Below are 56,090 nucleotides of genomic sequence, written 5' to 3'. Positions count from 1 at the left end.
TCACCAAAGTATGTTGCCTTGACGTTTGATGATGGACCCTCAGCTTACACAGCTGCTATTTTAAAAATTCTAAAAAGATATCATGTACGTGCGACATTTTTTGTCGTAGGTTCGGAAGCGGAAAAATTTCCAAAGCTGATCCGACGTATTCATAGAGACAAGCACGTAATTGGAAATCATACGTGGAGTCATCCTGATATCACAACGCTTTCTAAGCGTGAATTATGGAAAGAAATTACTTCTACAAATATGCAAATAGAGAAAATAATAGGTTATTCTCCAAAGCTATTTCGTCCACCTTACAGTTCAATAAATGATACAAGTCTTGCTGCTATTAAGGAATTGGGAATGACGTCTGTTCTATGGAATGTAGATAGTCAGGATTGGCGTGAAGAAGATCCATTGGCCATATGCAAACATACGATTAAAAATCTACAAGAAAAGAATCTTATTGTCATGCACGACGGAGATCGATACGGCAGCGGAGCGCGGGACCAAATTGTTACTTCATTGCCGAAACTTATTAAGTATTTAATAAAGAACGACTATCAATTCGTAACGGTTCCTGAATTTCACCGAGTGGCATACAAGATTGAAGGTTGGTCTTAAGCCGAAAAAGGAATGGTTCTTAGTCATTCCTTTTTTATATGTATGAAATAAGACAAAATGGACAGAGATTACATGTACTAGATTATAGAAAGACTAGATAGAGAAACATGTTTGAGAAATGAGGAGTTTGCGATGAGAGTAGTATAAAAGTATTTCATCTTGTAGAGAGAGTGATTGTTAAAAAATATGGTCATCATAAATAAAATTGGCAAAAAATGAATCTTTTTAGGGTATGATTCGTACTAGTAAATAGATACATAATTTTGATGAAGAAAAGAGGTAGTACATTGAAAAACAAAGGTTTGATCGCTGCGATTGTTGTATTAGTGCTCATTGTAATTTACGGAGTAAGCTCTTACAATGGCCTCGTTAGCGCAGAGGAAGATGTAGATAATAAATTTTCCCAAGTGGATAACCAACTAAAAAGACGATCTGATTTAATTCCTAACTTAGTGGAAACGGTAAAAGGCTACGCTAAGCATGAACAGGAAGCCATTGATTCAGTCACTCAGGCAAGAGCGCAGCTAGCGGGAGCGAAAACGCCTGAAGATAAAGCTGATGCTGATCAGCAATTAAGCGGCGCGTTGAACCGCCTGCTTGTAGTGGTTGAAAAGTATCCGGATTTAAAAGCGAACGAAAACTTCAGAAGCCTAATGGACAGCTTAGAAGGAACGGAAAATCGACTTGCTGTAGCGCGTAAAGACTATAATGATGAAGTTGCAAAATATAATAAATCCGTTAAGGGATTTCCTAAAAACATGTTCGCACGCACGTTTGGGTTTGATGAAAAATCGTATTTTGAAGTAACAAATGAAGAAAAAGAAGCGCCGAAAGTTGATTTTGGGAGCGATAAATGATGAAATTCCTTGCTTCGTTTGCTTTATTATTGTCTCTTTTATGTAATACGGTAAGCGTTGCTTTTGCTGCACCTGATATTCCAAATCCGGTAGGCGATATTTACGTTCAAGATTTTGCTCATCTGTTAAATGACCAGGAAAAAGCGGATATCAATCAAATGAGTAGAAAGTTAGATGATGAAACGAAAGCTCAAGTAGCGATTCTTACGGTGAATTCATTAGGCGATTCGGATGTAGAAGAGTATGCAAATGAAGCTTTTCGAAAGTACAAACTCGGTGATAAAAAGCTGAACAATGGCGTTCTGATTTTGCTTGCTAAAAAGGATTGGAAAATTCGGATTGAAGTAGGATACGGGCTAGAAGGCGCCATCACTGATATCAAATCTGGAGAAATTATCGACTCTTATGCCATTCCTAACTTAAAAAATGGCAAATACGATACGGCGCTAGAAACTACATATAAAGCTGTTTATAACCAAGTCGTGAAAGAGTATGATTTAGGAAAAGATTTTGAACAAAAAGTGCCAAAAGCATCTCCGCCTTCTGATAGCGGTGTTCATTTAACAACGCTTCAAACGCTGCTGATTGCAGCTGTTATTGTGGGCTTGCTTATCCTTGACTTTGTCTTTTTTAAAGGAGCCATCACTCAATTTTTGCTAAACTTCCTTGTCATGTTTGGAGGAAAAGGAGGCGGAGGTGGCAGTGGAAGCGGTCCTCGCGGAGGGGGAGGCGGCAGCTCCGGAGGCGGCGGGGCGAGCCGGGGCTGGTAAAAAGATAAGATTTAAAAGAGGCTGAGATAAAATTAGGTTAGTTGAAAGAAGATCTGAACGAGATGGATTCTTGATTGAGAATCCAACGCGTTCGGATTTTTTGTTTGTATGCCTATATCTTAAAAAAAAGATTTTTTTCCATTGTATAAGCATAATCAAAAAAAATTAGGGAACTAAGAAAAAAGTTAGAGATTTACAAATAAAAAGGAAGGTTTTATATGAATACATTTAGATGGATAGCTGCAAGAAAACAGCTCTCTCCTCGTGCGTTTAAAGATGAGTTAACTAGTCAAATATGGTTTAGTCCCTTAATTTATGCTTTCTTTTCGGTTCTTTTAGCTGCACTAACGCTGTTTCTTGACTATTATTGCAAAGTAGGAGAGAAGGTTCCTTCATTTTTTTCAATCAACATGGATTTAACGAATACGTTAGTGAGCACGATTATGCCCGGAATTCTATCGATTACGACCTTTACGTTTAATTTAATGCTTGTGGTGTTTACATCATTTGCAGCTCAGTTTTCTCCTCGCGTGTTAAAAAACTTTGCTTCTTCTAAGTCTACTCAGCGTATTCTGGGTATTTTCATAGGGAGTTTTTTGTATACACTTTTTGTGTTTTTATTTTTAAACAGCTCTCAAGTAAACGGATATTTTGCGATTCCGTTTGTGACGACAGCCCTGTCTGTTTTTAGTGCGGGCACGTTTGTCTACTTTATTAATCATTCTGTTAGGTGGCTGCAAGTAAATCATATGACTCAATCAATGAAAACAGCGTCCATAAAAGCGATTAAGACAACGATTCGAGAGGAACTGGAGATTCATCGAACGCAGTCTAGTCATAGCGAACAATTTTCTTTTCCAGAAGGAGAGAAAAAGCCGGTATGTATTCAAACATCCGGCTATATTCAAACGCTGAACTACAGCCGATTGATTCACTGTGCCAAAGAGCATAATTTAGTTATAAAAATGGAGCGTGAAGTAGGAGATTATGTGCTAAGCGGAACCGTATTGTTTTATTATTGGCACAGAGATTCGACAGAGCAAGATGAAATAGATTGCACCGTCTTTCACCAATATATTCATGTAGGGAACTCTCAGACTGATATTCAAGATACTACGTATATTATTACGAAGTTTGTAGAGATGGCAGTTAAATCACTAGGGAATGATGATTTCAAAACGGCGGTTAACTCCATTCATCAAATTAGCGATATTCTTCGGGAAATTTGTGAAGCCAGTCAATTTTCTTCTTATTTAGTGGATGACAGCGGCGTGATAAGAATGGTGATTCCTGATAAAAAATTTGAGGACTTTTTATATGATGGATTCGCTAATATCCGGCACTATGCGAGACGGAATATTATCATCACGATGGAGCTGCTCAAAACGCTTGGAAATCTCGCTGAAGCCATTGGGCCAGCTTATTATGACGACATCTGGGAGTTTGCGGTATACATTTCTAAAGGCTTTGAAGAAGAGTATTTATTTGTTCAAGATAAAAAATATTTTTTACATATTCTTTGCGATTTAGCGGTTTCAACAAAAAAAGAAGAGCAGTATGAACAAATCGCCAAACAAATGAAAGAATAAAAAAAGCCGAAGTCAGACGCTGACTTCGGCTTTTTCTTTATTTATTTGAACGTTTTAAGATGCTTTTAGCATGTGAAAATGTATCAAAGCTTGCTTTTCCATGATACGCACCCATTCCGCTGTCACCAACGCCGCCAAATGGAAGGTAGTGAGAAGTCATGTGATTAATTGTATCGTTAATAGAACCGCCGCCAAATGACACGCTGTTTAAAATGTGATCTTGAACGGCTTCATCTTCAGAAAAAAGATAAAGTGCTAATGGTTTTGGACGTTTTACGATTGCTTCAATTACTTCTGAGATTTCATCGTATACGATGACTGGAAGAATTGGTCCAAAGATTTCATCTTGCATCACATTGTCTTCCCATGAGATGTTGTCAAGAACAGTTGGCTCAATAAACAGACGAGAACGATCTGTTTTGCCTCCAAAAACGATCTTTCCGTTTGTTAAGAAGCTGCTAAGGCGATCAAAATGCTTTTCGCTCACTACGTGAGGGAAGTCTAGGTTTTGTGAAACATCTTCGCCGTACGTGTTTGTTACGACTTCTTTTAGGTTAGATAGCAGCTCGTCTTTTACATTTCGCTGAACAAGAATGTAGTCTGGTGCTACGCAAGTTTGACCAGCATTTGCAAATTTACCGCGTGCAATGCGTTTTGCGGCTTCTTCAATATTTGCATCTTCGTGTACGATTGTAGGACTTTTTCCGCCTAGTTCTAGCGTAACAGGCGTTAAATGTTTAGCTGCAGCTTCTGCCACAATTTTGCCGACCATTGTACTTCCTGTAAAGAAGATGTAATCAAAGTTTTCTTTTAGTAAAGCCGTGCTTGTTTCCACTTCACCTTCGACTACCGTCAAGTATTCTTCAGGGAAGTTTTCATTAAACATCTTAGCAAGAAGGCTTGACGTATGAGGTGTTAATTCAGAAGGCTTTAACACCACGCAGTTACCTGCAGCAATCGCGCCTACTACTGGTGATACAGCAAGTTGGAACGGATAGTTCCAAGGTGCAATCACTAGAGCTAAACCGTATGGATCTTGATAAATGTAGCTTTTTGCTCCGGCATGAGTAGATGGTGTTTCTACTTCTTTTGGCGCTGCCCATTCTGCAAGATTCTCAAGTGCAAAGTCGATTTCACTTAGCACGAGGCCAATTTCTGCACGTTTTGCTTCCATTTCTGGTTTGTTAAGGTCAGCTTTTACTGCTTTTAAAATGTCTTCTTCATGACCCAAAACAAGTTCTCTCAATTTCTTTAGCGTTTCGATACGGAACGCAACGTCTTTTGTTTTACCGCTATGAAAGAATGAAAGCTGTTTTTTTGTAAGTTCTTGATAGTTATTCATCAGAAAATCTCCTTTTACTTCACATTGTTAACTCTTTATTCAATGAACAGAAATAGCTGCTGCTTATTTCCAAGTTGTAACTGTATTGACCGGTAAACGGTAAGAAGCATGGCCTTCGCTTGCTGCTTTCCCGATTGAGATAAGCATAATTGGAAGATAACGTTCTTTATCTAAACCGAATTCTTCTGCGATTAAGTGTTTTTCGTATCCGCCGATTGGATTTGTATCATATCCGTGAGCGCGAGCAACAAGCATGAGCTGCATAGATACAAGACCTGAATCTATTAAAACGATGTCTTTCATATCAGCTTTTGGCATGTTTTCATAAATCGGCTTAAAGAAATTGAGCTGCTGTTCTTTAATATCCTGAGGCATATAGCCAAGCTCAACGGCTTTACCGAAAATTTCATCTGCATATTCAACGTTGTTCATGTCACCAAACACGGCAATAACAGCTGAAGATGTATGAACTTGTTCACTGTTGAATTTCGCAAGTTTAGCTAATTTTTCTTTCCCTTCTGGTGTTTCAATGACAACAAAGCGCCACGGCTGCATATTAACAGAAGAAGGAGCGCGCATGGCTTCTGTAAGAATTTCCTCCATTTCCTCACGGCTGATTTTTACTGAAGGATCATATTTTTTAATTGAACGGCGTTTTAAAGCAATTTCGTTAAAGTCTTTTGTAGTCATAGTCATTATTCCTTTCTTTTTAGGCGTTAAACTTATTTATTATCATTTCCATATTTTTGATTGCGGGCAATTGTTTGACATATCAATAATTGATACATCAACAATATAATACATTGATTTGAGAATTGCAAGGGAAAAAGTTTAAACTTTTGAAGTGTTGCTAATTTGAAGTGTGAAGTTATATTTTCAGGGAGCGAACAAACATAAAGAGAGTAAGTACAAAAAAGAAATGATAAAAATGAACAAACAAAAAGTTTGACTACTTTTTATCTCTTGATTACGATAAGTAACGAAAAGAAACAAAAGTGAACTTGTTACTTTTTAAATGAATGACAGTTCGAGAAAGAAGAGATAGAAAAATGTTTCTTCCCTTCTTAAGACTTAAACTGTATCTGTAATTAGTACAGTATAGCAAGACATATCACGCAGAAAAAGTAGGAGGACTTCAAGATGTATACAGATTTAAAAGATAAAGTAGTAGTTGTAACAGGCGGATCAAAAGGATTGGGTCGCGCAATGGCCATTCGTTTTGGTCAAGAGCAGTCAAAAGTAGTTGTAAACTACCGTAGCAATGAAGAGGAAGCGCTAGAAGTGAAAAAAGAAATTGAAGAAGCTGGCGGTCAAGCTATTATTGTTCGAGGCGACGTAACAAAAGAAGAAGACGTTGTGAACCTTGTAGAGACAGCTGTTAAAGAATTTGGCACATTAGACGTTATGATTAATAATGCAGGTGTTGAAAACCCGGTTCCTTCTCATGAATTATCATTAGAAAACTGGAACCAAGTGATTGATACAAACTTAACAGGGGCATTTTTAGGAAGCCGTGAAGCAATTAAATATTTCGTTGAAAATGACATTAAAGGAAACGTTATTAACATGTCCAGCGTTCACGAAATGATTCCTTGGCCATTATTTGTTCACTATGCAGCAAGTAAAGGCGGTATGAAATTAATGACGGAAACATTGGCTCTTGAATATGCGCCAAAAGGTATCCGCGTAAATAACATTGGACCAGGTGCAATCGATACGCCAATCAACGCTGAAAAATTCGCAGATCCGGAACAGCGTGCAGACGTAGAAAGCATGATTCCAATGGGCTATATCGGCAACCCGGAAGAAATCGCATCAGTTGCAGCATTCTTAGCATCATCACAAGCAAGCTACGTAACAGGTATTACACTATTTGCTGATGGCGGTATGACAAAATATCCTTCTTTCCAAGCGGGAAGAGGTTAATAGATAGAACTGAACCAAAAAGACCTCGGAATATTCCGGGGTCTTTTTGGTATGTAATAAATGCATAGGATATTTACCAAATATTGAAACTTTTACTGAAGTGCTACGTATATAAGCTAACGACGAATAAAGGACGTGTTGATATGCTACCGGAAACGATTCAACAAAAAGTAAATCAGTATAGAGATTTTTATATAAGCTTAAAAAATGAACTAAAATGGAAAGTGGCAGATCCCAAACAGTTGATGGCTATTGCTTCTATGTACGCAGTGAAAGGTAAATCGCTCGAGCTTCAGCCCTATATCGAGTTAAGTGACCATATTAAAAATCAAGTAGGGATGTTCTCTACGTTAAAATCATCACAGCGGTTTACGATCGCAGCCATGCTAGACACTCGCTATGAGAATCCAAAAGAAACGTTTCATGAGTTTCTGGATGTATACGACCAATTGATACAAGGCGGGTTTGCGAGAGGCGCATTTACGTATATTGCGGCTTCGGCTATGCTGTCGAATGAGTCAAGTGGAAGTCATAAAGAAATGGTTCGAAGGTCGGTAGAAATTTATCAAGGCATGAAAAAGAAGCATCTTTTCCTTACTTCAAGCGGTGATGCACCTCTTGCCGTTTTGTTAGCTGAAACAAGTGAGTTCACTGATGATCTCATGCATGAAATTGAACACTTCTATACGACATTGGCGCAGCATGGATTTAAAAAAGGAAATGACCTTCAATTTTTAAGTCATATTCTCGCAATCGATAAAAACCTACATGCGGATACCCTTATTGAAAGATGCGTATCTGTAAAAGAAGCCTGTGAATCGGCAGGTATCAAAGTGAAAGCGATGCATTACCCGGTCATTGGCTTATTAGCACTGTTTGAAAAACCAGAAACTGAAATTGAAATCATCCATGAAGTAGTGAAACAGCTAAACGCAGACAAACTTTTTAAATGGCAGAAAGACATCAATGTTATGCTGGCGGTTAATTTGGTTATCAGTGAAAAGCTGAAGGATTCTAGACTGGTCGAAACGGGCATCTATACAACGATTGAAACCATTATTCAAGCTCAGCAAGCAGCTATGCTAGCGGTTATTGCAAGCACTTCAGCGGTTGCTACTACGACTACTACTTGATAAGTTAAAGAGCTATAAAAGAGAAAGTGAGCCATAACTACATCAATCGAACCTAAAGATGAATCAGTGGGATAAATAGCTCGTAGATCGCTTATAACACCGCGGTTGACTTCCATGCAAGGCTTCGCTTTCCGCGGGCGGCCGCTGAGCCCGCAGGAGTCTTCGCCTTGCCCTCCAATCAACCGCTAGAAGTACCCGTATACATGAAACCTACGTTCACCATGCCGATGAAAAAATCCGAACGAAGTTGATTCACCATCAAGAATCTCGATTCCTCGTTCGGATTTACATTCAACTAGAATACTTTTAGCTCAGCTTCTCTCTTAAAAAGTATAAACCTCGCCATCATCTGGAACTAAGACGTGAGACGCCATGTCTTTTTCGTTGATAAAGCTTTTTAATTCTTCTCTTGATAGCGTCCAGTGGTTTACAGCTTCCATATGAACAGAAAGAATCGTAGCCTGAGGGGCTGCTTTGTGTACTTCGTAAATATCTTCTTTCCCCATCACAAGAGAACCGCCTTCTAAAAACTGATTATCGCCGCCGTTTACGACAATGACATCCGGTTGATGGGTGGTGATTTCTTCTTCAACAGCGGAATACCATACCGTGTCGCCAGCTACATAAAGCGTTTTTTCGCTCTTGTGTTTAAACACAACGCCGCATACTAAACCAGTACGTTTTAAAATTTCTCCTCTTCCGTGCTCGCCTTTTGTTTTGATTAATTGAATGTCTTTAAAAACCGTGTTTTGCGTAAGTATTTCTACGTTTTTAAAACCAGCTTCTTTTACTACTGCGGCATCTTCTTCATTTTGAACGAACATTTTGATATCGTTTGGCAACGCCTGTTTAGCGGCATCGTCAAAATGGTCTAAATGGAGGTGAGTGAGAATGACGGCATCAATACCATCAATAATCTCTTCAACGGATAACGGCAGGCTCACTAAAGGGTTGTTTTGATCTTGTCTGATCGAATTCGGGAAAGGGGGGTACGTTCCTTTTTCCGCTAACATAGGATCAATTAAAAACGTTTTTCCCCCGTATTCAACAAGTAAAGTAGCATTTCGAATATGTGTAATCTTCATCTCTATCTCTCCTTTTTTTGATCTACATCTAGTTTATAGGATGAGCTGTTTGCAAATCCATAAACAAAATCAAGTCTTTTAGCACTTTTACTTGATAAATGAAAGAATATTAGTCAAAAGCAAAAAGAACCGAAACAATGATGTTCAGGTTCTTTTTAGCATTTCTTTTTTCTCTTCATACAAACGTACTTGATTGCGTCCGTTTTGTTTGGCAGCGTACAGAGCAATATCTGCTTTATTTAAAAGGTCATCCAACGTGTCGTTTTCTTGTTTTGCTGCTTGGGCTACTCCAAGGCTTAGCGTAACAGAAATGGTCTCTTCATTGATCCGTAAGGGCTGAGTCTCAACGTGCCTGCGAAGCTGATTGGCAAGGACCTCAGCTTCTGATGATGTATAGCCCTTTAGCGTGAGTACAAACTCTTCACCGCCGTACCGAGCAAAAAGTGCTCCTTGCGGTAATACGGACTGGCAGGCTTTTACGACATGTACAAGCACCTGATCGCCGGCATAATGACCATACGTGTCGTTCACTTTTTTAAAATAATCAATATCAAGTAAAAGAAGCGTAAAAGAAGCTGCGGACTGTTTTGCTTCTTTGAACGCTTGCTTACTGTACTGAAAAAATGCCCGACGATTATAAATTTGCGTCAGCTCATCGTAATAAGCTTGATTTTCAAGCTTTAGCTGAAGTCTTTTTAGCTCCGTAATATCCGTAAAAATAAGCAGCAAGCCGTGACTATTATTAGCATATTGCAAAGGAGAGGTGCGAACTTGATACGTATACTGAGATTGATCCCAAGAAAAAAGCTGCAGCTCATGACTGCTTTTTGCATTTTCTAATGTAAAAGGAAACGAGCTGCCTGATAATGTTAACCAAATATCAGCAAAACGTTTTCCAAACATCGCTTTTTTCAGCTGAGGAAACATGTTTTTAGACGCTAGGTTAAATTCAATTAGTCTGTAGGATTCATCAAGTACGATAACCCCGTCATTGATACTGTTAAATATCGCATCTTTCGCAACGGGCATGACCGTAAACATACGCGATGAGTTAATGGACCATAGATATAAGAAAGAAGAAACCCATAAAACCATTGGGACTGGATCAATTCCCTGCGGCGTATAGCCCATTAAATAGATAAATGCTGTGACCATGGGGACTAATTGCCCGACCATTAATGAAATTAACTGCAGGCGATAAGCTTTGGCTGTTTCTTTCCAGCGGTAAACGGCGAGCAAAAAAGCAACGAACATAGACGAAAAAATGAACATGCCGTGAATCGTGTACCATGGTCCGATTTCTTGATGAACGTAAGGGGCACCTAGAACGGGATCAATTTCAAACACGCGGTAATGAAGGTGGTGCCAGTCATTTGTTACGACCATAATCAAACTAATAAAGGGAATGATAAAAAGGGCAAAAATATGTTTTTTTCTTACCTTTATGCCGACATACTGCATAACAAACATCAGCCCTGCAGGAGGCGAAAAAGGCATGCCCACGTATTGAATAACGGTCCAAAATTTCATTTCTCCGAGGTTAACGGATAATAAGCTAAACGCCGCACCCATACAATAAATGGTAGTGAAAGCTGTATGAAGAATAAATAAATGCGCAATGTTAGCGTAGTGATGCCGCTTAATAAATACGTAAAAACATAAGTATAGATTAAGAACACCAGACGTACAGATAAGCGTTATATAAGCTGTTAAATCTAAATTCACAATTGTATCCCTCATTAAGAAAGCATTTTTAGTTAAATGTAGCACAATTGAAATGAAATGTAGATATTTTATGTAGGAAATTAGTAGTGTTCGAGATGGTAGAGGGACTATAAGGGTAGGTCAGGACGATGAAAAAATGGTGCCTAAACAACAAGTAATTGAAACGAACTGAGAAAATTTATCTTCAGCTACAAAAGTCAAAGTTTCTCAGTAAAAAAACACATGCCTGAAAATACGCGATGTCCTTCATCTGCGTGTCTTCAGGCATATTTGTATTTACAGTCTATTTAAGTTCACCGTTTTACAAAGGTGTCACCTGCATTTTTTTCTGTCTAAAAAATACCCAATCTGTAAAGCCGATTTCTTTAAGACGCTTTTTTACCAATTCAAAGTCGTCGCCAATACGCTCCGGATCATGAGCATCGGAACCAAATGTAATGTGTACCCCGTAGTGCAGGGCTCTTTCTAAAATAGCGTCTGCAGGATACCAGCCTCCGCAGTCTTTGGTTTTGCCTGATGTATTCACTTCTATAGCAATGTCATGTGCTGAAATTACCTTTAGCGTTTGATCAATTACAGCTGTCTCGATAGAAGAAAAAGAAGGGTAGAATCCTTTCATGGCATCAATATGGCCAAGAATCTGAAACATTCTGCTCCGAGCGGATTCTTCGATCAATTGATAATATTTTTCTTTCGTGCGCTGTTTTTCTTTTTGAGAAAGGCCTTCCCAGCGCGTTTTATGAAAGATGCTGACTTCATCAACTTGATGGACAGAGCCAATTATGTAGTCAAACGGGTATTTTTCATAGTGGCTTTGATATATTTTTGTATACTCTGGAAAGAAATCAGACTCCACGCCTAACAGCACTTCAATTTTTTCTTTATATTCTTCTTTTAGTTTCAAAATCTCAGCTACATATCCGGAGAATGCGCTTTTTCCCATCGCAATATGAGGATACGGCTGATCTTCTTCACTCGCAAAATAAGGCGAATGATCCGAAATCCCAATGATATCAAGGCCTTTATCAATAGACGCCTCTATATAATCTCGAATCGTTCCGCGAGCATGTCCGCATCGGTCGTGATGGGTATGAAAATCAAATTTTAAGTCAGCCTTCATTTTTCATCACCTCTGTCATCTTTTTATGTGGTTTATAGAGTATTCTACAAAGAAACAAAGTATCCCCCTTAGAAATGGATGAAGCGAATATTTCTTGGGCTTACGGATGTTTCATCTACTAAAAAGAGTGTGCAGAAACAAGTTGTTTTATTTAATTTACTGCAAAAATTGACATGGAATTCATTCCAAAAGTTACATTTGATTCGGCAAGCTAAAACGCATATACTACTCATACACGATCTGAAATAACGTTCAGGTAATCGCTGCATCATTTGATGTAGAGGAAAGTCCATGCTCGCACGGTGCTGAGATGCCCGTAGTGTTCGTGCCTAGTGAAAAAATAAGCTAGGGCAGCTTGGCTTATAGCTTAGCTGACGGCGGGAAAAACCACCTAAGTCCTCGGATATGGTCGAGTATCCCTGAAAGTGCCACAGTGACGAAGCTTTGCTGGAAACAGCAAAGGTGGAACGCGGTAAACCCCACGAGCGAGAAACCCAAACAATGGTAGGGGAACTGTCTCTAAGGAATTCAACGGAGAGACGGACGGTTACACGTGTAATCGTAGATAGATGATTACCGCCTGAGTACGAGAGTAAAATCGTTTGCAGTACAAAGGTACAAAACATGGCTTATCGAACGTTGTTGAAACAGAGACTGACTATATAAGATGTAACCAAAACAAACCAATGAGGTTTGTTTTTTTGTTTGCTATTTTTAAAATCATAGCTGACTCATTGTTAGAATGCTTGAATTTTTCTAACCATAGTATGAGGATTCAAGGTATATGTAAATACATATTGCCTAAATTGCTGTATAGTTTACTTATACTTACTAATTATGGGGAAAGGGAGAAGATGGATGATTAAGAAAATGGAACATACAGCAATTATTGTTGGAAATATGGATGAAACGATTCACTACTACTGTGATATGTTTGGCTTCAAAGTTCGCCTTCAAGGCTCTAACGAAAAGAGAGAGATGGCTTTTTTGTATCTTGAAGAACAGCCGGGTATTGAAATTGAGCTCATTCGAGATATTGATCCGATTGGAGAGTATAACAAAAGCGGGATTGTTAACCACCTTGCCTTTACGGTAGAAGATATAAATAAGGCAATTCAACATTATAAGAGCAAAGGAATTGAATTTTTATCATCTGAGCCTCAGCCAACGCTCGAAGGCGGACGTATGATTTTATTTCACGGCCCAAATAAAGAATTGCTGCAGTTAGTAGAACGGGTTAAACTTTAAAACGTCTACTTTAAGGGGTACATACAAGAAAAAATGTGTTTTAGATTCTCAAAAAAGACCTTTCTTTTATGGTGATAGAAAGGTCTTTTTGATGTGCATTTACTACGATATCTTAGTTAGTTTTTTAATAACTTTCCTTACGTTTCATAACAAATCCTTCTTTCTGCTCGAAAATAATGATCAAAAAATTTTATAGGAGCTGTATACGGCAGTCGTCAAGATGAACTAAAAACATCCTCGAGTATGTTTCCAATTTTTATCGTAACACCCGCTATTTATAATGTATAATTCATTATAATCATATTTTTTATACATCTATGTAATGAGTAGAGCCGCTTGATAAGGAGATGGTACAAAATGGAATGGCAGCAGTTTAAATATTTTCAAACGCTAGCACGTACGCAGCATATGACGCGGGCAGCAGAAGAGCTGTTAATTACGCAGCCTGCGCTCAGTCGTTCAATCGCCCGTTTTGAAGAGGAAGTAGGAGCGCCGCTATTTGACCGGCAAGGACGTTCCATTATATTAAATCAATATGGTAAAGTTTTTTTAAAGCGTGTAGATAACATAATGAAAGAATTTGATAAAGGACAAGAGGAAATTCAAGCGCTGCTAGATCCTGAGAAAGGGCAGGTGTCACTTGGGTTTTTACATACGCTCAGCACAGATTTGATTCCAGATTTAATCGCGTCGTTTCGCAGCTTGTATCCTAAGGTGAATTTTCAGCTGAGGCAAAGTCCTTCTCACGTTCTTCTTGAGCAGCTGCAGCTCGGCGAACTGGATCTTTGCTTGATTGCGCCGATGGAAGAGAAATCGTTTATTAAATGGCGTCATCTTTGGAGTGAAGAACTGTTTGTGATTGTGCCAAAAAATCATCGGTACGCTCGCCGTGAAAGTATCGCACTAGAAGAAATTGCTGAAGAATCATTTATTCACTTAAAAGAAGGCTTTTCTCTTCGTCTTACGTTTGAGCAGTTATTTGAAGAGACAGAGGGAAAGCCTCACATTATGTTTGAAGGAGAGGAAGCTGACACCGTAGCGGGACTTGTAGGAGCCGGCTTAGGAATTTCTATCCTTCCAGATTTACACGGAATAGATCAAAGTAAAATAGTGAAAATCCCATTAGCTAAAGCCAACTGTCACCGAGTAATTGGACTAGCATGGATTGAAGGAAGATATCTATCACCGGCTGTTAAACAGTTTAGAAACTTTGTTTTACATAAATTTAATGATCAGAAATAAAGATGTTTCATGGCCTAGGCTTGTTTACAAACTTAGTCCTTTTTTCGTTTGAATAATCGTTTTAAAATCGATCTTTTTTTACCTACTACGCTGCTTTCTTTTGAAGCTTCTACTAATTCTGAAATGGCCTGCTGTTCACGCAAGCTTTTACGCAAAGATTGAATGAGCTGCTTGTCTTTTTCCTGAAGGATTTGTTTTGTATCAGGCTCTTGTTGGGGTGAAGGCTGTACAGGAAGTTCAGAAGGTGTCGGCTGCTGGTCGTCGGCCTCGGGCTGGTCAGCTGCTTCTGCTGTGTTCTCTATGTCCTCTTTGTCTTCGGCTTCTTCTAGAGACACGGCAGCTTGATCCTCGCTTGCAGTCAAAGAGAATTCTTTTTGCAGAGATTCATTAATTTCTTCTGCTTGATAACCCTCATCATAAAGCTGCTTAATTCTCAGTAAAACGGTCGCAGCCGCAGCTTCATATTGTTTTGGTCGATGATCTTCTTTTTGTATAAAGAAATATTGGAATTTATCTATATATCTTCTAATCGTTGAAGTAGGAATATTTGTTTCTTCAGATAACTCTTTTACACTAAGCCATTTTGTCATTTTCTCACCACTTTTTAAATGATTACTTATTCGTCAGCATCAATTTGAAATTGTACTAGTATCTACTGTTTATCTTATCACGTAACGCTTCTAAGTACTTTGCTGTGTTGGTTTCTGTAACGTTTTTATAATCACAGTGTCATAAATGAGGGATAAGCTGGCACTCCCACAAAGATTTGTTAGTTGAAGAATAGGAAATAATCAGCAAACACTTGTCTGAAGTAGATTAAACAATGATGAGTGGACTGCTTATCTATTATCTTATAATGTTGCTGAAGAAAAATCGAGTGATTACTTCACTGTTTATTTAATATGGTAAGGTTGTACTAAAGAAGAAACGAAAGGAGGAGCGACTTGAGTTTTACAGAACGAGCAGTAGCACTTATTAAACAAATACCATCCGGGAAAGTAATGACATACGGACAAATTGCCGGCTTAGCGGGTAGTCCGCGAGGTGCAAGGCAAGTTGTACGAGTACTGCACTCGATGAGTAAAAAACATAATCTCCCCTGGCACCGAGTCATTAATTCCAAAGGAGAAATTGGATTTAAAGATGAAGAAATGCACCTTGTTCAAAAACTTTCCCTTGAAGCGGAAGGAATAATCGTTTCTTCGGAAGGAAGACTTGATCTTAAAGTCTATCTCTATGAACCTGACGTGTATAAATAACAAAAAAGCTACCTGAAACAGATAGCTTTTTTGTTATTTATGTTTTTCAAAAGCGAGCTTTAATCCAAACCCGATTAACACGACGCCTGTTGCTTTATCCATAAAGCGCTGAACGCTAGGTGTTGTAAGCCATTTCCGTAAATAGTTAATAAAAAAGACGAATACGAAAAACCACGTGATAGCAAGGACCGTATACGTTATGCCCATCAGAAGTAATTGCAGCGTTACGTTTTGATCACTTTGAACAAATTGAGGTAAAAAAGTTAAGAAAAACACGGCCACTTTTGGATTCAGAACGTTTGAGACAAGACCTTGACGAAAAGCAGACGTTTCTTTTGACTGCTCCTCTTTTACAGAAGAAGGTATATCGCTTTTTTTAGAAAAGAAAGCAGAGGTTCCTAAATACATTAAGTAAAGGGCTCCTGCATATTTTACGATTTCAAATGCCAGAGCTGACTGAAGCAGAAGAGCCGATAAGCCAAACGTAGCGGCGAGTGTATGAACTAAAGAGCCGCTGGCTAACCCCAATGCCATTTTATAGCCGCCGGTTTGTCCATCTGCCATCGTTCGTTTGGTAATAAGAGCAGTATCAATACCAGGACTCATAATCACAAATAATGTAAGAACTAAAAAGGTCAAGATGTCATTCATTTTTTTCTTCCTCCTTACTGTGATAGTATTAAATTATAATTTATTTATTAAATATAATTTAACATAAGTAACGCCATTTATTAAGTTTAATTTAATAAAATTAAATGCAATTAAACATCTTTTACGGAGGAATCATCATGGAAAACATAGATATTGGAAAAAAAGTAGAGAAATTTCGAAAAGAAAAGGGGCTAAGCAGTCGAGAATTAGCAAAATTAGCGGACATCACGCCATCTATGTTAAGTCAAATTGAACGGGGATTAGCTAACCCGTCCATTTCAACGCTTAAACTTTTAGCAAAAAGCCTCGATGTGCCTACCTTCAGCTTTTTGCTCGAAGAAATAAACACATCTCATTTAGTCGTAAGGTCGAATGAGCGTAAAACAATGAAGGTAAAAGAGCTAACGTATTCGCTGTTATCACCCGATTTCACAGGGAATCTAGCTACGGCAATTATGGAAGTACCATCGATGATGGCTTCATCAGAAACTCCTTTAGCACATAAAGGAGAGGAAGTGGCATACGTCTTAGAGGGGAAAATTAAAGTGTATTTGGAAGAGGAAGTATATGTGCTAGAAAAAGGAGATAGTGTCAAAATCCCTTCGCATCTGAATCATAAATGGGAGAATACGTTTGAAGAGAAAGCCGTTATTTTATTTTCCGTTACGCCGCCTGTTTTTTAAAGTACTTACGGTTTTTATACTGCTCACCTTCAGTGTGAGACACTTTTATTATATAAATGTGATAAAACTATCATGTTTGTAAGAGTAAACAATTGATAAAATAGCATTGTTGGTAATCTCTACCTGAGAGAATACATACTAAATACTTTTTTGAAAGGTGTTGAAGGGTAATGAAGACATGGAAAAAGATGTTTCGCACTTCAAAGCTCCAAAAAATGCTGCCTGTATTCGCTCTTTCGTGCGCGGCGGTTGTAGGCTTTTCAAGCAGCGAGGTACATGCTGAAACGGTAAAATGTCAAAGACAAGAAACTAAAAGTGATCGACAGTTTGCTAAGCTTGAAGACAAATATGATGCGAATCTTGGTGTTTTTGCATTAGATACGGGTACAAATAAAACGGTCACGTATCATCCGGACGAGCGTTTTGCTTATGCGTCTACTCATAAGGCTCTCGCTGTCGGTGCACTTTTACAGCAGAAGTCAATTGAAGATCTCAACGAGCGAATCTTTTATACGCGCGATGACCTTGTGAACTACAATCCAATTACAGAAAAACATGTTGGTACAGGCATGACTCTTCGAGAACTCGCGGATGCATCGCTTCGCTACAGCGACAATACGGCAGGGAACTTAATTCTGCAGCAGCTGGGCGGACCGGACGGATTTAAAGAAGCTTTAGAAAAAATAGGGGACAATGTAACGCTGCCTGAACGGTTTGAACCGGATTTAAATGAAGTGAATCCAGGAGAAACCCACGATACAAGTACACCAAGAGCACTCGCTACAAGTCTTCAAACGTATGTACTTGGACAGGCACTTCCTGCAGAAAAGCGTGAACTTCTAACGGATTGGATGAAGCGAAATACAACAGGGGATGCGTTAATACGAGCGGGCGTGCCGAAAAGCTGGGAAGTAGCCGATAAGACAGGCGCAGGCTCATATGCAACGCGAAATGATATTGCCATCCTTTGGCCGCCAAACGGAGATCCAATTGTTCTTGCAATCCTTTCCGATCGTACGGAAAAAGATGCGGAGTATAATGATAAACTAATTGCAGAAGCGGCTAAACAAGCGGTCAAGACTCTTAAAGTTACTCATAAATAAAAAATTGGATAATAGTAGTTTGAATGTAAAAAAATATTGGAAAGATTGATAGAACATTCTATTATTAATTAGACAAAATATAGGAAGGAAGTATCTGTTATGAAAAAGATTTTTCCAATTGTTCTATCTTTCGGTTTATTAACAAGCGTATCTTTTAGCACAGCTTCAAACGTAGATGCGGCAGCTAAGTCTTACAAAAACTGCACGGAATTAAACAAAGACTATAAAGGCGGCGTAGCTCGTGCGGCTAATGTAAAAAATAAAGGCGGCAAAACAAAGTACAAGCCGTACGTATCAAAATCACTGTATGATGCCAATACAAAGCTAGATCGAGATAAAGACTATATTGCCTGTGAAAAATAAATACTAGCTGACTCATCCAAGCGCTTACAATAAGCGCTTGGATTTTTTATTATCATCAACTCTTGTACGTTACCGGCTCAAGTTTCCATAACAATTAGTCAAATCGCACAAAATAATATCAGAAAATTCACATAAATAATGATGAACTTGCGTTGGAATTCGTATACACTATGTACATGTTAAGTTAACTAACATTAGATGTCATGTTTGAAAGTAAAAACATCATAAAAAAAGGAGTTGAATGTATAGTGTCTACAAACGCAACAAGTTCCGTTATAGAAGAGGTGTATGCTTATCAAGATAGTGGTCTTGATCCGTCACTAAAGCCAAAAGCGGAAAGTGATCGAAAGCTAACTCCGATATCTTATATGTTTATGTGGATTGGAGACGGCGTTAATTTAGGAAATATGACGCTTGGAGCGAGCTTAGTAGTAGCAGGTACTGCGGTATTAAATCTTTTTCAAACGTTTGTGGCAGCGATTATTGCCATTGGTATTATTTCTACTTTTTTTGTATTAAACGACCGAATTGGCTATAAGACGGGCATACCGTATGTGATGCAGCTTCGAATGTCTTTTGGAATAAAAGGATGCGTTATCTCGTCTCTTTTACGAGGCATTCCAGCGATCGTTTGGTATGGTTTCCAAAGCTGGACAGGCGGTACGGCTTTAAACGAAATTGGGAAAATTGTGAGCAAAGGGTCTTTTGACAATCTTGTTCTTTGCTTCATTATCATTCAGCTGCTGCAAATTGTGCTTTCGCTGTACAGCTTCCACGCGGTTAAATGGGTAGAGATGCTTGCGTCGATCATTATATTGCTTGGCCTTGTTTATGTATTTGGTGTTCTTTTAACTTCTCATAGTGAGGTAGTAGGAGAGAAGTGGGTACATACTAAAGGTTCATGGGGACTTCCGTTCTTTTCTTTTATTATGATGTTTATGGGTAATTATGCGGCGATTTTTCTAAGCGCAGCCGATTACTCTAGAGAACTGAAACCAGGAATTAGCGACAAAAAGCGCGGATTTTTATATTTTACACCGATTCTAATAGCCTACGGATTTGTTCTTACAATTGGTGCCATGCTTGCTTCTGCTACGGGGATTTCCAACCCTGTCAAAGCGTTCGCGGTTGTAGTGGATAATTCATATATCACCGTCGCTGTATCGGCTTTTATTGTGATTGGCGTTATTGCCGTAAACATGGTGGCGAATATTATTCCGCCTACGTATGTGATTACGCTGCTGACAAAAGCAAACTATAAAGTAGCGGTTACGATTACCGGACTGCTTGCTTTCTGTTCATTCCCTTGGGTGCTTGTTCAAGATTCGTCAGCTGCAGGTCTTGGGCTGTTCATTTTAATTTACTCTGCTTTTTTAGGGCCGATTGTTTCTATTTTACTAGTCGATTACTATATTTTACGAAAACAAAGAGTAAACGTAGAAGAATTGTATCAAGAAAAAGGGCCGTTCTCCGGCTACAATCCGTGCGCCATGCTTGCGATGCTCATCGGTGCAGGTGCTGCGTTTATCGAAGTTGATTTAGGCTGGATTATAGGAGTAGTAGTCGCAGGAATCTCTTATATTCTTTTGACGAAATTTACTTTTAAACATTCAAAATTTAAAAAAGGAACCATCTTTGAATAATAACCTTCCATCGATAAAAGCCTTTGCTTGCCACAAAGGCTTTTTGTTTGTCTTTCAGCACGTCAGATTAAATCTCTTTGTCTAGTTTCCTAAAAAGTGGGTAAAGTAAAGAAGAGTAAAAAGTTACTTCTATTATGAGTTGCTTTTAACAGGAGCGCATCTAATGTATCGCATCAATCATAGCTTAAAGGAGAGGGCAGAGTATGTATGAATTTAGAGTGTATACTCTTCGAGATGGAAGCGAAAAGATAATTAAAACGCTGAAACATGAATCGTTTGCTGATGAAATTCAACGAGCGGGAATTAAACAAACAGAAATTGCGCAAACACAGCTAGTAGATAGACCGAGATAAGAAATTTGCATTTATTCTTACACTAAAAAAGATGGGTTCCTGTGTCTTTACGCAGGAGCCCATCTTTTCTAATTTTTTATAGTTCTTCACCGTTTGTTTTAATTACATGTTTATACCAGTTAAAGGAATCTTTTTTATAGCGCTCCATCGATCCGTTTCCTTCGTTGTCACGGTCGACATAAATCATGCCGTATCGCTTTTTCATTTCGCCTGTTGTAAAGGAAACAATATCAATAATTCCCCACGGCGTGTAGCCCATTAAATCAACGCCATCGTACGTCACGGCTTTTTCTAACGCTTCGATGTGCGATTTTAAATATTCAATTCGCGATGCGTCATGAATAGAACCGTCTTCTTCAACCGTATCAATGGCGCCAAATCCGTTTTCTACAATGAATAGCGGAATTTGATAGCGGTCGTAGAAGCGATTTAACGTATAGCGCAAGCCCGTTGGATCAATCGACCAGCCCCAATCGCTTGATTTGATATAAGGGTTTGCTACGCCGTTTGGCAATCCGCCGTTTACGATATCGCCCGTGTTGTCAGCTTCAACGTCACTTTTAACAGTTGTTGACATGTAATAGCTGAAGCCTAAATAATCCACTTTTCCATTTCGTAAAATTTCTTCATCGCCTTCTTCAAACGGAATATGATAGCCTTCTCGTTCGAATTCTTTTAACGCATAGCTTGGGTAATAGCCGCGAACTTGAACGTCAGGGAAGAAGTAGCGCTGTCTCATTGTTTCTTCGGCTAACATCACATCTTCAGGATTTGAAGAATAAGGATAAATTGGCACGTGTGACACCATCGCTCCAATTTGGAAATTTGGATTGATTTCTTTTCCTTTTGATACGGCAAGAGCACTTGCTAAAAGTTCGTGATGTCCCGCTTGATACATCACTTCTTTTGCATTTTCACCAGGCTTTACAGAAACGCCTGAGTTCGTCCATAGAAAAAGAGGGTTGTTTACGTCCATTTTGTTGTTAATTTCATTAAACGTCATCCAGTACGTCACTTTGTCTTTATAGCGGTCGAAACAAACTTCAGCGAACTTCACAAAGCAATCTACCGTTTTTCGGCTTCTAAATCCGCCGTATTCTCGAGCTAAATGCAGGGGCATTTCAAAGTGAGACAGCGTAATAACCGGTTCAATTCCATGCTTTAACAGTTCATCAAATACATCGTCGTAGAATTTTAGTCCTTCTTCGTTTGGCTCAGCTTCATCGCCTTTAGGGAAAATACGGCTCCAGCCAATCGACGTACGCAAACATTTTAAGCCCATTTCTGCAAACAGTGCGATATCTTCTTTGTAGCGGTGATAAAAATCAATTGCTTCGTGATTTGGATAAAATTTATCTTCTTCCACTGTTTCAGTGATTTGTCGCGCTACACCGTGTGCACCAGCAGTCATAACGTCTACTACGCTTGGTCCTTTTCCGCCTTGGTTCCATCCACCTTCAAATTGATGAGCTGCTAATGCGCCGCCCCATAAAAAATTCTTTGGCATCTTTGTCATTGTTAGTTCCTCCTTATTTCACTACGGTAAATAATGTTTGATGTAGCCCGCTATTTTCAATATCTTCAACAATCACTTCTCGATAAGCGCTTGAATTGGTGATAATAACCGGCGTGATCGTTTGTAATCCCTGTGTTTCAATAAATTCTTTATCAAATTCAATCAGTAAATCGCCTTTTTTAAACTTTACACCGTCTTCCACATGCAGCGTAAACGGCTTGCCGTCTAACGTAACGGTATCTAATCCAATATGAACAAGTAATTCAACGCCGTATTCTGATCGAAGACCGATGGCGTGCTTTGTTGGTGCTACCATAACAACCGTTCCGTCAAAAGGTGCATAAAGCTTATTATCTGAAGGATCAATCGCTAATCCTTCTCCCATCGCACCTGAGCTGAATACTTCGTCCGGTACCCTAGAAAGAGGAATGACTTTTCCGCTAAACGGTGCGCTGATCGTTTCTTCATTTTCGTTCGGGTTGCTGACGGCTACTTCGTTTAAAGGAGCAGTAGCTGCTTCTTTTGCTGCATCTTCTCCGTAACCAAACACTTGAATAAGCACAACGGGAAGAATAATCGCAATGGCACATCCAATTAAAATTCCCCAAATCGACATCGGATAGTCTTGACTGATACCGTTTACAACAGTCAGCGGGCCCGGTAATCCTGCGTAAGCAAAGTAATAAGGGTGAAAGAAGCTTGCTACAACAGCACCAACAGCACCTGAAATGCATCCAAAGATAAACGGCTTTTTAAAACGTAAGTTCACGCCGTAAATGGCCGGTTCTGTAATACCAAATAGCCCTGTTATCCCGGCTGATACGCTCACTTTGCGTGCTTCTTGGCTTTTTGCTTTTAAAATAACCCCAAGTACCGCTCCAACTTGAGCCACTACGGCAATTGTTTGATACGCTTGAAATGAATCTCTGCCGTTTAAGTCAAAGTTAGCAAGTACCATCGGCGTAATTCCCCAGTGTACCCCGAAGATAACAACAATTTGCCAGAACCCTCCAATGATTGCTCCAGCTAAAGCAGGTACGTTTTCAGCTAAAAAGTTATAGCCGTGAGCGATTCCGTTAGCACCCATCGTAGTAACAGGACCAATAAGTAAAATTGTTACTGGAACCATAATTACCATACATAAAAATGGGACAAACAGCGGTCTAACGACTTCATGAATGCTCTTATTTAGGAACCTTTCAAGATAAGACAAAATCCATACTAAAAATAAAGGCGGTAAAACAGAAGAAGTATAGACCGTTTCCGATAGAGAAAGACCTAAAAACGTAATGCTGCTTCCGTCGGCAATTTTGGCTGCCATTTCTGCCCATGTTGGACTGACTAATGCGGCACAGCACGCCACTGCGATGTAGGTGTTGGTTTTAAAATGCTTGGATGCTGTAATGGCAATAAAAATAGGTAAAAAAACAAATGGTGCCCATGAAATGAAGCTTAATACTTGATACGTGCCTGTTTTTGCAAAGCTGCCAGAGACTAAATTAATTAAAATTAACGAGCCCTGCAAAATTCCTGCTGCTGCCAAGATGTATACAAACGGCGCAAACACAGCAGACATTGTAGCAATCACGCGATTTAAGATTGTCCCTTTATTTTCAGTTTGCTCCTCTGTGGTATCCAAGTTTACTAAACTAGCAAACTCTTCATAAACGTCTCCCACATGTTGCCCAATAACAACTTGAAACTGTCCGCTGTTTTCAACCACCGTAATGACACCTGGCATAGAAGACACCGTGCGTTTGGCTTCTGGCTTGGAACGTTTTAACACAATTCGCAGCCTCGTAGCGCAGCGTGTAGCGCTTACAATATTTTCTTCGCCGCCCACCGCATCTAAAATGTCTGCCGCAAGCTTGTGATAATCTCTAATTTTACCTCCCATACGTTTAACCCCCTTGTTGAGTATACGCTTTCAGTATAATTGTATCGATACAATTTATCAATACCCAAATAAAATAATAATCAATAAATAATTTAAGTTTAGGGTATGCAGTTAGATTATGGTATAATCGTGTTATTCTCGAGACAAATTTAGTGAAGAGGTATAGCTATGATCAAATACCAACAAATTGCAATTGAAATTGAAACCTATATTGAAGACCATAAGCTTCAGCAAGGAGATAAGCTGCCGGTATTAGAAACGCTGATGGCGCAATTCAAGGCGAGCAAAAGTACCGTAACAAAGGCCTTAGATCTGCTAGAGAAAAAAGGCGTTGTTTTTCAAGTGAGAGGAAGCGGCATTTTTGTCCGCCGCCATAAGCGAACAGGATATATCGGCTTGCTTTCTAACCAAGGATTTACAAGCGAACTAGAAGATTTTCATTTAACATCGGAAGTGATTGAGCTAGATGTACGAAAGCCGACGCAAGAAGCCGCGTTAAATTTAAACATAGCCGAAGGTAGCGACGCGTATTATGTCAAAAGAGTACGATATATCAACGGCCAGACGCTGTGTCTAGAAGAATCGTTTTATAATAAATCCATCGTTACATACTTAAATAACGAAATTGTGTCAGAGTCTATTTTTCATTACATTAAAGAAGGGCTTGGCTTAAAAATCGGGTTTTCTGATCTATATCTTCACGTCGGTAAGCTGAACGGAGAAGAAGCTACATACTTAGGATTAAAAGAAGGCGATCCTAAATTATTTATTGAAACGCTCTTTCACTTAGCGAACGGCCAGCCGTTTGACTTTTCAAAAGTAACGTATAACTACGAACAGTCTCAGTTCTTTTTACAAGCAACGAGTCACGTTTTATAAAAAAGTGTCCGTCTCTCAACTAGGCAGGACGAGAGGCAGGCACTTTTTTTCATTTCTTCAATAAAAATATGAAATAAGATAAAGATTGTAATAAATAGGAAATTCTTATACGATAAAATGGTTACAGGATTTATGGAGATAAGGGAAAGAGGTGCTAAGTTGAAAAAGATGCTGAGTTATCTTATTCCGATGCTTTTTATGTTTGGTTTGCTTTCTATGAATTTATTTCAGCCGACTAAAGGCGATTTTATCGCTGTAGGTGTAATATCGATTCTTGCAGGTACCGTAATTGGTTTTATAATGAACATAGGTCATGCAGTATTAAAAATAGTCAAAAGTAAGATGGAGTAAACTGATTAGAGGCGGTGGAGGTTTTGAGTGAAAGTATCATTATTCAGCCATATGCTAGCAAGTATCAACAGCAAGTAGTGGATTTAATTCTTCATATTCAGCAGCAAGAATACCAAATTCCAATAACGGAAAAAGATCAGCCTGATTTATTTAAAATCGAAAGCTTTTATCAACGGGGAAACGGAAACTTCTGGGTGGCTGTTTGCAACGAAAAAGTAGTAGGAAGCGTAGCTTTAATAGACATTGGCAGCCGTCAAGTAGCGCTGCGGAAAATGTTTGTAGCAAAGTCTTATAGAGGAGCAAGCGTCAAAACAGCTCACCGTTTATTGTATACAGCCATCGCGTGGGCCAAAGAGAAAGAAGTGGAAAGAATATACTTAGGAACCACCTTACAATATAGGGCTGCCCATCGATTTTATGAGAAAAATGGATTTCAAGCTATAGAGAAAGAAAAGCTGCCTGCGAATTTCCCGGTGATGAACGTAGATAAAAAGTTTTATACATATGGGGTATAAAATGAGCCACTAGATTCTTATCTAGCGGCTTTTACTTTGGCAATGTCTCTTGATAATGAACTCTTTTTTTCAATAGTAAATCGTCTAACTGAGCAATTAAAATCCCCGCGACTACAATAACAGAACCAATCAGTTCTTTAAGCGTAAACAGCTCGTGCAAAAAGAGAACGGCAAACAGCGAAGCAAAAATCGGCTCTGTTGCAAAAATAAGACCTGTGTGAGTAGGCGTTGTATAGCGCTGCGCAATAGCTTGACAAATGAATCCAAACGCGCTGCAAAGAACGCCAAGTCCTAAAATCGCAATCCATGATGATAAAGTAGCTGGAATGCTGGGGTGTTCAAATAAAAAGCTGCAAATCAGTGCAAATAATCCAGCAAAACCTAGCTGTAAAATGCCGAGAGCAATTGGATTTTCGTTTTTCGTAAACGTGCCGGTCAGCGTAATATGAATGGCATAACATAGCGCCGTTCCAATGCAAAGTACATCACCAGTATTCATATGAAAGGAGTGCTTTAAAGTTAAAACACCTATACCAGTTAGGGTAACGATAACTCCAAGTCCAATCGGCCAAGAAGGAAGCTTCTTTACTAGCAGGCAGTTGAGCAATGGAACAAAAATGACCGTTAAACTGACAAGAAATCCGGCATTTGAAGCAGACGTCATGCTGACGCCAAACGTGACAAATGAAAAAACTGAAAACAGTAAAAAGCCTAAAATAGCTGATGATAAAATTGTTTTGCGCGTGATATGTAGTAAAGGCTTATAGAAAAATAGTCCGGCAATCAAAAAAGCAATTAAACATCTAAGTGCAATGATAGTAAATGACCCGAGCGAACTCAGCCCCATTTTCATAAACACGTACGACATGCCCCAAAATACATTTACACCAACCATCATCATATTTGCTCGTGTGCGGTAACTCACGTTCAACCCTCCATTGTTTATGATGTACTCACAGTATACAAAGGAATTTGATATTAATAAAATGAATCTTTATAATGATGAACGTGAATTAAATTCATGTTAAGGCGGGAGAAAATGAGCTTAGTGAAATATGAAATTTTAAACAAAGTAGCGGAAGTGAGAAGCTTTACAAAAGCGGCAGATGCGCTGGCGCTCACGCAGTCAGCGGTCAGTCATGCCATTACAAATCTTGAAACAGAATTTGGATTTCCGCTTGTGAATCGAAACAGATCAGGCATTACCTTAACAACAGAAGGCGAAGCGATGCTTCTTGCTATTCGGAAAGTGCTCCAAGAAAATGAAAAAGTTCATCAAGAAGCAGCCAGTCTCTTAGGTCTTGCAAAAGGAACCATCAAAATCGGTATTTTTAAAAGCGTATCGACCAAGTGGCTCCCCGAAATTATTCAGCTGATGGAAAAAAACTACCCTGAGATTCAAATTCAGCTTAAAGAAGGCGATTACCTTGAAATTGAACAGTGGCTGCTGAGCGGAGAAATAGACTGCGGCTTTATCAATATTACGCATTCAAGTCAATTTCATATTATTTCTTTAAAAAAAGACCGGCTGCTGTGCGTGGTATCAAATCAAAGTGCTTTGTATCATCAAAAAACCGTTTCCTTTAAAGATTTAGAGAGAGAACCATTTATTATGCCTACGTACGGCGGATATCATGATATTAAGCAATTGTTTGAAGAACAGGGGGTTCAGCCTGAAATTCGCTTTGAATTAATGGATGAAAGTGCTATCCTATCGATGATTACGCATCACTTAGGCATTAGCATTTTACCTGAAATGCTTTTAGATGCTATACCACAAGAGCTGCGTGCCATTCCGTTTCAAGTGGACAGCTACCGTTCAATTGGTCTAGCTACTCGTTATCATCTCTCGCCTGCGGCTGAGAAATTTGCTGAAACAACACAGACATGGCTGCAGAATTCGGACAAATAAGAGGTCATTTATAGACCAAAATTGGTTAATTCATAAGACTCTTAGGAACTAAGCGCATCTTTGTGCTATAATAAAGCTATACAATTACCTATTAGTCATCATTGATGACTAATTTTTTTTGGAGGATAATATGGAAGATTTATTACAATTAAAGAACAAGAACATTGTGATTATGGGAGTTGCCAACGACAGAAGTATTGCTTGGGGTGTTGCAAAAGCCCTTCATCAAGTAGGAGCAAACTTAATTTTTACATACCGTAAAGAACGTTCACTAGGAAAGTTGAACAAGCTGTTAGAAAAAAACGAAATTCAAGCATCATTAATCGCAGAATGCGACGTAAACAGTGACGAAAGCATTGAAGCAGCGTTCAAAAAAATCGGAGAAGAGGCAGGCACAGTTCACGGAGTGATTCACTCTGTTGCGTTTGCTCATTCAGAAGATCTAAACGGCGAGTTTATTAATACATCAAGAAGCGGATATGCATTTGCTCAAGACACAAGCGCTTATTCATTTATCGCTGTAGCGAAAGCAGCAAAACCTCTTATGACAGAAGGCGGTTCTCTTGTAGCAATGAGCTATCTTGGTGCAGAACGTGCAGTTGAAGGCTATAACGTAATGGGCGTAGCGAAAGCAGCACTTGAGTCTTCAGTAAAATACTTAGCATTAGACTTAGGAAAAGACAATATCCGCGTAAATGCGATTTCAGCAGGCCCAATTCGTACGCTTGCAGCAAAAGGCATTTCTGACTTTAACCAAATTCTTCACAAAGTTGAAGAAAAAGCACCTCTTAAGCGTAATGTAACGCAAGCAGAAGTTGGCGACATGACGGTTGTGTTACTGAGCCATCTTTCACGCGGCGTAACAGGAGAAATCGTACACGTAGACGCTGGTTATAATATTGTAGGTTAATTCCAAAACACCTTCTCGAATGAGAAGGTGTTTTTTTGTGGGAAACTCAGAAATCTATCGTTTCCTCTAGTGAAAATTATGTGTTAAAGGACAAGCATCCAAGCATTTTTCCTGCGAATGAATAAAATAGAGAGACACATAAAGAAAGGATGATTACAATTAAAAAAGATGATAAATATTATGTAGAAAAGTCTCATTTTTCTAAGAAACATCATCATTGTTCTTCCAAACAAGGCAATACCAGAGACTCAGCGTTTCGTGCTCTTAACCTTGCAAATCAACCCATATCAGCAAACACTTCTGCAAAAGTTTCTTATCAGTTTAAACAATTTGATTTAGCAAATGAATACAATCCCGTTACGTCTGTTTTTCGTCCCAAAAAAGATGGCGTCTATTCCCTTGTTGCTACAATTGGATTTCTCCCTAATGATACGACTGTCGATTATCGAGCGCGCGTAGAAATTCGTGTCAATGGCACGGCGGTTATCGCGATTGATAACGATTTCTTTGGAGGAAACACTATATTTGTTAACGTGGTATCCGTTTCTACTATTTATAATTTAGAAAAAGGAGACCGAGTTGAAGTCTTCGCGGAAAGTAATGTTGACGGCACAATTGTCACAACAGAAAATGCATCGCATTTCGAAGCAGCAAGATTTCCATCTCCTTCCGAATAAAGAGCTACATGCATCTTTTGGTGTATAGAAGTCGAGAAAAACAAGTTTAATACAAGCAGGCAAAAGAAGCAGATTTCTTATAAGAAACCTGCTTCTTTTGCCTATATTTATTTAAACGTTTCTTTTAGATCTTTTTGAGCCTTTTTCATAGGAAGGTAAACAAGTACGTGTAAAGAAAGGCCAGTCACGGCAGTAATATTAGCAACAAGGCTAATCATAAGAAATACCCATTCTATACTTCCAGATAAGTTTGCGCTTCCGCTTATAAGAGAAGAGCTTACTCCTATAAGTAAGATGGCCATTAGCAAAGGCAAGTTTTTAACTAATTGAAATCCTCCTGGAAGTTTTATTTTAATATTACCACATAACAACAAGAGTGTTATTTAATTCATAATTAATCAAACGCCTATATTTTAAAATAGATAAGCTCTAAACCCCAACATGAACATATAATGTGGCAAAGGAAAAGGAGTTGACGAAATATGCATCAAGGACAGCAACATTACATTCCATGGGAACAATGGCATCACCAGCATCCTCAAGGCACGTGGAATCAATGGCATCAGCAACATCCTCATGTACCTTGGGAGCAGTGGCATAAACAGTATCCGCACGGCACATGGAATCAATGGCATCAACAACATCCATACACACCTTGGAATCAGTGGCATCAGCAGTATCCGCACGGTTCGTGGAATCAGTGGCATCAGCAAAATCCATATGTGCCATGGAATCAGTGGCACCAGCAGCATCCACACAGTTCGTGGAATCAATGGCATAATATTTATCATCAAAGCTAATCAGCTTTTTAACACAAAAGGCCCAGTTCCCAAGGAGAACTGGGCCTTTTGTGCGCAGATGGTGAATGGTGCAGTAAGCTTATTTTTTAGTAATTTATATGAGCCCAGGTGATGTATGAAAACGGAAAAGTCTGTTTGGTCTATAGGGGAGGGGGTACACACAATAAAGCAGATTAAAGAAAACATTCATGATTCCTAAGGTGTATAAAGTGGATTGGTTCGTATGAAAGGATCCATGTAAATAAGTAAAATTAAATATAATTTTCTCGCTTGACAATATACCTATAGGGGTATAATATAGAGCATGTAAACAACATCAAATTAATAGCAAGGCGGTGATTGTTATGCTCTATATAGCAGTGTTATTGCTTGCTATTTTATTTATTGCATACAGACGTTATTATCCCGTTAAAGGAATACAGTGCATACGGGAATCTGAAGCAAAAGAACGTGGGCGAACGGTTTTAGATATTCGCCATTATCATGAAGTTCGCGATTCTATTGGTACAGTTATTCCGTATGCGTATCTCAAACGCTTTTATTCAGAAATTCCACAGGGCAGCGTTCATCTGATTGCCGGAGATAGAGTGGAGTTAAATTTAGGCGAACGGTTTTTACGAAAAAAAGGTTTTGAAGTACCCAGCTATGAGTTAGCAGCGTGTAAAAGTAAAGGAAAGAAAGGGGTATTCGATTATGGAGTATAATCAACAAGTGAAAAATCGTCTGCGCCGAATTGAAGGGCAGCTAAAAGGCGTGCTTAGCATGATGGAACAAGGAAGAGACTGCCGAGACGTCGTGACTCAATTATCTGCTGCAAGAAGTGCCATTGATCGCACAATGGGAGTCATTGTAAGCAGCAATCTTGAACAGTGCGTCAGAGAAAGCCTGGAGCAAGGAGAGCCAACGGAAGGTTTAGTGAAAGAAGCTGTACAGCTGTTAGTGAAAAGTCGTTAATCATTGTCACCTTGTTTAAGGTCGACGAATATCATTATTTAGTATAATATACCCCTACAGGTATATGTATATAAAAAGGAGAGATAAATACGATGAAAATTGATCAAGTTTTAGATGCAAAAGGATTAGCTTGTCCAATGCCAATCGTCAAAACAAAAAAAGCAATGGATACTTTAACAACAGGTCAAGTATTAGAAGTGCAAACAACAGATAAAGGTGCTAAAAGTGATTTAACAGCTTGGACAAAATCAACAGGACACGAGCTTATTGATTTTAAAGAAGAAGGCAGTACATTTATCTTTTACATTCAAAAAGGCTAATTTTTTTGGAATTAAATATACCCCATAGGGTAATAGGAGGGACAACATGACTGAACAAAAGAAACGAACAACAATTGTATTATTTAGCGGTGATTATGACAAAGCGATGGCAGCTTATATTATTGCCAACGGAGCGGCTGCTTATGACCATGAAGTGACAATATTCCATACGTTTTGGGGATTGAATGCGCTTCGTAAAGAAGAAATGGTTCCGGTGAAAAAAGGATTTTTAGAAAAGATGTTTGGTAAAATGATGCCGCGCGGTGCGGATAAAATGGGCTTATCTAAAATGAACTTTGCAGGTATGGGACCTAAAATGATTAAAAATGTCATGAAAAAGCATAATGCCCTAACGCTGCCGCAGCTTATCGAAATGGCACAGGAACAAGATGTGAAGCTAGTGGCTTGTACGATGACGATGGATCTTCTAGGGTTACAGGAAAAAGAACTGCTAGATAATATTGATTATGCAGGCGTAGCGGCGTATTTAGCCGACGCAGAAGACGGAAACGTAAACTTATTCATCTAAAAGATAACTCATGAAGCGAGGGTCAATATGATTATCAATGCGCTTATTATCATATTTCTGTTGTGGTTTTTGTATCAGCGTTTTGCACCAGTAAAAGGTATTCAGCAAATAGCCACGACGGAGTTAAAAGCAAAGTTGAAAAATAAAAATAACCAGTTTATCGACGTGCGAACACCGCATGAATTTCGTACCAAACATATTAAAGGATTTCGAAACATTCCTTTATCAGAACTGCCAGCGCAAACAGGCCAGCTTTTAAAAGACAGAGAAGTAGTCGTTATTTGTCAAAGCGGAATGAGAAGTATGAAAGCAAGTAAACTGTTGAAAAAGCAAGGTTTTACATCCATCACCAACGTTAAAGGCGGCATGAATACGTGGAGATAAATCAAAAAGGAGGAGACGCAGCGTGAAGGCAATAGCAGCACAAGAAGTAGAACAATTAGTAAAAAAACAAGAACAAATTCACATTTTAGACGTGCGTGAAGTAGAGGAAGTAAAAACAGGTAAAATACCAAATGCGTTAAATATTCCGCTTCCTTTATTGGAATTCCGTATGCATGAGTTAGATAAAGCAAAGAATTATATTGTTGTCTGTCGTTCTGGTGGCAGAAGCGGTATGGCAGCTCGTTTTCTTGAGCAGCAAGGCTACAGTGTAACGAATATGAACGGCGGAATGATGGAGTGGAAAGGGGAAACGGTCTAATTTTTTTAGACAAAAATATACCCCTACCAGTATTTAAACCAAGGAGGAAAAAGAAATGATGCAAGCAAACTTCGTATTAGATGCAAAAGGGCTAGCGTGTCCAATGCCAATCGTAAGAACAAAGAAGAAAATGAATGAATTAGAAGCAGGTCAAGTACTAGAAATTCAAGCAACAGATAAAGGCTCTACGGCTGACTTACAAGCGTGGGCAAAAAGCACAGGCCATGAGTATTTAGGTACAGAGACAGCAGGTGACGTTCTGCACCACTTTCTTCGTAAAGGCGGCGCTGAAGAAAACGCAACGCCAATTCCTGAAATTTCATTAGAAGAATTTGCGAAAAAAGTAGAGAATGATGAACATCTTCATATTTTAGACGTTCGCGAAGTAGAAGAATACGATGAAGCTCATATTCCAGGCGTAGTTCATATTCCGCTTGGCGAAGTAGAAAAACGTTCGAATGAGCTAAATAAAGAGAATGAAATTTATATTATTTGCCACTCTGGAAGACGAAGTGAAATGGCAGGGCAAACGATGAAAAAGCAAGGATTTAAAAACGTAATTAACGTGGTTCCTGGTATGCGTGACTGGACAGGTAAAGTAGAATAACCAATCGATTATAATGGATTAAAAAATTTTGATATTTCATATACCTAAGGGGGTATTTTAATATGACAGTACATGTACTTACTGCAAAAGAAGTTACAGCTAAAATTATTAATAAAGAACCGCTATTTATCTTGGACGTTCGTAATGAAAATGATTTTAGCGATTGGAAAATTGAAGGTCATTACTTCGATCATTTAAATGTTCCATACTTCGATCTTTTAGACGGAGTAGAAGAAATCTTAGAAAAAATCCCTTCTGATAAAGAAGTGTTAGTTGTCTGCGCCAAAGAAGGTTCATCGGTGATGGTAGCTGACATGCTTTCAGAAGCGGGTCTTACCGTATCGTACCTAAAAGGCGGTATGAAAGCGTGGAGTGAATATTTAGAGCCTGTTAAAGTCGGCGATTTAAAAGACGGCGGAGAAATTTATCAGTTTGTTCGTATCGGTAAAGGATGCTTATCTTATATGATCGTATCAAACGGTGAAGCGGCTATTATTGATGCGACGCGTATGGCAGATGTGTATATCAATTTCGCCAAAGAGCTTGGTGTCACAGTTAAGCATGTGTTTGATACGCACCTTCATGCAGATCACATTTCAGGAGGAAGAGTCATTGCGGAAGCAACAAATGCAGCGTACTGGCTGCCTCCAAAGGATGCAGAAGAAGTGATTTTTGACTACAAGGCTTTAGAAGAAGGCAGTGATGTCGTAATTGGCAACACAACGATTACGATTCAGCCTCTTTATTCACCGGGTCATACGATTGGATCAACTTCTTTTATCGTAGACAATCAATACTTGCTTTCAGGAGATATTTTGTTCATCGACTCAATTGGGCGTCCTGATTTAGCTGGTATGGCTGAAGACTGGGTAGGCGATCTGCGCGAGACGCTTTATACACGCTATAAAGCATTATCAGATGAGTTAATCGTATTGCCAGCTCATTTTATGATTATTGATGAGCTAAATGACAACGGCAGCGTAGCTGAAAAGTTAGGTACGTTGTTTGCGAAAAATCATGGATTAAATATAAAAGACGAAGCAGAGTTCAGACACTTAGTAACAGATAATTTACCGCCGCAGCCAAATGCCTATCAAGAAATTCGTGAAACCAATATGGGGAAAGTAAGTCCAGATGAAGAAAAACAGCGTGAAATGGAGATTGGACCAAACCGCTGTGCAATTCGCTAAAACCTAAACAAAGGAGAGAGAGAAATGGAATCAAATAAAGTACTAGATGCAAAAGGGCTGGCATGTCCAATGCCGATTGTTAAAACAAAAAAAGCAATGAATGAACTAGAAGCTGGCCAAGTGTTAGAGATTCACGCAACGGATAAAGGGGCAAAAAACGACCTTGCAGCCTGGGCGAAATCTGGCGGTCATGAGCTTCTTCAGACAGAAGAAGGCGACGTTCTTAAATTTTGGATTAAAAAAGGATAAGAAAAAATGGACGAAAAGGGTATCTCTTGCAAAAGGTACCCTTTCCTTATATGAAACGGAGCGACTATAGATGGATCTTACATTTATCATCACGCTTTTTCTTATTGGATTTATTGGGTCGTTTATTTCCGGTATGGTCGGTATTGGCGGGTCTGTTATTAATTATCCGATGTTGTTATATATTCCTCCATTAGTAGGAGTAGGAGCATTAACGGCTCATCAAGTCTCAGGTGCAGGAGCTGTTCAAGTGTTCTTTGCGACAATAGGCGGCGTATGGGCGTATCGAAAAAGCGGATTTTTAAACAAATCATTAATTTTATATATGGGCAGCAATATTCTAATCGGAAGCATGCTTGGAAGCTACAGCTCACATTATATGAGTGAACAAGGATTAAATGTTGTGTATGGAGTGTTAGCTCTTATTGCGGTTATGATGATGTTTATTCCAAAGAAAAATTTAGATTGTATTCAAGATGGGAAGCTTCAATTCAATAAAGGGTTAGCTTCTATTTTATCACTGCTTATCGGAGCAGTAGCAGGAATATTAGGAGCAGGAGGGGCCTTTATTTTAGTTCCCGTCATGCTCGTAGTGCTTAAAATTCCAACTCGAATTACCATCGCAACTTCACTAGCTGTTACCTTCATTTCTTCCATTGGCTCAACCGTTGGAAAGCTAATAACGCATCAAGTTCCATTTATACCGGCACTTATCTTAATTGCTGCCAGCCTGATGGCTTCGCCAATTGGTGCAAAAGTTGGTCAGAAAATGAATACAAAAGTACTTCAGTGGATTCTTGCCGGTTTGATTTTAGCAACGGCAATTAAGATTTGGTGGGGGCTACTATAAAAAGCTATGGATTCCCATAGCTTTTTTTATAACACTTCATCACTTTCCACGTACGTTTCAAGCGCAGGATGAAATTCTTTTTGATAGTGGTTAGACGGACACACTTTCACTACAGTAGCGTGAAGTGCGTTAGATTTTGATGTATTTAACACTTGCTTGCATTTTGGGCATCGTTCATTAAACAGTAAATGAAACCATTTCACTTTTCATCACTCCTGTATTAAAACCTTTAAATCTTATCGAGTTAATAAGGATTATAAAGGGTTTTACACGGCAGGTCAATGAAAAGGGAATTTTTAAATGTTACGAAGCTTTTTTAACTTACGCTGATACGCCAGGTAAGGAAGTCCTGGAAATACTAGAAGCACTGTTGAAATTATTAATAAAATGTCGCTAATCATTCCTACTGCTTCCGGCAGCCAGCCGTATGAGCTCATAGCGTTAAAAAACAGAAAAAACACCATAGCAACAAGAATAGATAGTGCTGCTTTCCCTACGAAATGCTTTTCTCGTTTGTATCTGTCAATAATGGTCTCTATATCGGAATAGATAGGTTTTGTTCCCGGAGGTGCGCTGAAAATATGCATGGCATTCCCCTCTGAACAAACGTGCTGCCATCCAGCATCTTTAAAAAGCAGAAAATATTCATCATCTGCATTTTCCTGAAAATCCAGTGAATATTGAAGGTCTTGAGGCTCTCCTTTTTTTAAGATATATCCTAAAAATGCAAAACGATCTAAAAGCCAGCCTTTTTTAGCATACTCGCTGAGCTTTTGTAAATCTTCTTGCTCTGCAAAAGCCGTTCCGCCGCTCATTATGTATTTTGTCTTTTTCATTTATAAACCTCCTAAAGCATCTTCAGCGTGTTTAATCATTTCTTTCCGGCGCTGAATTTCTTTTTTTAAAAACTGAATTCCTTTTTCCGTTGCAACATACGTTTTCTTTTTGTCTTTGCTTTCGCTAAAAAGCATAATCAACTCAGCTGCAAGAAGCTTTTTAATCGTGGTGTACATGGATGCAGGTCCAATTGAAAACTGTTGATTGGTCATGTCTTCAATGGTTTTCATAATAAGATACCCGTGTTTTGCTTCTATGAGGGACACTAAGATGTAGTAAGACGTGTCGGTAAGTTCCCCTGTCTCTAATGAATCGTTTCGCGGCATATTCAACCTCCTTATATCATTAAACGATATATCGTTAATTAATATATATCATTTAATGATATAAACAGTCAATAGAAAATGTTAAATTTTAGGTTTATAATTGCGCCATGAACTTCTTTGATACATATATAAAAGGATGATTTTGAAGAATCATTTAGTGAGATAAATATATTTGTATAAAAAATTAAGAATTTGTAGAATTTATTGTTTATTTATTTGAATTTTATGTTATCCTTTTTAACATACATTAAATATAAGGCCACATTTATCGTACGACCTTTGAATTGTATTGCAGATAGGGAATAAGAAAAATATATATTGAAAGGAGAAAGGGAGAGTCAGAGAGGACGCACATGCTAGTTGTCTGTTAAAAAGGCATCTTTCAAGCTGTAAAAGCTGCATAATCTCATGAATAGAAGCATCCGTCTTAATTTTTCTGACTATTCGAATAATTAGTTTTACCATTGAAAGTTTGAGTCACTGCAAAAGTTTAAAATCTAAAAAAGGAATGATCATCAATGAAAGATAAATTTGCCCAACGAGCTAGTCTTGTAAAATCCTCTGAAACGCGCGAAATTTTAAAAGTAACGGAACGACCAGAAGTCATTTCGTTTGCAGGAGGACTTCCAGCGCCGGAGCTATTTCCCGTTGAAGCAATGAACGATGCGTGCCGCGCCGTATTAAATGAAGACGGAGCTGCTTCGCTTCAATATAGTACAACAGAGGGGTATATACCTTTACGCGAAGCAATTTCTAAACGAATGCAGGACATCGGCATCGAGTCCGCTGTTTCAAACATTTTAATTACGTCTGGATCTCAGCAGGCAATTGATCTTACAGGAAGACTGTTTCTTAATGACGGAGACGTAGTAATCTGTGAAAGTCCAACGTACCTAGCAGCCATCAACGTCTTCAAATCCTACAATGCAACGTTTGTAGAAGTAGACATGGACGAAGACGGAATGATTATGGAAGAACTAGAGAAAAAGCTTCAGGAAAATCCGCATGCTAAATTTATTTATACGATCCCTGATTTTCAAAATCCTACAGGGCGCACATTAACGCGCGAAAGACGTCAGCGAATGATTGAGCTTGCGAACGCATACGATGTGCTGATTGTAGAAGATAATCCGTACGGAGGCGTTCGATTTGCAGGAGAAACGCTGCCGCCGGTTAAGCATTTTGATACAGAAGGCAGAGTTATTTATATCAGCACATTTTCTAAAATCTTTGCACCAGGTCTTCGAATCGGCTGGGTGTGTGCAGAGGAAGCTTTCATTGATAAGTACGTGGCGTTTAAGCAAGTGGCTGACTTGCATACGGACAGCTTTGCTCAGCGCGTAACGGCTAAGTACATGGAGCTTTACGATATCGAAGCGCACATTCAAAAAATTAAAGCCGTATACAAAGAGCGATGTACACAAATGCTGTCGTGCATTGAGGAATTTTTTCCGGAGAATTTGTCTTACAGTAAGCCAGAAGGCGGATTGTTTATTTGGGTAGAGCTGCCCCAAGGAATCGATTCAGCACATATCTTTTCAGAATGTCTAAAAAATAACGTAGCCTGTGTTCCGGGAACACCATTCTTTCCAAATGGCACAAGAAACAACGCGCTGCGCTTGAATTACTCTAATATGTCTGCTGAACAAATCGTAGAAGGCATGAAGCGCATGGGAGACGTATTGCACCGTGAACTGGCGAGAGAAACGACTGTTTTATAAAAGAAATGAAAAAATTAAATAAAGCCATTTTATTAATTCATGAAATATACGGTGTGAACGATCATATGAAGTTTGTAAAACAGGAATTGTCTAAGTTAGAGGCAGATATTATCTGTCCTAACTTATTATCTAAAGACGTTTCTTATAGTTATGAAGAAGAAGGAATGGCTTATCAAAACTTTGTTCAAAACATTGGTATGGATGAGGGTTCAAGACAAATTACTAACATGTTAATTCAACTAAAACAAGAATATGAAGAAGTAGGAATCATGGGATTCAGTGTAGGAGCCACACTATCGTGGCTATGCAGTGAAAACAATTTGTGTAACTTTGTGATTGGCTGTTATGGATCGCGCATTAGAGATTATGTAAATAGAAGTCCTGTTTGTCCAACTCTTCTTATTTTTCCTACTAAAGAGGAAGCATTTGACGTGGACTATCTAATAAATTCATTAAAGCAAAAAAGAGAGCCGCTTTTGGAAGTTAAAAAGTTTCACGGCTTTCACGGGTTTATGAATCCTTTTTCACAAACTTTTAATAAAGAATCAGCAGACCAAGCCTTCCAATCAATAAGTGATTTTCTCGAAAAAAACTTAGCTGATAACTAGTATTATGCTGAAAGTGATACCTTACAATAAGCAGAAACTGACCCTTTTTCAGTACGTATACCTGTATTAACATTTTCTTTAAACGTATCAAAAAGGAGCGAGGTTATGCTAAAGTCAGTTGAACTTGTAGGACCCAAAGTAAAACTAGTACCGCTTGAAAACATGCATGAGCAAGGACTCTATGAAGCTGCAAAACCGAAAGAAATTTGGGAGCATCTCCCGGTAAAAGTTCATCGTCTAAGTGATATGAAACAGCTGATTGAAAGTTCTTTAAAAGCAAAGCAGGAAGGAAGAGAGCTGCCTTTTGCTGTGTTTGATATAGAGTCACATTCGATTATAGGAAGCACAAGATTTTTAGATATTTCCCTTCCCAACAAAAGCGTCGAAATAGGGTGGACGTGGTATCATCCATCCGTGTGGCGCACCCGGGTTAATACGGAGTGTAAGTATTTATTATTAAAATACTGTTTTGAAGAGCTGAAGCTTCACCGCGTTCAATTCAAAACGGATGTACGAAACAATCGATCTAGAGCGGCTATTAAACGCTTGGGTGCCACGCAAGAAGGCATCGCCAGAAAACACATGGTTTTACCTGATGGATACGTACGAGATTCGGTTATTTTCAGTGTGATTGACGACGAGTGGCCGTTTGTCAAAAAGCGACTAGAAGGTTTTTTACATGCAGCCAGTCAGGGAAATAAAGAAAATGCCAGCAAATAATGGCATGTAGAGATCAAAAGCACAAGCTATAGCTTGTGCTTTTGATCTTTACAGAGCTTCTTTAATAATTTTTTTATAGTAAAGAACAGATAAAATACCAAAAATAGAGTAGAGGACCGTATAGATAATCATGACGATAATCATTGGCATCCAAAGTTCAGTTCCAAACAAAAACCAGCCGGATTGCACGGCAAAATAACTGTGAAGCAAGCCTACGATTAACGGTATGCCGAAATTAAAGAGCTGCTTTATTTTTATTCCGTTTAGTAAGTCTTTTTCGGTAAATCCTAGCTTTCTAAGAATTGTATAGTTTGGTTTTTCATCTTCACTTTCGTCCATTTGCTTGAAGTAAAGAATGCACCCTGACGTGATTAAAAATGCCAGTCCTAGAAAAGCAACAATGAACATGATTAGACCCATAGTCTGCTTTTGGCTCCGTATCATATCCATACGGGAATCATTTAAGCTGTTATTGCTAAATTTCATCTCTCCGAAAAGCTCATTTGCTTTTTGTAAGTTATCTTCATTTGATATGTCTATTCCAGTGTAGATAGACGATTCTTTTTGAATAGAAGGGTCTACATTCTGTTTAAGCTCATTAAATACAGCATCATCTACAATGGCAGTAGGCAAACCGCCCCCTGTAAAATAAATAGATAGAAGAAACTTTCGCTTTAATCCTACAAACTTTTGCGGAATTACTTTTTGCTTTCCTTTTAGCTCAATACGCCCTGAATCTTTAAATGCCATTGTTTTTTGAAGCATATTATTATAGCCGGTAAACAAGGTTTCGTTTTGAGCTAGATTTATGCCATTAACGGATTTTTCACTAATCATTGGAATCATCATAGCGGACGAGTCCACCATTGGACTTTTTAGTTCATTTTCTAAGATGTTTTTTACGTTTGCTTTTACTTGGATGACGTCGATCTTTTTTTCTGTGTATGCTATTTTCTTTCCATCCAGCGCCGCTTTAAACGAAGCGACGTCTTTTGTATTATTGATAGAAAAATCGTTAGGTACATAGTCTCCAGCCGACTTTTCAGCAGAGTAATAGGAAATGTAGCTCAAGCATAAAAAACCGATAGCAAGAGCGGATACGGTTGTAATAACCGTTAGCAACAGTGCGTTTGATTTCATGCGAAACATAATCGAAGAAAGAGATAATACGTCGTTAATCGACAAATAGCCTTTTTTGCTTTTTCGCATAAGATTTAATAAAAAGCGAACGGACCCTTTATAAAACAAATAGGTTCCGATGATAACCGAAGCTAAAATGGATACCATTGCGATGGACAAAGCATTCATGCTTGTAAAAGATCCGTCAAACAATTTAGCAGAAATATAGTAGCCGGAAGCAATAAAGATCATGCCAAGAATTCCAATAATAATTTCAAGAATACTGATTTTTTTTGTTTTGCTTTCTGTTGATGACGTAACGCGGAATAGTGCTAAAATGGTCTGTCTTTTAATAAAAAGGTAGTTCATCGTCATAATCAGTAAATAGATGACTCCAAACACAATCAGCGTTTGAATCAAGGCTTCTTCTGAGAAGTGAAGCTGGGCAATGCCTTTTGTATCGGTGATTTTAAATAAAATCATGATGATTACTTTTGAAAACGAAAACCCAATTAAAATGCCGACAATCAGCGAGCTAAAGTACAGCATGAAATTTTCAACGGTCAAAATACGAAAAATTTTTATTTTGGTCATGCCAATTAGCTGAAATAAGCCAATTTCTTTACTGCGCCGTTTGATAAATATCGTATTTGCATATAATAGAAAGATAGAAACAATGGCTACAAGTAAAACAGAAGCGGCCCGAACGGCTGCGCCTCCTTTAATGGAGCCTTTGGTTGCATCAAGAGCAGGATCATACTGAAGCGTGACAAAAGCAAAATATAAAGCTGCGCTGAAAATCAGTGCAAAAACGTACAAATAATAGTTTTTTACATTCTTTTTGAAGTTGCGGAAAACGAGCTGATTAATATTCATCTTGCACTCCGCCCAGTACGCCTTGCGTTTTCATAATATCTTCAAAGAAGTCTTTTCGCGTTTGGTCGCCTTTATACAGCTGCGTATAAATTTGTCCGTCTTTTATAAAAATGACTTTACTGCAGTAGCTGGCTGCCACTGGGTCATGCGTTACCATCACAATCGTTGCGCTTCTTTTATTATTAAGCTCGGTCAGTTTGTTTAATAAATCGCTGGCTGCTTTTGAGTCAAGCGCACCCGTTGGTTCGTCAGCAAAAATCATACTTGGCTCATGAATAAAGGCTCTTGCGGCAGAGGTACGCTGCTTTTGTCCGCCCGAAATTTCATTTGGATATTTGTCTTTCAGCTCGTAGATGCCAAGCTGTTTGGCTAGCGCGTCAAATTTTTTGTGAGCTACTGCTGAAGGAGTTTTGACAACAGAAAGCGGCAAGAGGATATTTTCTTTGACTGTCAGCGTATCGAGCAAGTTATAGTCTTGAAAGATAAAGCCCAAATGTGTTTTTCGAAAGTTTGCTAACTGCTTTTCTTTCATTCTGCTAATTTCATTTCCTTCAATTTTGATGGTTCCGCCGTTGATTTTATCAATTGAAGAAAGCACGTTAAGAAGCGTCGTTTTACCTGAGCCTGAAGCGCCCATAATTCCTACAAATTCTCCTTTCATAATGGTAATATCTACACCTTTTAATACTTCTTGTTTATTAAATTTATTTCCGTAGCTTTTATGAATATTAGTAGCTTCTAATATGTTCATATGTATTCACTCCTTTGATTCGATACGTTTATTATAAAAAAAGAGACTTTCGTTTTCCTTTGATTCACCGAACAAATGAGGAAAGCATGTGACATTTTTGTCACATGCTTTTTATATCAACAAAATCATTTGATTTAGGAAAGGCAAGCGTAAATGTCGTGCCTTCGTTAAGAACTGACTTCACGCCAATGTGAATCGAAAGAGCGTGCGCCGCTTTTTGAGCGAGATACAGACCCATGCCTGTGGCACGGCTGTCTTCATGCTGAGTAGTGGAGGTAAAACCTTTATCAAAAATGCGCGGCATATCTTGAGGAGAAATGCCGCGTCCGCTATCTTTTACCTCGACGTACACTTGACCGTGGTGCTTGTAGCTTCTAATCATCACGTCAGATTCTTCACTGTACTTGACTGCGTTTGTTAAGAGCTGCCTCATAATAAACGACAGCCACTTTGCGTCACACAGTACACGTTCTGCCTGTATGTCCACATCAAACCCAATATTTTTTTGCATACACCAAGCTTGCAGCGTTTTGATCTCGGTGAAAATAAGGGACTCTAGATCCAGGTGCTCAATATACATATCATTTTCAATAAAGAAAATGCGCTTTTGATGCAGCTGCTGATCAAGTAAAAAGTGAATACGGAGCCATTCGAACGTCAAGTTCGCTTTAACTTCTCGATTTTCTAAGCGTTCAATTATTAAATGCATCGCAGTTAACGGCGTTTTAATTTCGTGAATCCAAGCTAACAGTTCATCTTTTTCCTGCGTCATGTGCAGCTGAATCTGCACGCCATCTTTTTTCGCTTGTTCTAATTGTTGCATCAGATTTCGCTGAACAATCTTTTCAAAGGGGCGCAGCGGATGAGAAAGAGTAGAAGAATCAAAGAAATCCTCTTCATCTTTTAGCTCTTGATAAAATTTTGTCTCTTTATGATAGCGGAAGACGCAAAAAATAAGAAAGACAATTGATGATAAAAACACGATATAAAGAATCGAAGACACAGGAATGGATTCATCAATATAAGCGATAAAAAGCATAAAAAGATGCATCATAAAAAAGAAAAGAATCCAGCTTAGACGCTCGCGAATAAAGAGTTTAATCATAGCGTTCCTCTTCAATCGCTACGTAGCCTTGACCAACTTTTGTTTCAATAAACGTTCCTAGTCCAATTTCATCTAACTTTTTTCGCAGGCGATTGACGTTTACCGTCAGCGTGTTGTCACTGATAAACCGTTTATCTTCCCACAAACTATTAATCAGCTCATCTCGGCTTACAATCGTATTCTTTTTATGGATTAAGCATTTTAAAATAAAGATTTCATTTTTGGTTAAATCAATAGCTGTAGATCCCGCTGATACTTTATTTTTTTCGTAATCAATCGTTGCGCCTTGCCACGAAAGAAGGTTTACTTGTTCAACGCTGTAGTTATATACGCGGCGAAGAAGGGCCTGTATTTTTGCTACAAGCACATCAAAATGAAACGGCTTTTGCACAAAGTCGTCGGCTCCGAACTGCATAGACATCACCATATCAGAAGGGTGATCACGTGAAGATAGGAAGATGATAGGGATTTTTGAATGAGAGCGAATCATTCTGCACCAGTGAAATCCGTCATACTTTGGCAGCTGAATATCCATAATAACTAAATCAGGTTTTACTTCACTAAACTCCTGCATAACGCTGCTGAAATCACGAATACCGTAAACATCATACGACCATTGCTCCAAACGCTCTTTCAGTTCGTTAAACAGCGTTGCATCGTCTTCAATTAAAAGAAGTTTAAACAATAACACGTACCACGCTTTCTGTTTTTATACTTATTTTATAGCAATATCCTTTTATTTACCATATGTGACAGTAGATTCACCGGCTTTCTTATTAAAATGTGAAAGAATAGCTTCCGACGAGCATAGCTTATAAACATATATTGAATGCTAGTGAGAAAAGGAGAGCTGCTATGAAAGCAATGGTATGTACAAAGTATGGTAAACCAGATGTTCTTAAGCTTAAAGAAGTGAAAAAGCCGGATCCGAAAGAGAATGAAATACTGATAAAAGTTCATGCCACCACGGTCACATCGGGCGACTGCAGAGTGAGGAGCTTTAATAGTCCACTATTATTATGGCTTCCTATGAGAATAGTTTTAGGATTACGGAAGCCTAGAAAACCAATACTAGGCGTAGAGCTGGCTGGAGAAGTAGAAGAAGTCGGAAAGAACGTCACACAGTTCAAAAAAGGTGATCAGCTTTTTGCGATGACAGGGATGAAGTTCGGAGGATATGCTGAATATATCTGCTTACCTGAAAAAGGAACAATAGCCGTAAAGCCAGAGAATGTAACCTATGAAGAAGCCGCCTCTATTTCTTTTGGCGGCACGACGGCTTTGCATTTTTTTAGAAAAGGAAACATTCAAGCTGGACAAAAAGTGCTTATCTACGGTGCTTCAGGCGCCGTAGGAACTGCCGCTGTACAGCTTGCCAGCCATTACCGAGCCGAAGTGACAGGCGTGTGCAGCGCTAAAAATAGTGAATTAGTAAAATCTTTAGGAGCAGACTACGTCATCGACTACCAAAACGAAGATTTTATTAAAAAAGAAGAAAGATATGATCTTATTTTTGATGCCGTTGGAAAACTTACAAAAAACCAGTGTAAGGAAGCGTTGACTCTAAATGGACGCTTTGTTTCAGTCGAAGGGCAAGGAATTGCGAAAGTGCAGACGGAAGATTTATTACTTCTTAAAAAGCTGATGGAAGAAGGGAGGATAAATTCAGTGATTGATAGATGTTGCTCTTTAGAACAAATTCCAGCAGCTCATGAGTACGTAGAGACCGGACATAAGGTAGGAAATGTGGTTGTAGTTTTAAAGGAATAAAACTACATATTTGAAAAGCTTATTTGACTTACCCGGATAGTAGGTATAACATGCAGATAAGTCAACTAAACAGCTATTTAAAACCGATCGACCAGACGACTGGAGATGCTTTGAACAATCAAAGCATCTCTTTTTTCCAAGTATTGATTTAATTATAGGAGATAGCAAGGAAGATGTAGAAAGAAGATATAGAGAGCTTGCCGCTTCACAATTGATCATGCCATTACATATCTATCTCGTTTTTTTGATGACTACGACTTTCATCAATTTGACGTAGACGTACCGTTTCCAGAGTTAGGGGATATCGGAGCCAATGCCTTTCAAAGTACTACAAATAAAATTAAACAAGCGGCGGCTGCTAGGAAATTAACGTTAAGAGAAGTCGCGCTTGAAACAATTTTGCCTCGTTCGCCGTTTTCAGGAACACCTGAGCACGTAGCGGATGGATTTGTGCTTCGTCCGTTTATGAGCGAGACGTTTCATCAATTTGTGGAAAAAGTGGTGCCTATCTTACAGGAGCGTGGGCTTTACGACACTTCATATGAAAGCGATATGCTGCGCGGAAATTTAAATCTTTCCGTTCCATCCAATCGATATAGTCAAACAAAGGGGGAGTTTGTTTATGGCAGTCAAATCAATCGGTGAATACAGCGTAACAGAAAGCTTAAAAAAGCAGGTAATTGAGTGGAGAAGACACTTTCATCGCTATCCTGAATTATCGTTTCAAGAGCATCGAACGGCTCAGTTTGTTGAAGATACGCTTCGTTCGTTTGGAAGCTTTAGCATTACGCGTCCTACAGCAACAAGTGTAGTGGCTAGATTAGTAGGAAAAGAGAAGGGAAAAGTGGTCGCGATTCGAGCGGATATGGACGCGCTGCCGATTGAAGAAGAAAACACGTTTGCATTTGCTTCGGTTCATAAAGGCGTGATGCATGCATGCGGACACGACGGTCACACGGCTATTTTGCTAGGAGCAGCTTCTGTACTTTCTCAATTAGGAAATGAATTTAAAGGAGAAATTCGCTTGATTTTTCAACACGCAGAAGAGCTGCTGCCCGGGGGAGCGCAGGAACTTGTCAAAGAAGGGGTAATGGAAGGTGTGGATTATGTAATTGGTACGCATTTGAATTCTGGTCTTCCGGCCGGAGAAATCGGCGTGCTTGCAGGTCCTATGATGGCTTCGCCTGACACGTTTAATATATCGATTAAAGGAAAAGGAGGACACGCCGCAGCGCCTCATGAAGCAGTGGATGCTATTGTTGTAGGAGCGCAAATTGTTACGAACCTGCAAACCATTGTTTCAAGAACGACGAACCCAATCGATAAATTAGTCGTATCGGTTACACAATTTCACGGAGGAACTACGCACAACGTACTTCCTGATAAAGTGGAGCTCAACGGTACCGTTCGAAGCTTTGACGCCGCTCTACGAGAAAGAGTTCCGGCACAAATCGACCGGATTGTAAAAGGACTAACAGAAGCCTACGGTGCAGAGTATACCTTCACATATGAAAAAGGCTACCATCCCGTCATTAACTCTGAAGAAATTACGCGTTTAATTGAAGAAACGGCTATCGAAGAATTTGGAAAAGAACGTGTTAAAACGCTGTCTCCTAAAATGGGGGGAGAAGATTTTTCAGCTTACCTGCAGGAAACGGAAGGAGCTTTTTTTAACATTGGAGCGCGAAATGAAGAACAAGGCGCTGTATACCCTCATCATCACCCGAAATTTACCGTAGATGAAGCCTCGCTTGAAGTTGGAGTAAAGATGTTTTTGCGCGTTACTGAAAAGCTGTTGGCTCGTTAAAAAAAGAACAAGAACCTATTTGGTTCTTGTTCTTTTTTATGTATTCTTACTTCGTATCTTTATAATTCGTCGCAAATCCTGCTGCAATCAAACCAATTAGACCCAGCACTCCTACAATAACCGTTATGACCACTATGTTCACCTCAATTGCTCTTAATAATGCGTTTCCATTTGTTTAATTTTACCATGAGTCTTCATGTGAAAGAAGTTTTTCTTTTAAAGGCTCTAGCTTTTTGAATTTTTGATCGTAGCTTTGTCGTTTTAACATGTCATTAGTGATGATTAACGCATCTTCTTTACGCCCTGCATACAAGTAGGCTTCAATGACTTCGTCAAATCCTTCTGAGTAAGGAAATTTTTCATATTTTGCTAGTTTAAATGAGGCGTCGTAGTGTTTCGTTGAGTCTTTATATTGCTTTAGTTTTAAAAGCATACGCCCGTTTGCTAAATGTAAATCAGCTCGTTCTAAATCGGTAAGGGTATGGAGTTCAATCCCTTGGTTGCGTATTTCAAGCGCATCGTCATATCGCTTTTTTTCTTCTAGCTCAAATGCTTTTTCGTAAAAATGGTCAAATTTTGTTAGCGGCCTTTTTGATTTATAGAACTTGTAAATGCCGTATAGGATCAAAAGCAGTAACCAAAGCAACTTGTTCAACTCTCTTCCATTTCTTTATGTATAATATTTATATTAAAGGAAATTAAATTCAATTGATAGATTTATTGAAAGAAAGACGTTTTTGGGGGGGATACGATGGTCATCAACCAGCAGATTTACCATGTGAAAGGACTTCAGTACATCATTCGCCCAGCTTACATTAGGGACGCAGAAGAACTGTCTCACCTAAGAGTTCAGCTAGACGGAGAAACGGAAAATTTAGATCGGGAACCAGGAGAAGGGTATATGGACAAATCGGATTTTGAAAAACTTATTCAACGTGACGCGGAAAGTAAACGAAACTTATTTTTAGTAGCGGTTGTACATAATAAAATTGTCGGATTTTCAAGGTGCCAAGGCAACGAGTTGAAACGATTTGCCCATAAAGTAGAGTTTGGCGTATGCGTCGCAAAAGCATGTTGGGGATACGGAATTGGCAAAGGTCTTTTACAGCAATCCATACTGTGGGCAGATGACGCCGGCATGAAGAAAATGACGCTGAACGTGCTAGAGACCAATAAAAAAGCCATTGATTTATATGAAAAGTTCGGATTTGAAGTAGAAGGAGTATTAAAAAATGACAAGGTGCTGTCAGACGGTAAGTGCTATAGTACGGTTGTAATGGGGAGGTTTAATGGATAAGAGAACAAGGCGCTGGAAAAACAGCGCCCTGTTCTCTTATTTTTTCGTTTCACGAACCCATTTCACAATATCATCAATGACATAAGAAGGAATGTTGGCTGAAACAGCATATTCATCGGGCGTGCTTTTTTCACCGCTTCCTTCTGTAAAAAAGTGGTTGAGCTTTGGATAAAGCTTAAAAGAAGTGTTGGAACGCTGAGACAAGCTTTGCTTCCAGCCTTCAAAATCCTCGGTCGTTACTTGATAATCACGCGCTCCTTGTAAAAAAAGCAGCGGCGTATGCTGAGATTTTGCAACTTCTGCAGGGTGCCAGTGAGCTAAGTCATACCAAAAATAAGGCGTGCCAAGCAGAAATTCTTTTGGCGGCTGAGCTGGCGAAAAGCTTGGGTCTTGCAATATGGCAAACTGCTGCTGGAAAAAAGCAAGCTGCTCTTTCGGAAGCTGATTCAGCGAGACAAGATAGGCAAATTGTTCGAGCATTAACTCTGGAAGTGTGCGGCTCGGTGCAGCAAGTAAAACAGAGCCGCGAACGCTTTTATCCGGCGTTTGATTTAAAATCCTAGGCATCATCATGCCGCCTTGACTGTGTCCCAGTAAAAAAATATTGCGGTTGTCGATGCCTTTTTGTTTTGCCATTGCTTCCACTGCGAGTACGGCATCATCCGTTGTTTCATCGTCAACGTTTATTTTATTTTCACCGGACATTTTAGCTGTATGTTCGTATGTACGCTTATTATAGCGTAAAACGGCGATTCCTTGAGAAGCCAGTCCTGAAGCCAGATCTCGAAACGGCTTTAAGCTCATAAAGGTTTCATCTTGATCAGAAGGACCTGATCCGTGAACTAAAATGACAACGGGTACATTTTGATGTTTTGAACGTGTTGGAAGAGTGAGCGTTGCTGGAAGTTCGTAAGGTGCTTTGCCGATTGAAAGCTGTTTTTCACTGTAGTTCTTAGGGGTGTCATAAGGCGGTGTGAAAAATGAAAACTGGCGCTCCTCCGGTACGATTCGCCAATCATCAATTTGACGATTTTGGCTAAAGCGAACGGTTAAAGTAGCTGATACGTGTTCAAATTCAATGGGAATGTCTATGTTTCGATGAACGGTATTGACGTCACCTTGTACAGCTGTACCAATCTTTTTTACAGCACCCAGCTGAGCTGTTAGAGATGACCACCATGTTTTTAAGTTGTCTTCACTCATTTTTGCCTGCAGGCTGCGGTTAAAGTAGCGCGTAGCTTCTTTTGTTTTTCCGTTCGCTACATTCGTTAAAAATGCATTTGCTCGTTTGACTTCGACTTTTGCTGAGTGATGAGCAGCATTCGCCGCTGCTTCAGCTTGAACGGTTGAAGTGGATATAGGGAGTACTTGAAACCCGAGTGCTAAAGAAACAGCGAGTGGAAGGGCAGCTTTTACTTTTTTCATACATCATCCTCCTTGGCAATTCTTTTACTCTACCAGTATACCAATTTTAGGTAAAAAGAGTCATGTCATTCTGAGATAAAAAGAAAGGCGATGCGCCGTAAATATGGTAAAATAAAGAAGTTTAATTATTTAGAAAATTAGAAATAAATTCAGAGGTGTAAAAGAGGAGGAGCTTTTTATGAACTATGATCCGCAGTATCATCCGTATCGATCATCCCGAGTGCCGGTCTATGCTAAAAAAGAAATGGTAGCTACATCTCAGCCGCTCGCAGCGCAGGCAGGTCTTGATATCTTAAAAAAAGGCGGCAATGCCATTGATGCAGCAATCGCAGCAGCGGCGAGTCTTACCATATTAGAGCCCGCATCAAATGGAATCGGAGGAGACGCTTTTGCGCTTATTTGGACTAATGATCAGCTTTACGGACTGAATGCTAGCGGGCCTTCCCCGCAGTCTATTTCCATTGACGCACTGAAGGAAAAAGGATACAGGGATATTCCTAAGTACGGAATGATTCCGGTTACGGTTCCTGGTGCTCCGGCTGCTTGGGCTGCTTTATCGAAGCGATTTGGCAAACTGCCTCTTTCTCAAGTGCTGCAGCCTGCCATTCAATATGCCAAGGAAGGATTTCCACTAGCTCCCACTCTCGCTAAACAATGGAAGCAAGCGTAAGATACGTTTAAACGAGTACATACAAACGAAGAATTTGAGTCATGGTTTCAAACGTTTGCGCCAAATGGACGAGCACCAAAAGCAGGAGAGATGTGGTCATCTACTGATCACGCTCGTACGCTTGAGCTCATTGGTGAAACAAATGCAGAAGCATTTTATAAAGGTGAGCTTGCAGAACGTATGGATGCATTCAGCAAAAAATATAGCGGCTTTTTATCCAAGGAAGATTTAGCTGCTTATAAGCCTGAGTGGGTGAATCCTATTTCCGCTCACTACCGTGGATATGATGTGTGGGAAATTCCTCCGAACGGTCAAGGGCCTATTGCGTTATTGGCATTACATATCGTAAAAGGCTTTGAGCTTCAAGAAAAAGATGCGGTGGATACGTATCATAAACAAATCGAAGCGATAAAGCTTGCGTTTGCGGACGGAGAAAAATACATTACGGAAGAAGCGCAAATGACCGTACCTGTCAGCGAACTGCTGTCTGATACATATGCAAGCTATCGCCGCAGCCTTATAGAAGAGCATGCCCTGCAGCCTGAAGCAGGAGAACCTGTTGGAAGCGGAACGGTGTATTTAGCCACCGCTGATGAAGAAGGCAACATGGTTTCATTTATTCAAAGTAATTATATGGGTTTCGGTTCTGGAATCGTTGTGCCAGAAACGGGAATTGCCTTACAAAACCGCGGACATAATTTTTCAATGGATCCTAATCATGATAACTGCCTTGCTCCTAATAAAAAAATGTTTCATACCATTATTCCAGGCTTTCTCACTAAAAATAATGCACCAGTAGGACCTTTTGGCGTGATGGGAGGGTTTATGCAGCCGCAGGGGCATATGCAAGTTGTTATGAATACGATTGACTTTCACCTTCATCCTCAAGCCGCTTTAGACGCGCCAAGATGGCAGTGGAAAAAAGATAAAACGGTGCTTGTGGAGCCGGCTTTTCCTTCACACGTAGCACAAGCGCTTGAACGAAAAGGACATAAAATTGAAGTAGCCGTGGATTCGATGGCATTTGGGCGCGGACAGATTATTTGGAGAGACCCTGAAAGCGGCGTGCTATGCGGAGGAAGTGAATCACGAACGGATGGATTTGTAGCTGGATGGTAAGAACAAAATAGATCAAGGAAGAAGCCCGTATTGAGTAGAGTCGGGCTTTTTTTCATGTCTCAACCATATGTATAAATCCCTTCAAAGAACTGAAAACTAAAACACATGTACGTACGTAAAGAGAACGTGATTAGAACAACCGTCTTAAGCTGCCAATCGACACGAAGGTATACTACCAACACTTGGTGAAAGGAGCGAAAAGGTTATGAGAAATAAAAGATTTGAAGTGGATTTTTTACGTGCAATGCTGATTATAGGGCTGGGAATGCTGCCTTTTTTATTTAGAAAACCACCGATTAAAGACTGGCTGCTGGCTTATGTATTTAACGCATTAACAAATGGTATTATTGATAAATTTATTGTCTCTCACGGCCTTCTTCGATATCCAACTCGCTTACTGAAAAAACAGTTTAGAATTAATGTATTGTTCGACTTTTTACTGTATCCTAGCATATCCGTTATGATTAATCAGGCTACGTATCACGATAAAGGGTTAAAAATTTTATATAAAATTGTACTTTTTACGATTCCCATGTTTTTTATTGAATTATGGGCTGAAAAACGAACGAAGCTTATCGAATGGAAAACAGGCTGGATGTGGTACCACACCTTTATTAGCGTAACGTTAAAATCCTATCTTAACCGGCTGCTGATTGGATGGATTCGGAAAATTGAAAAGAAGCAGGACGAAACGAAAATAAAATAACATTAGTTCTAAAAACGACGTTAGAGAGGTGAACAAAGGTGCATATTTCTGTCCTTCTATGGCTGATTTTTCAAAATATCCACAAAAAAACTTGGAACAAAATACGCGAGCTGTATGCTGGGGTTTTATACGTGAGCTTTTTTAATATTCTTTATTACTTTTTATGTAACGATAAGTTGCTTTGGGATTTTAAATCTTCTTATCTTCCGTTAAAAGGACTGCGTATTTTACACCTTATATTTATTACACCTCTCATGATTTTGTCGTTCTTAGCTACCTATCCGTCTACACTCGCTAAGCAGGTGAAATATATTACAAAATGGGTATGTACAGCTTCGTTTGTAGAATGGGTTGGGCTCAGGTGTAAGGGGATTACATTTAGGCACGGCTGGCATTTGGGGTGGTCAGCGCTTATTTATGTAATGATGCTTATCTTCTCGAGATGGTTTCAAAAAAAGCCCTTTGCGGTCTTACTGCTATCGGTTTTTGCAACAGTAGTTCTCAGCATTATTTTTAAAGTTCCCATTAGCAAACGAATGCTAAAACATCCGCTGAAACGAGTATTAACTCGGCCTTTAAAAGATCATGTGACTCAAGCTGTTGCTAACAAAATAAAGAGAAAATGCCTGCTTCTAAAGCTGTTTTCGTAAGTGCCTGCTCTCTGTAAAGAGCAGGTTTTTTAGCTCACGGGAGGAATAACGTCCGTCAGCAGCAGAATGAAAAAAATCAGGCCCACTCCCGTAAAGCTTAAAGAAGCAAGAAAATAAGCCGTCCAGCGCAAACGAAACGGATTATGTTCAATATTGGCTCCAGACATTAACCTCATGGAATGAGTTTTATAGTGAGAATGAGCGCTGTTGCTTCCGCTGCTTGAAAACCAAAAAGTCAAAACTGAAAACAAAAGTCCGCTAAAAAACATAAGCTCAATAAAGCGAATAGACAAAAATGATGAGCACGCATAGGTTAATCCAGCTTCAACAAGCAGGGTAATAACAAAAACAAGCTGAGGTTTCTTCAAAAAATCCCCCCCCTTTTTCTCTTTGTCCACTTTTAACTATACAATAATTTACATGTATAAAAAGTCTCAAAAGTGCTTTTATTATGATATAATGGTAATTATTGTATGTTTGAAAGGTATTCAAAGTCGTGCGCATCACGATTAGAAGTTCTTTTATAATAATGACACTGATGATAGACGCAGCGTTTAGTTTCAAGTACGTAGAATGAAAGTGAGGAACATGTATGGACTTAGAAGACACAGTGATTGCAATACTGACAGCGGGAGCACTGCTGTTATACGGGACGTTAGAGCTTTAGTTTGCACCTCGTAATTCTTCCTTTTTTAAAGGGTGGAAGCAAAAGCTGGCCGTTATTTTACCTTTATACGGCGTTACATTCGGCATATGGTACGCGTTTTGTTCGCAACAAAGAAATTCTTACAAAAAGGAGGAATGCAAAATGGAGATCAATTCATACCTCATTCGGTTTTCATGTATGCTGATGCTCATGTTTGGGGGATTATTTATTATACGGTATGTAAAAACAGGTGACTTTTATTTAGATCAGCTTCTTGTCTTTGGAGCGGGTTTTGTTCTGTTTATCAGCTCACTTATTTGGAAAAGAAAACATCAGCAGCAAGGAAATAAAGAAGCTTGTTAAATTTATAAAAATGTGACAGTATAAAACAGATAAAAAAACGTAATCTCGTGACCTTGCTAACGTTTACGAGCTGCTGGAGGAAAAGAAAATGAATGTACCTAATTGTCCAAGCTGTCAATCACAGTATACATATCAAGATGGAAACCTGTTCATCTGCCCAGAGTGTGCGCATGAATGGGGGCAAGATGAAAAAGCAGAAAGCACGGAGGAACAGCTTACTGTAAAAGATGCAAACGGTAATGCTTTAAAAGACGGAGATTCAGTTACTGTCATCAAAGACTTAAAAGTAAAAGGAAGCTCATCGGTTGTAAAGATCGGAACGAAAGTAAAAAGCATTCGTTTAGTAGAAGGCGATCATAACATCGACTGCAAAATTGATGGATTTGGAGCGATGAGCTTAAAATCTCAATTTGTGAAAAAAGCATAACGATAAAAAAGTCAGGATGAAGAAGACTTTCATCCTGACTTTTTTCTATGTATTTTAACTGGCAAGATAAAATATATAGACCAATTTGTCTATTTTAGAAGGAATCTAGCTAAATGTCCCGAACTTACTTAAAGTGTCTGATGATTTGGATATTAATGGAATAGATGTCCGTTTCATGAAGACAAAGGGGAGGGAGAAATGTGAAAAAATTTTTAGCGTTTCAAATTTTTATTGCATTAGTAATTGGAGCTGTTATCGGGCACTTTTTTCCGGACTTCGGGATGGCTTTAAGACCGGTAGGAGACGGGTTTATCCGCCTCATTAAAATGATTGTGGTGCCGATTGTCTTTTCAACCATCGTCATAGGTGCTGCGGGAAGCGGAAGTATGAAACAAATGGGGAGTTTAGGGTTAAAGACGATTATTTGGTTTGAAATTATTACTACCATCGTATTAGGAATTGGGCTGCTGCTAGTGAATTTGCTAAAGCCCGGAATAGGCCTCGATCTTTCTCATCTTGTTAAAAAAGATATCGGTGAATTGTCTCAGTATACCGACAAAGTCGTGGACTTTAAACAAATGATTTTGAACATCATTCCAACGAATATCGTAGATGTGATGGCAAAAAATGATTTGCTGGCCGTGATTTTCTTTGCTATTTTATTCGGTGTTGCTGCCTCAGGAGTTGGCAAAGCATCTGAACCTGCAATGAAATTTTTTGAATCCACCGCTAAAATTATGTTTAAATTAACGCAAATTGTTATGGTTACAGCGCCTCTTGGTGTATTAGCGCTGATGGCCGCATCTGTGGGGCAATACGGCATTGTACTTCTGCTTCCAATGCTGAAGCTAATTGGAACCGTCTTTTTAGGCCTTTTTATTATTTTATTTGTTTTATTTCCGCTTGTTGGGTTTTTGTTCAAATTCAACTACTTTGAAGTATTCAAAATGATTTGGGATTTGTTTCTTATTGCGTTTTCAACAACAAGTACGGAAACGGTGCTGCCACAGCTGATGGAGCGGATGGAAAAGTACGGATGTCCTAAACGAGTGGTGTCGTTTGTTATTCCGTCCGGCCTTTCGTTAAACTGTGATGGCTCCACGCTGTATTTATCCGTTTCATGCGTCTTTTTAGCACAGGCTTTTAATATTGACATGCCCCTAACTCAGCAATTATTTATGATGCTTATACTCGTGATGACAAGTAAAGGAATTGCGGCTGTCCCGTCAGGTTCACTTGTTGTGCTTTTAGCTACAGCCAACGCAGTAGGTCTGCCGGCTGAAGGAGTCGCAATCATTGCAGGAGTGGACCGCATCATGGATATGGCCAGAACAGGAGTTAACGTTCCAGGCCACGCCATTGCCTGTATCGTCGTCTCGAAATGGGAAAAAGTATTTCGAACCCAAACACCAATTCCGCCTGCATCTCACACGGAATCTCTATAAAACCAGCCCCGCTTTAGCTCATAAAGCGGGGGTTTTTTGTTAAATCTCCAAACATTTATTAACGATGTAGACTAGAGTAATTTGCCATACTCAGCCCTACTCAAAAAAAGAGCACGCGCCGCTCAAGTCTAAAAAAATGCCTCGT

General features: G+C 39.2%; 65 protein-coding genes, 1 other RNA gene and 1 pseudogene (1 of these 67 running past the window's edge). 45 read left to right on the top strand and 22 right to left on the bottom strand.

Translation table 11 applies throughout. The features are described from left to right. From N178_RS04275 to N178_RS04260, 4 genes are all read left to right on the top strand, one after another. Positions 1-609, top strand: partial view of a polysaccharide deacetylase family protein gene (locus tag N178_RS04275; protein ID WP_045290745.1) — the 3' portion only. The gene continues 12 nt to the left of window position 1, outside the view; the window shows 609 of its 621 coding nt (coding positions 13-621); its start codon lies beyond the left edge, outside the window; it ends in the stop codon at positions 607-609. A gap of 287 nt (positions 610-896) precedes the next feature. After that, positions 897-1,466, top strand: a complete 570-nt coding sequence (locus tag N178_RS04270) for a LemA family protein (RefSeq protein ID WP_080890139.1) — start codon at positions 897-899, stop codon at positions 1,464-1,466. Then, positions 1,466-2,236, top strand: a complete 771-nt coding sequence (locus N178_RS04265) for a TPM domain-containing protein (protein ID WP_045290743.1) — start codon at positions 1,466-1,468, stop codon at positions 2,234-2,236. The genes N178_RS04270 and N178_RS04265 overlap by 1 nt, the downstream gene beginning before the upstream one ends. Positions 2,237-2,454: 218 nt before the next feature. After that, positions 2,455-3,825: a DUF2254 domain-containing protein gene (locus N178_RS04260; RefSeq protein ID WP_045290741.1), complete on the top strand. Its 1,371-nt coding sequence runs from the start codon at positions 2,455-2,457 to the stop codon at positions 3,823-3,825. A 37-nt stretch (positions 3,826-3,862) separates the two neighbouring features. Here the strand turns inward: N178_RS04260 and N178_RS04255 are convergent, their stop codons facing one another. Then, a complete protein-coding gene (locus N178_RS04255) occupies positions 3,863-5,167 on the bottom strand; it encodes an aldehyde dehydrogenase (RefSeq protein ID WP_045290740.1) in 1,305 nt (434 codons plus the stop codon). Positions 5,168-5,230: 63 nt separating this feature from the next. Then, positions 5,231-5,857, bottom strand: a complete 627-nt coding sequence (locus N178_RS04250) for a nitroreductase family protein (RefSeq protein WP_080890138.1) — start codon at positions 5,855-5,857, stop codon at positions 5,231-5,233. Between the two features lie 450 nt (positions 5,858-6,307). Here N178_RS04250 and gdh point away from each other — a divergent pair, with 450 nt between their 5' ends. Both gdh and N178_RS04240 read left to right on the top strand, forming a co-directional pair. Next, the gene (gdh, locus tag N178_RS04245) at positions 6,308-7,093 is read left to right on the top strand and encodes a glucose 1-dehydrogenase (RefSeq protein WP_045290738.1); all 786 of its coding nucleotides are present in this window, start codon (positions 6,308-6,310) and stop codon (positions 7,091-7,093) included. Positions 7,094-7,236: 143 nt separating this feature from the next. Then, entirely contained in the window at positions 7,237-8,226 is a 990-nt protein-coding gene (locus tag N178_RS04240) for a DUF4003 family protein (RefSeq protein WP_045291051.1), read from the top strand. Here N178_RS04240 and N178_RS26540 read toward each other — a convergent pair. The 4 genes from N178_RS26540 to N178_RS04225 form a co-directional block, all read right to left on the bottom strand. Then, positions 8,160-8,408: a hypothetical protein gene (locus tag N178_RS26540; RefSeq protein WP_152640833.1), complete on the bottom strand. Its 249-nt coding sequence runs from the start codon at positions 8,406-8,408 to the stop codon at positions 8,160-8,162. The two genes, N178_RS04240 and N178_RS26540, sit on opposite strands and share 67 nt — an antisense overlap. A 141-nt stretch (positions 8,409-8,549) precedes the next feature. After that, positions 8,550-9,311, bottom strand: coding sequence for an MBL fold metallo-hydrolase (locus N178_RS04235; protein ID WP_045290735.1), 762 nt, complete (start codon positions 9,309-9,311; stop codon positions 8,550-8,552). A 144-nt stretch (positions 9,312-9,455) separates the two neighbouring features. Continuing rightward, entirely contained in the window at positions 9,456-11,036 is a 1,581-nt protein-coding gene (locus N178_RS04230) for a histidine kinase N-terminal 7TM domain-containing diguanylate cyclase (protein WP_045290733.1), read from the bottom strand. A 301-nt stretch (positions 11,037-11,337) separates the two neighbouring features. Beyond that, positions 11,338-12,156 carry a histidinol-phosphatase gene (locus N178_RS04225; RefSeq protein ID WP_045290732.1) on the bottom strand — a complete coding sequence of 273 codons (819 nt, stop codon included), beginning with the start codon at positions 12,154-12,156 and terminating at the stop codon, positions 11,338-11,340. Positions 12,157-12,404: 248 nt separating this feature from the next. Between N178_RS04225 and rnpB the strand changes: the two genes are divergently transcribed. From rnpB to N178_RS04210, 3 genes are all read left to right on the top strand, one after another. After that, positions 12,405-12,793, top strand: an RNA gene (gene rnpB / locus N178_RS25715) — RNase P RNA component class B. Positions 12,794-13,014: 221 nt separating this feature from the next. After that, positions 13,015-13,404, top strand: a complete 390-nt coding sequence (locus N178_RS04215) for a VOC family protein (protein ID WP_045290728.1) — start codon at positions 13,015-13,017, stop codon at positions 13,402-13,404. Between the two features lie 357 nt (positions 13,405-13,761). Then, complete coding sequence (locus tag N178_RS04210) at positions 13,762-14,646, top strand: LysR family transcriptional regulator (RefSeq protein ID WP_045290725.1); 885 nt, start codon at positions 13,762-13,764, stop codon at positions 14,644-14,646. A gap of 32 nt (positions 14,647-14,678) precedes the next feature. Here the strand turns inward: N178_RS04210 and N178_RS04205 are convergent, their stop codons facing one another. Further along, positions 14,679-15,236 (bottom strand): MerR family transcriptional regulator, encoded by a 558-nt coding sequence (locus N178_RS04205; RefSeq protein WP_045290723.1) that lies wholly within the window; start codon positions 15,234-15,236, stop codon positions 14,679-14,681. Between the two features lie 354 nt (positions 15,237-15,590). Here N178_RS04205 and N178_RS04200 point away from each other — a divergent pair, with 354 nt between their 5' ends. After that, entirely contained in the window at positions 15,591-15,905 is a 315-nt protein-coding gene (locus tag N178_RS04200) for an MGMT family protein (protein WP_045290721.1), read from the top strand. A gap of 33 nt (positions 15,906-15,938) precedes the next feature. Here the strand turns inward: N178_RS04200 and N178_RS04195 are convergent, their stop codons facing one another. Next, the gene (locus N178_RS04195) at positions 15,939-16,556 is read right to left on the bottom strand and encodes a LysE family translocator (RefSeq protein ID WP_045290719.1); all 618 of its coding nucleotides are present in this window, start codon (positions 16,554-16,556) and stop codon (positions 15,939-15,941) included. 137 nt (positions 16,557-16,693) lie between these two features. On the opposite strand from N178_RS04195, the gene N178_RS04190 reads away from it, so the two are divergent. From N178_RS04190 to N178_RS26885, 5 genes are all read left to right on the top strand, one after another. After that, positions 16,694-17,239: a helix-turn-helix domain-containing protein gene (locus N178_RS04190; protein WP_045290717.1), complete on the top strand. Its 546-nt coding sequence runs from the start codon at positions 16,694-16,696 to the stop codon at positions 17,237-17,239. A gap of 170 nt (positions 17,240-17,409) precedes the next feature. Continuing rightward, positions 17,410-18,342, top strand: coding sequence for a class A beta-lactamase (gene bla / locus N178_RS04185; RefSeq protein WP_045290715.1), 933 nt, complete (start codon positions 17,410-17,412; stop codon positions 18,340-18,342). A gap of 99 nt (positions 18,343-18,441) precedes the next feature. Further along, positions 18,442-18,705 carry an excalibur calcium-binding domain-containing protein gene (locus N178_RS04180; RefSeq protein WP_013084075.1) on the top strand — a complete coding sequence of 88 codons (264 nt, stop codon included), beginning with the start codon at positions 18,442-18,444 and terminating at the stop codon, positions 18,703-18,705. Between the two features lie 248 nt (positions 18,706-18,953). Beyond that, positions 18,954-20,348: an NCS1 family transporter gene (locus tag N178_RS04175; RefSeq protein WP_045290712.1), complete on the top strand. Its 1,395-nt coding sequence runs from the start codon at positions 18,954-18,956 to the stop codon at positions 20,346-20,348. Between the two features lie 203 nt (positions 20,349-20,551). Beyond that, entirely contained in the window at positions 20,552-20,701 is a 150-nt protein-coding gene (locus N178_RS26885; protein WP_169746651.1) for a hypothetical protein, read from the top strand. Positions 20,702-20,777: 76 nt separating this feature from the next. Here the strand turns inward: N178_RS26885 and bglA are convergent, their stop codons facing one another. Together bglA and N178_RS04165 are read right to left on the bottom strand one after the other, a co-directional pair. Beyond that, on the bottom strand, positions 20,778-22,217 hold the full coding sequence (gene bglA / locus N178_RS04170) for a 6-phospho-beta-glucosidase BglA (protein WP_045290711.1): 1,440 nt from the start codon (positions 22,215-22,217) through the stop codon (positions 20,778-20,780). A gap of 13 nt (positions 22,218-22,230) precedes the next feature. Beyond that, positions 22,231-24,114: a beta-glucoside-specific PTS transporter subunit IIABC gene (locus tag N178_RS04165; protein ID WP_045290710.1), complete on the bottom strand. Its 1,884-nt coding sequence runs from the start codon at positions 24,112-24,114 to the stop codon at positions 22,231-22,233. 168 nt (positions 24,115-24,282) lie between these two features. Here N178_RS04165 and N178_RS04160 point away from each other — a divergent pair, with 168 nt between their 5' ends. The 3 genes from N178_RS04160 (at position 24,283) to N178_RS04150 (ending at position 25,859) form a co-directional block, all read left to right on the top strand. Beyond that, positions 24,283-24,993 (top strand): GntR family transcriptional regulator, encoded by a 711-nt coding sequence (locus N178_RS04160; RefSeq protein ID WP_045290709.1) that lies wholly within the window; start codon positions 24,283-24,285, stop codon positions 24,991-24,993. A gap of 168 nt (positions 24,994-25,161) precedes the next feature. Further along, the gene (locus N178_RS04155) at positions 25,162-25,344 is read left to right on the top strand and encodes a hypothetical protein (RefSeq protein ID WP_237758407.1); all 183 of its coding nucleotides are present in this window, start codon (positions 25,162-25,164) and stop codon (positions 25,342-25,344) included. A gap of 23 nt (positions 25,345-25,367) precedes the next feature. Continuing rightward, positions 25,368-25,859 carry a GNAT family N-acetyltransferase gene (locus N178_RS04150; RefSeq protein WP_045290707.1) on the top strand — a complete coding sequence of 164 codons (492 nt, stop codon included), beginning with the start codon at positions 25,368-25,370 and terminating at the stop codon, positions 25,857-25,859. Between the two features lie 31 nt (positions 25,860-25,890). Here the strand turns inward: N178_RS04150 and N178_RS04145 are convergent, their stop codons facing one another. Next, a complete protein-coding gene (locus N178_RS04145) occupies positions 25,891-26,784 on the bottom strand; it encodes a DMT family transporter (protein ID WP_045290704.1) in 894 nt (297 codons plus the stop codon). Between the two features lie 114 nt (positions 26,785-26,898). Between N178_RS04145 and N178_RS04140 the strand changes: the two genes are divergently transcribed. From N178_RS04140 to N178_RS04130, 3 genes are all read left to right on the top strand, one after another. Beyond that, positions 26,899-27,771, top strand: coding sequence for a LysR family transcriptional regulator (locus tag N178_RS04140; RefSeq protein ID WP_045290700.1), 873 nt, complete (start codon positions 26,899-26,901; stop codon positions 27,769-27,771). Positions 27,772-27,901: 130 nt separating this feature from the next. Further along, positions 27,902-28,681, top strand: coding sequence for an enoyl-ACP reductase FabI (fabI, locus tag N178_RS04135; protein ID WP_014459159.1), 780 nt, complete (start codon positions 27,902-27,904; stop codon positions 28,679-28,681). Positions 28,682-28,830: 149 nt separating this feature from the next. Further along, positions 28,831-29,358 carry a hypothetical protein gene (locus tag N178_RS04130; RefSeq protein WP_045290697.1) on the top strand — a complete coding sequence of 176 codons (528 nt, stop codon included), beginning with the start codon at positions 28,831-28,833 and terminating at the stop codon, positions 29,356-29,358. Positions 29,359-29,465: 107 nt separating this feature from the next. Here N178_RS04130 and N178_RS27425 read toward each other — a convergent pair whose 3' ends face one another. Beyond that, positions 29,466-29,660 (bottom strand): hypothetical protein, encoded by a 195-nt coding sequence (locus N178_RS27425; RefSeq protein WP_045290695.1) that lies wholly within the window; start codon positions 29,658-29,660, stop codon positions 29,466-29,468. A 180-nt stretch (positions 29,661-29,840) separates the two neighbouring features. Here N178_RS27425 and N178_RS04120 point away from each other — a divergent pair, with 180 nt between their 5' ends. From N178_RS04120 to N178_RS04070, 11 genes are all read left to right on the top strand, one after another. Then, the gene (locus tag N178_RS04120; protein WP_045290693.1) at positions 29,841-30,158 is read left to right on the top strand and encodes a hypothetical protein; all 318 of its coding nucleotides are present in this window, start codon (positions 29,841-29,843) and stop codon (positions 30,156-30,158) included. Positions 30,159-30,502: 344 nt separating this feature from the next. Beyond that, entirely contained in the window at positions 30,503-30,862 is a 360-nt protein-coding gene (locus N178_RS04115) for a hypothetical protein (RefSeq protein ID WP_045290691.1), read from the top strand. Continuing rightward, positions 30,852-31,112, top strand: coding sequence for a metal-sensitive transcriptional regulator (locus tag N178_RS04110; protein ID WP_045290690.1), 261 nt, complete (start codon positions 30,852-30,854; stop codon positions 31,110-31,112). The genes N178_RS04115 and N178_RS04110 overlap by 11 nt, the downstream gene beginning before the upstream one ends. A gap of 92 nt (positions 31,113-31,204) precedes the next feature. Beyond that, positions 31,205-31,432, top strand: a complete 228-nt coding sequence (locus N178_RS04105) for a sulfurtransferase TusA family protein (protein ID WP_045290688.1) — start codon at positions 31,205-31,207, stop codon at positions 31,430-31,432. A 46-nt stretch (positions 31,433-31,478) separates the two neighbouring features. Beyond that, the gene (locus N178_RS04100) at positions 31,479-31,961 is read left to right on the top strand and encodes a DsrE/DsrF/DrsH-like family protein (protein WP_045290686.1); all 483 of its coding nucleotides are present in this window, start codon (positions 31,479-31,481) and stop codon (positions 31,959-31,961) included. Positions 31,962-31,988: 27 nt separating this feature from the next. Continuing rightward, entirely contained in the window at positions 31,989-32,345 is a 357-nt protein-coding gene (locus N178_RS04095) for a rhodanese-like domain-containing protein (RefSeq protein WP_045290684.1), read from the top strand. Between the two features lie 22 nt (positions 32,346-32,367). Beyond that, complete coding sequence (locus tag N178_RS04090) at positions 32,368-32,664, top strand: rhodanese-like domain-containing protein (protein ID WP_045290683.1); 297 nt, start codon at positions 32,368-32,370, stop codon at positions 32,662-32,664. Between the two features lie 55 nt (positions 32,665-32,719). Beyond that, the gene (locus tag N178_RS04085) at positions 32,720-33,271 is read left to right on the top strand and encodes a sulfurtransferase TusA family protein (protein WP_045290682.1); all 552 of its coding nucleotides are present in this window, start codon (positions 32,720-32,722) and stop codon (positions 33,269-33,271) included. Between the two features lie 62 nt (positions 33,272-33,333). After that, a complete protein-coding gene (locus tag N178_RS04080; RefSeq protein WP_045290681.1) occupies positions 33,334-34,461 on the top strand; it encodes an MBL fold metallo-hydrolase in 1,128 nt (375 codons plus the stop codon). Between the two features lie 24 nt (positions 34,462-34,485). Continuing rightward, positions 34,486-34,710, top strand: a complete 225-nt coding sequence (locus N178_RS04075) for a sulfurtransferase TusA family protein (protein WP_028409361.1) — start codon at positions 34,486-34,488, stop codon at positions 34,708-34,710. A gap of 70 nt (positions 34,711-34,780) precedes the next feature. Beyond that, positions 34,781-35,557, top strand: coding sequence for a sulfite exporter TauE/SafE family protein (locus tag N178_RS04070; RefSeq protein WP_045290680.1), 777 nt, complete (start codon positions 34,781-34,783; stop codon positions 35,555-35,557). A 26-nt stretch (positions 35,558-35,583) separates the two neighbouring features. Here N178_RS04070 and N178_RS26880 read toward each other — a convergent pair whose 3' ends face one another. The 3 genes from N178_RS26880 to N178_RS04060 form a co-directional block, all read right to left on the bottom strand. Further along, positions 35,584-35,760, bottom strand: a complete 177-nt coding sequence (locus tag N178_RS26880) for a hypothetical protein (protein ID WP_168761041.1) — start codon at positions 35,758-35,760, stop codon at positions 35,584-35,586. Between the two features lie 93 nt (positions 35,761-35,853). Further along, the gene (locus N178_RS04065) at positions 35,854-36,393 is read right to left on the bottom strand and encodes a DUF2812 domain-containing protein (protein ID WP_045290678.1); all 540 of its coding nucleotides are present in this window, start codon (positions 36,391-36,393) and stop codon (positions 35,854-35,856) included. Beyond that, positions 36,394-36,720 (bottom strand): PadR family transcriptional regulator, encoded by a 327-nt coding sequence (locus N178_RS04060; RefSeq protein ID WP_028409358.1) that lies wholly within the window; start codon positions 36,718-36,720, stop codon positions 36,394-36,396. Positions 36,721-37,238: 518 nt separating this feature from the next. Here N178_RS04060 and N178_RS04055 point away from each other — a divergent pair. The 3 genes from N178_RS04055 (at position 37,239) to N178_RS04045 (ending at position 39,769) form a co-directional block, all read left to right on the top strand. Next, the gene (locus N178_RS04055; RefSeq protein WP_045290676.1) at positions 37,239-38,441 is read left to right on the top strand and encodes an aminotransferase-like domain-containing protein; all 1,203 of its coding nucleotides are present in this window, start codon (positions 37,239-37,241) and stop codon (positions 38,439-38,441) included. 5 nt (positions 38,442-38,446) lie between these two features. Further along, positions 38,447-39,049 (top strand): dienelactone hydrolase family protein, encoded by a 603-nt coding sequence (locus N178_RS04050; protein ID WP_045290675.1) that lies wholly within the window; start codon positions 38,447-38,449, stop codon positions 39,047-39,049. A 105-nt stretch (positions 39,050-39,154) separates the two neighbouring features. Next, positions 39,155-39,769, top strand: a complete 615-nt coding sequence (locus tag N178_RS04045) for a GNAT family N-acetyltransferase (protein WP_045290673.1) — start codon at positions 39,155-39,157, stop codon at positions 39,767-39,769. A gap of 48 nt (positions 39,770-39,817) precedes the next feature. Here N178_RS04045 and N178_RS04040 read toward each other — a convergent pair whose 3' ends face one another. The 4 genes from N178_RS04040 to N178_RS04025 form a co-directional block, all read right to left on the bottom strand. Next, a complete protein-coding gene (locus N178_RS04040) occupies positions 39,818-41,764 on the bottom strand; it encodes an ABC transporter permease (protein WP_045290671.1) in 1,947 nt (648 codons plus the stop codon). Next, positions 41,754-42,515, bottom strand: a complete 762-nt coding sequence (locus N178_RS04035; RefSeq protein ID WP_045290669.1) for an ABC transporter ATP-binding protein — start codon at positions 42,513-42,515, stop codon at positions 41,754-41,756. The genes N178_RS04040 and N178_RS04035 overlap by 11 nt, the downstream gene beginning before the upstream one ends. A 100-nt stretch (positions 42,516-42,615) precedes the next feature. After that, the gene (locus N178_RS04030) at positions 42,616-43,620 is read right to left on the bottom strand and encodes a sensor histidine kinase (RefSeq protein ID WP_045290666.1); all 1,005 of its coding nucleotides are present in this window, start codon (positions 43,618-43,620) and stop codon (positions 42,616-42,618) included. Further along, positions 43,613-44,305, bottom strand: a complete 693-nt coding sequence (locus tag N178_RS04025) for a response regulator transcription factor (protein WP_045291047.1) — start codon at positions 44,303-44,305, stop codon at positions 43,613-43,615. The genes N178_RS04030 and N178_RS04025 overlap by 8 nt, the downstream gene beginning before the upstream one ends. A 170-nt stretch (positions 44,306-44,475) precedes the next feature. Between N178_RS04025 and N178_RS04020 the strand changes: the two genes are divergently transcribed. The 3 genes from N178_RS04020 to N178_RS04010 all read left to right on the top strand — a co-directional run bounded on the left by N178_RS04020 (position 44,476) and on the right by N178_RS04010 (position 47,197). Continuing rightward, the gene (locus N178_RS04020; protein WP_045290663.1) at positions 44,476-45,390 is read left to right on the top strand and encodes an NAD(P)-dependent alcohol dehydrogenase; all 915 of its coding nucleotides are present in this window, start codon (positions 44,476-44,478) and stop codon (positions 45,388-45,390) included. Between the two features lie 399 nt (positions 45,391-45,789). Next, the gene (locus tag N178_RS27420; protein WP_237758399.1) at positions 45,790-46,035 is read left to right on the top strand and encodes a hypothetical protein; all 246 of its coding nucleotides are present in this window, start codon (positions 45,790-45,792) and stop codon (positions 46,033-46,035) included. Beyond that, positions 46,013-47,197: a M20 metallopeptidase family protein gene (locus tag N178_RS04010; protein ID WP_045290660.1), complete on the top strand. Its 1,185-nt coding sequence runs from the start codon at positions 46,013-46,015 to the stop codon at positions 47,195-47,197. The genes N178_RS27420 and N178_RS04010 overlap by 23 nt, the downstream gene beginning before the upstream one ends. A 181-nt stretch (positions 47,198-47,378) precedes the next feature. Here the strand turns inward: N178_RS04010 and N178_RS04005 are convergent, their stop codons facing one another. Continuing rightward, positions 47,379-47,852 carry a hypothetical protein gene (locus N178_RS04005; protein ID WP_237758398.1) on the bottom strand — a complete coding sequence of 158 codons (474 nt, stop codon included), beginning with the start codon at positions 47,850-47,852 and terminating at the stop codon, positions 47,379-47,381. A gap of 96 nt (positions 47,853-47,948) precedes the next feature. Here N178_RS04005 and N178_RS04000 point away from each other — a divergent pair, with 96 nt between their 5' ends. Next, entirely contained in the window at positions 47,949-48,494 is a 546-nt protein-coding gene (locus N178_RS04000; RefSeq protein ID WP_045290656.1) for a GNAT family N-acetyltransferase, read from the top strand. Between the two features lie 36 nt (positions 48,495-48,530). On the opposite strand, the gene N178_RS03995 is transcribed toward N178_RS04000, so the two are convergent. After that, complete coding sequence (locus N178_RS03995; protein ID WP_045290654.1) at positions 48,531-49,919, bottom strand: alpha/beta fold hydrolase; 1,389 nt, start codon at positions 49,917-49,919, stop codon at positions 48,531-48,533. A 178-nt stretch (positions 49,920-50,097) separates the two neighbouring features. Here N178_RS03995 and ggt point away from each other — a divergent pair. The 3 genes and pseudogenes from ggt (at position 50,098) to N178_RS03980 (ending at position 53,064) form a co-directional block, all read left to right on the top strand. Further along, a pseudogene (gene ggt / locus N178_RS03990) lies at positions 50,098-51,708 on the top strand (gamma-glutamyltransferase). Positions 51,709-51,913: 205 nt separating this feature from the next. Beyond that, positions 51,914-52,414: a CBO0543 family protein gene (locus N178_RS03985; RefSeq protein WP_045290652.1), complete on the top strand. Its 501-nt coding sequence runs from the start codon at positions 51,914-51,916 to the stop codon at positions 52,412-52,414. A gap of 38 nt (positions 52,415-52,452) precedes the next feature. Continuing rightward, positions 52,453-53,064, top strand: coding sequence for a CBO0543 family protein (locus tag N178_RS03980; protein ID WP_045290650.1), 612 nt, complete (start codon positions 52,453-52,455; stop codon positions 53,062-53,064). Between the two features lie 29 nt (positions 53,065-53,093). Here N178_RS03980 and N178_RS03975 read toward each other — a convergent pair whose 3' ends face one another. Further along, positions 53,094-53,432 carry a hypothetical protein gene (locus tag N178_RS03975; protein ID WP_045290649.1) on the bottom strand — a complete coding sequence of 113 codons (339 nt, stop codon included), beginning with the start codon at positions 53,430-53,432 and terminating at the stop codon, positions 53,094-53,096. A gap of 440 nt (positions 53,433-53,872) precedes the next feature. On the opposite strand from N178_RS03975, the gene N178_RS03970 reads away from it, so the two are divergent. The 3 genes from N178_RS03970 (at position 53,873) to gltP (ending at position 55,945) form a co-directional block, all read left to right on the top strand. Beyond that, positions 53,873-54,073 (top strand): hypothetical protein, encoded by a 201-nt coding sequence (locus N178_RS03970; protein WP_045290648.1) that lies wholly within the window; start codon positions 53,873-53,875, stop codon positions 54,071-54,073. Positions 54,074-54,161: 88 nt separating this feature from the next. Continuing rightward, the gene (locus N178_RS03965; RefSeq protein WP_045290646.1) at positions 54,162-54,500 is read left to right on the top strand and encodes a zinc ribbon domain-containing protein YjdM; all 339 of its coding nucleotides are present in this window, start codon (positions 54,162-54,164) and stop codon (positions 54,498-54,500) included. A 200-nt stretch (positions 54,501-54,700) separates the two neighbouring features. After that, a complete protein-coding gene (gene gltP / locus N178_RS03960; RefSeq protein ID WP_045290644.1) occupies positions 54,701-55,945 on the top strand; it encodes a glutamate-aspartate/proton symporter GltP in 1,245 nt (414 codons plus the stop codon). The last annotated feature ends 145 nt before the right edge of the window (positions 55,946-56,090 follow it).

It is taken from the genome of Priestia aryabhattai B8W22, from assembly GCF_000956595.1.
GTDB lineage: Bacteria > Bacillota > Bacilli > Bacillales > Bacillaceae_H > Priestia > Priestia aryabhattai.
This window is presented reverse-complemented; position numbering and strand designations above follow the sequence as displayed.

Coding starts and splice junctions, on each gene's coding strand:
- N178_RS04020 (WP_045290663.1), top strand. CDS start 44,476: ATGAAAGCAATGGTATGTACAAAGTATGGTAAACCAGATGTTCTTAAG.
- N178_RS04155 (WP_237758407.1), top strand. CDS start 25,162: ATGCTGAGTTATCTTATTCCGATGCTTTTTATGTTTGGTTTGCTTTCT.
- N178_RS04160 (WP_045290709.1), top strand. CDS start 24,283: ATGATCAAATACCAACAAATTGCAATTGAAATTGAAACCTATATTGAA.
- N178_RS04080 (WP_045290681.1), top strand. CDS start 33,334: ATGACAGTACATGTACTTACTGCAAAAGAAGTTACAGCTAAAATTATT.
- gdh (WP_045290738.1), top strand. CDS start 6,308: ATGTATACAGATTTAAAAGATAAAGTAGTAGTTGTAACAGGCGGATCA.
- N178_RS04205 (WP_045290723.1), bottom strand. CDS start 15,236: ATGACAAAATGGCTTAGTGTAAAAGAGTTATCTGAAGAAACAAATATT.
- N178_RS04055 (WP_045290676.1), top strand. CDS start 37,239: ATGAAAGATAAATTTGCCCAACGAGCTAGTCTTGTAAAATCCTCTGAA.
- N178_RS04060 (WP_028409358.1), bottom strand. CDS start 36,720: ATGCCGCGAAACGATTCATTAGAGACAGGGGAACTTACCGACACGTCT.
- N178_RS04035 (WP_045290669.1), bottom strand. CDS start 42,515: ATGAACATATTAGAAGCTACTAATATTCATAAAAGCTACGGAAATAAA.
- N178_RS04105 (WP_045290688.1), top strand. CDS start 31,205: ATGAAAATTGATCAAGTTTTAGATGCAAAAGGATTAGCTTGTCCAATG.
- bla (WP_045290715.1), top strand. CDS start 17,410: ATGAAGACATGGAAAAAGATGTTTCGCACTTCAAAGCTCCAAAAAATG.
- N178_RS04120 (WP_045290693.1), top strand. CDS start 29,841: ATGCATCAAGGACAGCAACATTACATTCCATGGGAACAATGGCATCAC.
- N178_RS04165 (WP_045290710.1), bottom strand. CDS start 24,114: ATGGGAGGTAAAATTAGAGATTATCACAAGCTTGCGGCAGACATTTTA.
- N178_RS04240 (WP_045291051.1), top strand. CDS start 7,237: ATGCTACCGGAAACGATTCAACAAAAAGTAAATCAGTATAGAGATTTT.
- N178_RS04265 (WP_045290743.1), top strand. CDS start 1,466: ATGAAATTCCTTGCTTCGTTTGCTTTATTATTGTCTCTTTTATGTAAT.
- bglA (WP_045290711.1), bottom strand. CDS start 22,217: ATGACAAAGATGCCAAAGAATTTTTTATGGGGCGGCGCATTAGCAGCT.
- N178_RS04085 (WP_045290682.1), top strand. CDS start 32,720: ATGATGCAAGCAAACTTCGTATTAGATGCAAAAGGGCTAGCGTGTCCA.
- N178_RS04190 (WP_045290717.1), top strand. CDS start 16,694: ATGGAAAACATAGATATTGGAAAAAAAGTAGAGAAATTTCGAAAAGAA.
- N178_RS03965 (WP_045290646.1), top strand. CDS start 54,162: ATGAATGTACCTAATTGTCCAAGCTGTCAATCACAGTATACATATCAA.
- N178_RS03995 (WP_045290654.1), bottom strand. CDS start 49,919: ATGAAAAAAGTAAAAGCTGCCCTTCCACTCGCTGTTTCTTTAGCACTC.
- N178_RS04070 (WP_045290680.1), top strand. CDS start 34,781: ATGGATCTTACATTTATCATCACGCTTTTTCTTATTGGATTTATTGGG.
- N178_RS04040 (WP_045290671.1), bottom strand. CDS start 41,764: ATGAATATTAATCAGCTCGTTTTCCGCAACTTCAAAAAGAATGTAAAA.
- N178_RS04065 (WP_045290678.1), bottom strand. CDS start 36,393: ATGAAAAAGACAAAATACATAATGAGCGGCGGAACGGCTTTTGCAGAG.
- N178_RS04000 (WP_045290656.1), top strand. CDS start 47,949: ATGGTCATCAACCAGCAGATTTACCATGTGAAAGGACTTCAGTACATC.
- N178_RS04030 (WP_045290666.1), bottom strand. CDS start 43,620: ATGATTAAACTCTTTATTCGCGAGCGTCTAAGCTGGATTCTTTTCTTT.
- fabI (WP_014459159.1), top strand. CDS start 27,902: ATGGAAGATTTATTACAATTAAAGAACAAGAACATTGTGATTATGGGA.
- N178_RS04235 (WP_045290735.1), bottom strand. CDS start 9,311: ATGAAGATTACACATATTCGAAATGCTACTTTACTTGTTGAATACGGG.
- N178_RS04075 (WP_028409361.1), top strand. CDS start 34,486: ATGGAATCAAATAAAGTACTAGATGCAAAAGGGCTGGCATGTCCAATG.
- N178_RS04210 (WP_045290725.1), top strand. CDS start 13,762: ATGGAATGGCAGCAGTTTAAATATTTTCAAACGCTAGCACGTACGCAG.
- N178_RS04100 (WP_045290686.1), top strand. CDS start 31,479: ATGACTGAACAAAAGAAACGAACAACAATTGTATTATTTAGCGGTGAT.
- N178_RS04225 (WP_045290732.1), bottom strand. CDS start 12,156: ATGAAGGCTGACTTAAAATTTGATTTTCATACCCATCACGACCGATGC.
- N178_RS04095 (WP_045290684.1), top strand. CDS start 31,989: ATGATTATCAATGCGCTTATTATCATATTTCTGTTGTGGTTTTTGTAT.
- N178_RS04010 (WP_045290660.1), top strand. CDS start 46,013: ATGGCAGTCAAATCAATCGGTGAATACAGCGTAACAGAAAGCTTAAAA.
- N178_RS04110 (WP_045290690.1), top strand. CDS start 30,852: ATGGAGTATAATCAACAAGTGAAAAATCGTCTGCGCCGAATTGAAGGG.
- N178_RS03970 (WP_045290648.1), top strand. CDS start 53,873: ATGGAGATCAATTCATACCTCATTCGGTTTTCATGTATGCTGATGCTC.
- N178_RS27425 (WP_045290695.1), bottom strand. CDS start 29,660: ATGGCCATCTTACTTATAGGAGTAAGCTCTTCTCTTATAAGCGGAAGC.
- N178_RS03985 (WP_045290652.1), top strand. CDS start 51,914: ATGAGAAATAAAAGATTTGAAGTGGATTTTTTACGTGCAATGCTGATT.
- N178_RS04215 (WP_045290728.1), top strand. CDS start 13,015: ATGATTAAGAAAATGGAACATACAGCAATTATTGTTGGAAATATGGAT.
- N178_RS04130 (WP_045290697.1), top strand. CDS start 28,831: ATGATTACAATTAAAAAAGATGATAAATATTATGTAGAAAAGTCTCAT.
- N178_RS04260 (WP_045290741.1), top strand. CDS start 2,455: ATGAATACATTTAGATGGATAGCTGCAAGAAAACAGCTCTCTCCTCGT.
- N178_RS04140 (WP_045290700.1), top strand. CDS start 26,899: ATGAGCTTAGTGAAATATGAAATTTTAAACAAAGTAGCGGAAGTGAGA.
- N178_RS04045 (WP_045290673.1), top strand. CDS start 39,155: ATGCTAAAGTCAGTTGAACTTGTAGGACCCAAAGTAAAACTAGTACCG.
- N178_RS04115 (WP_045290691.1), top strand. CDS start 30,503: ATGCTCTATATAGCAGTGTTATTGCTTGCTATTTTATTTATTGCATAC.
- N178_RS04180 (WP_013084075.1), top strand. CDS start 18,442: ATGAAAAAGATTTTTCCAATTGTTCTATCTTTCGGTTTATTAACAAGC.
- N178_RS04050 (WP_045290675.1), top strand. CDS start 38,447: ATGAAAAAATTAAATAAAGCCATTTTATTAATTCATGAAATATACGGT.
- N178_RS26885 (WP_169746651.1), top strand. CDS start 20,552: ATGTATGAATTTAGAGTGTATACTCTTCGAGATGGAAGCGAAAAGATA.
- N178_RS04195 (WP_045290719.1), bottom strand. CDS start 16,556: ATGAATGACATCTTGACCTTTTTAGTTCTTACATTATTTGTGATTATG.
- N178_RS04255 (WP_045290740.1), bottom strand. CDS start 5,167: ATGAATAACTATCAAGAACTTACAAAAAAACAGCTTTCATTCTTTCAT.
- N178_RS04250 (WP_080890138.1), bottom strand. CDS start 5,857: ATGACTACAAAAGACTTTAACGAAATTGCTTTAAAACGCCGTTCAATT.